Origin of the sequence: Neobacillus pocheonensis (genome assembly GCF_050477905.1) — a bacterium.
Lineage (GTDB): Bacteria > Bacillota > Bacilli > Bacillales > Cytobacillaceae > Neobacillus > Neobacillus pocheonensis_A.
The window spans coordinates 1-57,671 of record NZ_JBCNAD010000099.1; the positions used below are offsets into that span (position 1 = coordinate 1).

The 57,671-nt window shown below is 41.8% G+C and carries 69 protein-coding genes (1 of these 69 running past the window's edge); 8 read left to right on the forward strand and 61 right to left on the reverse strand.

Annotated features, from left to right (window positions below; all coding sequences use genetic code 11):
* Positions 1-120: 120 nt before the first annotated feature.
* The 4 genes from ABES02_RS29105 to ABES02_RS29120 all read right to left on the reverse strand — a co-directional run bounded on the left by ABES02_RS29105 (position 121) and on the right by ABES02_RS29120 (position 2,666).
* A complete protein-coding gene (locus ABES02_RS29105) occupies positions 121-717 on the reverse strand; it encodes a hypothetical protein (protein WP_430141405.1) in 597 nt (198 codons plus the stop codon).
* Positions 718-730: 13 nt separating this feature from the next.
* Positions 731-1,189, reverse strand: a complete 459-nt coding sequence (locus tag ABES02_RS29110) for a hypothetical protein (RefSeq protein WP_430141407.1) — start codon at positions 1,187-1,189, stop codon at positions 731-733.
* A 369-nt stretch (positions 1,190-1,558) separates the two neighbouring features.
* Positions 1,559-1,750 (reverse strand): hypothetical protein, encoded by a 192-nt coding sequence (locus ABES02_RS29115; protein WP_430141409.1) that lies wholly within the window; start codon positions 1,748-1,750, stop codon positions 1,559-1,561.
* An 88-nt stretch (positions 1,751-1,838) separates the two neighbouring features.
* On the reverse strand, positions 1,839-2,666 hold the full coding sequence (locus ABES02_RS29120; RefSeq protein WP_430141411.1) for an ArdC-like ssDNA-binding domain-containing protein: 828 nt from the start codon (positions 2,664-2,666) through the stop codon (positions 1,839-1,841).
* A 1,257-nt stretch (positions 2,667-3,923) separates the two neighbouring features.
* Between ABES02_RS29120 and ABES02_RS29125 the strand changes: the two genes are divergently transcribed.
* Positions 3,924-4,085, forward strand: a complete 162-nt coding sequence (locus ABES02_RS29125) for a hypothetical protein (RefSeq protein WP_430141413.1) — start codon at positions 3,924-3,926, stop codon at positions 4,083-4,085.
* Positions 4,086-4,474: 389 nt separating this feature from the next.
* Here the strand turns inward: ABES02_RS29125 and ABES02_RS29130 are convergent, their stop codons facing one another.
* From ABES02_RS29130 to ABES02_RS29235, 22 genes are all read right to left on the reverse strand, one after another.
* Positions 4,475-4,738 carry a hypothetical protein gene (locus tag ABES02_RS29130; RefSeq protein WP_430141415.1) on the reverse strand — a complete coding sequence of 88 codons (264 nt, stop codon included), beginning with the start codon at positions 4,736-4,738 and terminating at the stop codon, positions 4,475-4,477.
* Between the two features lie 38 nt (positions 4,739-4,776).
* Positions 4,777-5,469 (reverse strand): hypothetical protein, encoded by a 693-nt coding sequence (locus ABES02_RS29135; protein ID WP_430141416.1) that lies wholly within the window; start codon positions 5,467-5,469, stop codon positions 4,777-4,779.
* Complete coding sequence (locus tag ABES02_RS29140; RefSeq protein ID WP_430141418.1) at positions 5,459-5,884, reverse strand: hypothetical protein; 426 nt, start codon at positions 5,882-5,884, stop codon at positions 5,459-5,461. Before ABES02_RS29140 ends, ABES02_RS29135 begins: the two co-directional genes overlap by 11 nt.
* 508 nt (positions 5,885-6,392) lie before the next feature.
* Positions 6,393-6,713: a hypothetical protein gene (locus tag ABES02_RS29145; RefSeq protein WP_430141421.1), complete on the reverse strand. Its 321-nt coding sequence runs from the start codon at positions 6,711-6,713 to the stop codon at positions 6,393-6,395.
* On the reverse strand, positions 6,688-7,110 hold the full coding sequence (locus ABES02_RS29150) for a hypothetical protein (protein WP_430141423.1): 423 nt from the start codon (positions 7,108-7,110) through the stop codon (positions 6,688-6,690). The genes ABES02_RS29145 and ABES02_RS29150 overlap by 26 nt, the downstream gene beginning before the upstream one ends.
* A gap of 49 nt (positions 7,111-7,159) precedes the next feature.
* Positions 7,160-10,189: a DNA topoisomerase gene (locus ABES02_RS29155; protein WP_430141425.1), complete on the reverse strand. Its 3,030-nt coding sequence runs from the start codon at positions 10,187-10,189 to the stop codon at positions 7,160-7,162.
* 60 nt (positions 10,190-10,249) lie between these two features.
* Positions 10,250-10,462 carry a hypothetical protein gene (locus ABES02_RS29160; RefSeq protein ID WP_430141426.1) on the reverse strand — a complete coding sequence of 71 codons (213 nt, stop codon included), beginning with the start codon at positions 10,460-10,462 and terminating at the stop codon, positions 10,250-10,252.
* Positions 10,463-10,502: 40 nt separating this feature from the next.
* Positions 10,503-10,988, reverse strand: coding sequence for a hypothetical protein (locus ABES02_RS29165; RefSeq protein ID WP_430141428.1), 486 nt, complete (start codon positions 10,986-10,988; stop codon positions 10,503-10,505).
* Between the two features lie 29 nt (positions 10,989-11,017).
* Positions 11,018-12,604, reverse strand: coding sequence for a GGDEF domain-containing protein (locus ABES02_RS29170; RefSeq protein WP_430141430.1), 1,587 nt, complete (start codon positions 12,602-12,604; stop codon positions 11,018-11,020).
* Between the two features lie 56 nt (positions 12,605-12,660).
* Positions 12,661-13,485 carry a restriction endonuclease gene (locus tag ABES02_RS29175; RefSeq protein ID WP_430141432.1) on the reverse strand — a complete coding sequence of 275 codons (825 nt, stop codon included), beginning with the start codon at positions 13,483-13,485 and terminating at the stop codon, positions 12,661-12,663.
* A 45-nt stretch (positions 13,486-13,530) separates the two neighbouring features.
* Positions 13,531-14,481, reverse strand: coding sequence for a tyrosine-type recombinase/integrase (locus ABES02_RS29180; RefSeq protein WP_430141434.1), 951 nt, complete (start codon positions 14,479-14,481; stop codon positions 13,531-13,533).
* A 403-nt stretch (positions 14,482-14,884) separates the two neighbouring features.
* Positions 14,885-15,814 carry a hypothetical protein gene (locus ABES02_RS29185; protein ID WP_430141435.1) on the reverse strand — a complete coding sequence of 310 codons (930 nt, stop codon included), beginning with the start codon at positions 15,812-15,814 and terminating at the stop codon, positions 14,885-14,887.
* 24 nt (positions 15,815-15,838) lie between these two features.
* Entirely contained in the window at positions 15,839-16,450 is a 612-nt protein-coding gene (locus ABES02_RS29190; RefSeq protein ID WP_430141437.1) for a hypothetical protein, read from the reverse strand.
* Between the two features lie 4 nt (positions 16,451-16,454).
* A complete protein-coding gene (locus ABES02_RS29195) occupies positions 16,455-17,177 on the reverse strand; it encodes a hypothetical protein (RefSeq protein ID WP_430141438.1) in 723 nt (240 codons plus the stop codon).
* Between the two features lie 77 nt (positions 17,178-17,254).
* Complete coding sequence (locus ABES02_RS29200; protein WP_430141440.1) at positions 17,255-17,662, reverse strand: hypothetical protein; 408 nt, start codon at positions 17,660-17,662, stop codon at positions 17,255-17,257.
* A gap of 165 nt (positions 17,663-17,827) precedes the next feature.
* Positions 17,828-18,274: a hypothetical protein gene (locus ABES02_RS29205; RefSeq protein ID WP_430141441.1), complete on the reverse strand. Its 447-nt coding sequence runs from the start codon at positions 18,272-18,274 to the stop codon at positions 17,828-17,830.
* Positions 18,275-18,343: 69 nt separating this feature from the next.
* Positions 18,344-18,616: a hypothetical protein gene (locus ABES02_RS29210; RefSeq protein ID WP_430141443.1), complete on the reverse strand. Its 273-nt coding sequence runs from the start codon at positions 18,614-18,616 to the stop codon at positions 18,344-18,346.
* 112 nt (positions 18,617-18,728) lie between these two features.
* Entirely contained in the window at positions 18,729-19,133 is a 405-nt protein-coding gene (locus ABES02_RS29215; protein ID WP_430141445.1) for a hypothetical protein, read from the reverse strand.
* Positions 19,134-19,164: 31 nt separating this feature from the next.
* Positions 19,165-19,338, reverse strand: coding sequence for a hypothetical protein (locus tag ABES02_RS29220; RefSeq protein WP_430141447.1), 174 nt, complete (start codon positions 19,336-19,338; stop codon positions 19,165-19,167).
* A 4-nt stretch (positions 19,339-19,342) separates the two neighbouring features.
* The gene (locus ABES02_RS29225; RefSeq protein WP_430141449.1) at positions 19,343-19,519 is read right to left on the reverse strand and encodes a hypothetical protein; all 177 of its coding nucleotides are present in this window, start codon (positions 19,517-19,519) and stop codon (positions 19,343-19,345) included.
* Between the two features lie 10 nt (positions 19,520-19,529).
* The gene (locus ABES02_RS29230; protein ID WP_430141451.1) at positions 19,530-19,736 is read right to left on the reverse strand and encodes a hypothetical protein; all 207 of its coding nucleotides are present in this window, start codon (positions 19,734-19,736) and stop codon (positions 19,530-19,532) included.
* A 36-nt stretch (positions 19,737-19,772) separates the two neighbouring features.
* Positions 19,773-19,919, reverse strand: coding sequence for a hypothetical protein (locus tag ABES02_RS29235; RefSeq protein ID WP_430141452.1), 147 nt, complete (start codon positions 19,917-19,919; stop codon positions 19,773-19,775).
* Between the two features lie 267 nt (positions 19,920-20,186).
* Here ABES02_RS29235 and ABES02_RS29240 point away from each other — a divergent pair, with 267 nt between their 5' ends.
* Positions 20,187-20,417: a hypothetical protein gene (locus ABES02_RS29240; RefSeq protein WP_430141454.1), complete on the forward strand. Its 231-nt coding sequence runs from the start codon at positions 20,187-20,189 to the stop codon at positions 20,415-20,417.
* A 686-nt stretch (positions 20,418-21,103) separates the two neighbouring features.
* Here the strand turns inward: ABES02_RS29240 and ABES02_RS29245 are convergent.
* Positions 21,104-21,694, reverse strand: a complete 591-nt coding sequence (locus ABES02_RS29245) for a hypothetical protein (RefSeq protein ID WP_430141456.1) — start codon at positions 21,692-21,694, stop codon at positions 21,104-21,106.
* A 10-nt stretch (positions 21,695-21,704) separates the two neighbouring features.
* Entirely contained in the window at positions 21,705-21,980 is a 276-nt protein-coding gene (locus tag ABES02_RS29250) for an AbrB/MazE/SpoVT family DNA-binding domain-containing protein (RefSeq protein WP_430141550.1), read from the reverse strand.
* 364 nt (positions 21,981-22,344) lie between these two features.
* On the opposite strand from ABES02_RS29250, the gene ABES02_RS29255 reads away from it, so the two are divergent.
* The 4 genes from ABES02_RS29255 to ABES02_RS29270 all read left to right on the forward strand — a co-directional run bounded on the left by ABES02_RS29255 (position 22,345) and on the right by ABES02_RS29270 (position 23,749).
* Positions 22,345-22,638 carry a YolD-like family protein gene (locus ABES02_RS29255; RefSeq protein WP_430141457.1) on the forward strand — a complete coding sequence of 98 codons (294 nt, stop codon included), beginning with the start codon at positions 22,345-22,347 and terminating at the stop codon, positions 22,636-22,638.
* Positions 22,632-22,874, forward strand: coding sequence for a hypothetical protein (locus ABES02_RS29260; RefSeq protein WP_430141458.1), 243 nt, complete (start codon positions 22,632-22,634; stop codon positions 22,872-22,874). Before ABES02_RS29255 ends, ABES02_RS29260 begins: the two co-directional genes overlap by 7 nt.
* A gap of 85 nt (positions 22,875-22,959) precedes the next feature.
* Positions 22,960-23,442: a hypothetical protein gene (locus tag ABES02_RS29265; RefSeq protein WP_430141460.1), complete on the forward strand. Its 483-nt coding sequence runs from the start codon at positions 22,960-22,962 to the stop codon at positions 23,440-23,442.
* Between the two features lie 55 nt (positions 23,443-23,497).
* Complete coding sequence (locus ABES02_RS29270; RefSeq protein ID WP_430141462.1) at positions 23,498-23,749, forward strand: YolD-like family protein; 252 nt, start codon at positions 23,498-23,500, stop codon at positions 23,747-23,749.
* Positions 23,750-23,982: 233 nt separating this feature from the next.
* Here ABES02_RS29270 and ABES02_RS29275 read toward each other — a convergent pair whose 3' ends face one another.
* From ABES02_RS29275 to ABES02_RS29370, 20 genes are all read right to left on the reverse strand, one after another.
* Complete coding sequence (locus ABES02_RS29275; RefSeq protein ID WP_430141464.1) at positions 23,983-25,116, reverse strand: XF1762 family protein; 1,134 nt, start codon at positions 25,114-25,116, stop codon at positions 23,983-23,985.
* 84 nt (positions 25,117-25,200) lie between these two features.
* Complete coding sequence (locus tag ABES02_RS29280) at positions 25,201-25,803, reverse strand: hypothetical protein (RefSeq protein ID WP_430141467.1); 603 nt, start codon at positions 25,801-25,803, stop codon at positions 25,201-25,203.
* A 16-nt stretch (positions 25,804-25,819) separates the two neighbouring features.
* Positions 25,820-26,074: a hypothetical protein gene (locus ABES02_RS29285; protein ID WP_430141470.1), complete on the reverse strand. Its 255-nt coding sequence runs from the start codon at positions 26,072-26,074 to the stop codon at positions 25,820-25,822.
* Positions 26,075-26,570: 496 nt separating this feature from the next.
* Positions 26,571-26,840: a helix-turn-helix transcriptional regulator gene (locus ABES02_RS29290; protein WP_430141472.1), complete on the reverse strand. Its 270-nt coding sequence runs from the start codon at positions 26,838-26,840 to the stop codon at positions 26,571-26,573.
* Positions 26,841-27,180: 340 nt separating this feature from the next.
* The gene (locus ABES02_RS29295) at positions 27,181-28,155 is read right to left on the reverse strand and encodes a DUF3895 domain-containing protein (RefSeq protein WP_430141475.1); all 975 of its coding nucleotides are present in this window, start codon (positions 28,153-28,155) and stop codon (positions 27,181-27,183) included.
* A gap of 11 nt (positions 28,156-28,166) precedes the next feature.
* Positions 28,167-28,379 carry a hypothetical protein gene (locus ABES02_RS29300; protein WP_430141477.1) on the reverse strand — a complete coding sequence of 71 codons (213 nt, stop codon included), beginning with the start codon at positions 28,377-28,379 and terminating at the stop codon, positions 28,167-28,169.
* A gap of 8 nt (positions 28,380-28,387) precedes the next feature.
* Complete coding sequence (locus ABES02_RS29305) at positions 28,388-29,356, reverse strand: Fic/DOC family protein (protein WP_430141480.1); 969 nt, start codon at positions 29,354-29,356, stop codon at positions 28,388-28,390.
* Positions 29,353-29,550, reverse strand: coding sequence for a hypothetical protein (locus ABES02_RS29310; RefSeq protein WP_430141482.1), 198 nt, complete (start codon positions 29,548-29,550; stop codon positions 29,353-29,355). Before ABES02_RS29310 ends, ABES02_RS29305 begins: the two co-directional genes overlap by 4 nt.
* Before the next feature lie 57 nt (positions 29,551-29,607).
* Entirely contained in the window at positions 29,608-30,120 is a 513-nt protein-coding gene (locus tag ABES02_RS29315; RefSeq protein ID WP_430141484.1) for a hypothetical protein, read from the reverse strand.
* A gap of 25 nt (positions 30,121-30,145) precedes the next feature.
* The gene (locus ABES02_RS29320; RefSeq protein ID WP_430141487.1) at positions 30,146-30,358 is read right to left on the reverse strand and encodes a hypothetical protein; all 213 of its coding nucleotides are present in this window, start codon (positions 30,356-30,358) and stop codon (positions 30,146-30,148) included.
* Between the two features lie 84 nt (positions 30,359-30,442).
* Positions 30,443-30,811 carry a hypothetical protein gene (locus tag ABES02_RS29325; protein ID WP_430141490.1) on the reverse strand — a complete coding sequence of 123 codons (369 nt, stop codon included), beginning with the start codon at positions 30,809-30,811 and terminating at the stop codon, positions 30,443-30,445.
* A 35-nt stretch (positions 30,812-30,846) separates the two neighbouring features.
* On the reverse strand, positions 30,847-31,386 hold the full coding sequence (locus tag ABES02_RS29330; RefSeq protein ID WP_430141493.1) for a hypothetical protein: 540 nt from the start codon (positions 31,384-31,386) through the stop codon (positions 30,847-30,849).
* Positions 31,387-31,417: 31 nt separating this feature from the next.
* A complete protein-coding gene (locus ABES02_RS29335) occupies positions 31,418-31,642 on the reverse strand; it encodes a hypothetical protein (RefSeq protein WP_430141495.1) in 225 nt (74 codons plus the stop codon).
* Position 31,643: 1 nt separating this feature from the next.
* On the reverse strand, positions 31,644-32,840 hold the full coding sequence (locus tag ABES02_RS29340) for a toprim domain-containing protein (protein ID WP_430141498.1): 1,197 nt from the start codon (positions 32,838-32,840) through the stop codon (positions 31,644-31,646).
* A 1-nt stretch (position 32,841) separates the two neighbouring features.
* Positions 32,842-33,144, reverse strand: coding sequence for a helix-turn-helix domain-containing protein (locus tag ABES02_RS29345; protein ID WP_430141501.1), 303 nt, complete (start codon positions 33,142-33,144; stop codon positions 32,842-32,844).
* Between the two features lie 743 nt (positions 33,145-33,887).
* On the reverse strand, positions 33,888-34,547 hold the full coding sequence (locus ABES02_RS29350; protein ID WP_430141503.1) for a type II toxin-antitoxin system PemK/MazF family toxin: 660 nt from the start codon (positions 34,545-34,547) through the stop codon (positions 33,888-33,890).
* A gap of 609 nt (positions 34,548-35,156) precedes the next feature.
* Complete coding sequence (locus tag ABES02_RS29355; protein WP_430141505.1) at positions 35,157-36,107, reverse strand: hypothetical protein; 951 nt, start codon at positions 36,105-36,107, stop codon at positions 35,157-35,159.
* 117 nt (positions 36,108-36,224) lie between these two features.
* Entirely contained in the window at positions 36,225-40,835 is a 4,611-nt protein-coding gene (locus tag ABES02_RS29360; protein ID WP_430141506.1) for a hypothetical protein, read from the reverse strand.
* Positions 40,836-40,876: 41 nt separating this feature from the next.
* The gene (locus ABES02_RS29365; protein WP_430141507.1) at positions 40,877-43,123 is read right to left on the reverse strand and encodes a hypothetical protein; all 2,247 of its coding nucleotides are present in this window, start codon (positions 43,121-43,123) and stop codon (positions 40,877-40,879) included.
* A gap of 58 nt (positions 43,124-43,181) precedes the next feature.
* Positions 43,182-44,333, reverse strand: a complete 1,152-nt coding sequence (locus ABES02_RS29370) for a copper amine oxidase N-terminal domain-containing protein (protein ID WP_430141510.1) — start codon at positions 44,331-44,333, stop codon at positions 43,182-43,184.
* Positions 44,334-44,443: 110 nt separating this feature from the next.
* Here ABES02_RS29370 and ABES02_RS29375 point away from each other — a divergent pair, with 110 nt between their 5' ends.
* Positions 44,444-44,623: a ribbon-helix-helix domain-containing protein gene (locus tag ABES02_RS29375; RefSeq protein WP_430141512.1), complete on the forward strand. Its 180-nt coding sequence runs from the start codon at positions 44,444-44,446 to the stop codon at positions 44,621-44,623.
* A gap of 35 nt (positions 44,624-44,658) precedes the next feature.
* Here the strand turns inward: ABES02_RS29375 and ABES02_RS29380 are convergent, their stop codons facing one another.
* From ABES02_RS29380 to ABES02_RS29435, 12 genes are all read right to left on the reverse strand, one after another.
* The gene (locus ABES02_RS29380; protein ID WP_430141513.1) at positions 44,659-45,570 is read right to left on the reverse strand and encodes a copper amine oxidase N-terminal domain-containing protein; all 912 of its coding nucleotides are present in this window, start codon (positions 45,568-45,570) and stop codon (positions 44,659-44,661) included.
* A gap of 63 nt (positions 45,571-45,633) precedes the next feature.
* Positions 45,634-46,233 (reverse strand): HD-GYP domain-containing protein, encoded by a 600-nt coding sequence (locus ABES02_RS29385; protein ID WP_430141515.1) that lies wholly within the window; start codon positions 46,231-46,233, stop codon positions 45,634-45,636.
* A 195-nt stretch (positions 46,234-46,428) separates the two neighbouring features.
* A complete protein-coding gene (locus tag ABES02_RS29390; RefSeq protein WP_430141516.1) occupies positions 46,429-48,699 on the reverse strand; it encodes a hypothetical protein in 2,271 nt (756 codons plus the stop codon).
* 30 nt (positions 48,700-48,729) lie between these two features.
* Positions 48,730-49,227 (reverse strand): hypothetical protein, encoded by a 498-nt coding sequence (locus ABES02_RS29395; protein ID WP_430141518.1) that lies wholly within the window; start codon positions 49,225-49,227, stop codon positions 48,730-48,732.
* 6 nt (positions 49,228-49,233) lie between these two features.
* Positions 49,234-49,635: a hypothetical protein gene (locus tag ABES02_RS29400; protein WP_430141519.1), complete on the reverse strand. Its 402-nt coding sequence runs from the start codon at positions 49,633-49,635 to the stop codon at positions 49,234-49,236.
* A 32-nt stretch (positions 49,636-49,667) separates the two neighbouring features.
* Entirely contained in the window at positions 49,668-49,817 is a 150-nt protein-coding gene (locus ABES02_RS29405) for a hypothetical protein (protein ID WP_430141520.1), read from the reverse strand.
* A 19-nt stretch (positions 49,818-49,836) separates the two neighbouring features.
* Positions 49,837-50,730, reverse strand: coding sequence for a hypothetical protein (locus ABES02_RS29410; RefSeq protein WP_430141521.1), 894 nt, complete (start codon positions 50,728-50,730; stop codon positions 49,837-49,839).
* A gap of 80 nt (positions 50,731-50,810) precedes the next feature.
* Complete coding sequence (locus tag ABES02_RS29415; RefSeq protein WP_430141522.1) at positions 50,811-51,803, reverse strand: hypothetical protein; 993 nt, start codon at positions 51,801-51,803, stop codon at positions 50,811-50,813.
* 1 nt (position 51,804) lies between these two features.
* Complete coding sequence (locus tag ABES02_RS29420; protein WP_430141523.1) at positions 51,805-53,445, reverse strand: ATPase, T2SS/T4P/T4SS family; 1,641 nt, start codon at positions 53,443-53,445, stop codon at positions 51,805-51,807.
* A gap of 2 nt (positions 53,446-53,447) precedes the next feature.
* On the reverse strand, positions 53,448-54,614 hold the full coding sequence (locus ABES02_RS29425; RefSeq protein ID WP_430141525.1) for a hypothetical protein: 1,167 nt from the start codon (positions 54,612-54,614) through the stop codon (positions 53,448-53,450).
* A 12-nt stretch (positions 54,615-54,626) separates the two neighbouring features.
* Complete coding sequence (locus tag ABES02_RS29430) at positions 54,627-55,316, reverse strand: SAF domain-containing protein (RefSeq protein ID WP_430141527.1); 690 nt, start codon at positions 55,314-55,316, stop codon at positions 54,627-54,629.
* A gap of 3 nt (positions 55,317-55,319) precedes the next feature.
* A complete protein-coding gene (locus tag ABES02_RS29435; protein WP_430141528.1) occupies positions 55,320-56,621 on the reverse strand; it encodes a hypothetical protein in 1,302 nt (433 codons plus the stop codon).
* A gap of 315 nt (positions 56,622-56,936) precedes the next feature.
* Between ABES02_RS29435 and ABES02_RS29440 the strand changes: the two genes are divergently transcribed.
* The gene (locus ABES02_RS29440; protein WP_430141530.1) at positions 56,937-57,302 is read left to right on the forward strand and encodes a helix-turn-helix domain-containing protein; all 366 of its coding nucleotides are present in this window, start codon (positions 56,937-56,939) and stop codon (positions 57,300-57,302) included.
* Here the strand turns inward: ABES02_RS29440 and ABES02_RS29445 are convergent.
* Positions 57,299-57,671, reverse strand: the 3' portion of a protein-coding gene (locus tag ABES02_RS29445; protein ID WP_430141531.1) for a transglycosylase SLT domain-containing protein. 515 nt of this gene lie beyond the right edge of the window; 373 of the gene's 888 nt are visible here — the last part of the coding sequence; its start codon lies off the right edge, out of view — the gene reads right to left on this strand; its stop codon occupies positions 57,299-57,301. The genes ABES02_RS29440 and ABES02_RS29445 overlap by 4 nt on opposite strands.

Here is a 57,671-nt window from a genome sequence, read left to right on the forward strand (position 1 = left end):
TGCGCGTCCTGGCCGGTGCGGCTTTGGATCCGGAAAAGGGCAACAAAAAAACAGCCCTCTCTTTTCGAGAGCTGTTTTTGGGGATTCCCGGCCCGATGGGGTCGGGTTAGTTTTTTGGGTTTAAGCATCCAGCCGGGTTTTCGTTAGCTCGTCCAGCAACGTGGTACAACGCCGTAACGCTTCATCTTCAAATAAGGTCAGATCAAAGAGAAATCGAATTTCATGGTGACTCTCATCTGGATTTTTTGCCTTATATGGCGCTACCTCGATCTGCTCTATCGAAAATCCAGCCGTATCAAGGGCCGACATAATGGAAAGCGATAGTTTAGACACATTTTCAGTCAGTGGAAAAAAGGAATGGATTTCCGGCCAGCTTTCCTCAAGCATGTGATAGAGTGTTAGCCCTTTCCCACAAAGAGACTCTAAAAACTTTAGCTGTCCCTCGCTTTTGTAAGTCTTTCTTTTGACTTCCTCCTGCTTACAGTATGACAAGCATTCGGGGCATTGGGGTTCCGTACAGCATCCACCGTCTGCATGTTTGTGGCATTCATCCGGAACGGATCCGTAACCGTCTGCATGTAAATGGGTGTACGTTCCATCCAGCTGCATATGAAAGTAGATATTGGGTTTCCCGATTTTCCCTAGATCGCCGCCGCACACAAGCACAGTTTTGATCTCACAGCCATTCGGACATGCCCATATTTTGGTTTGACTCATTGTGGCCCTCCTGCTATGCTATATGTTTTATCTGAATGATATTTTCTAATTGCTTAAATTCTGTCATTGACATTACCGTTTCTGTATAATAAATACCGTTTATCAATTCATGAAACTCAATTCCGCGACCATCGAAATATTCTTTAATTTCGTCTGTCATTTCATTAACAGTAAATATAATTCCGTTTGCTTCTTCAAACCGCTTGGAATTTTTAGAAATTAGCACTTTCTTTACTTTGTCGCTGTACTTGTAATATTCATCATATGGATGAAACAACACGCCTTTTATAAAATCTTCATCAGGCTTTACACTTGCCCATTTTCCAATCATTTCTCCGTGGTGCTGCTGCCCTTCTTGGATTAATTCGATGGTGTCACCAAAGGTCAAGATTTCAATGTCATTCAGATACACCGTTACTGAGCCTTGTGTAACTGATTGTCTATTGCGCTTCACTGTGAATGTATATTGCATTGTTAAAACCTCCACTTATGTATTTTCCTTGATCTTCCCCCTGGGAGCCGGTGAATCCGGCTCCCAGGGGGTTCGGGTTAAGAAACGCTTTCGCCTTTGCGTAATACGTTTTTAATGTGCAGCTGCCTGAACCAACTACGAAACTCGGAAAGGTCAAAAAACGCCTTGTTCCACGGTCCAAACTCGTCGGCCAGTTCGGCGTGAACGGATCCGTCATCGTTGGAATGGGCCAATATATTCAGCTAACCGCCTGTCGTTATCACTATCGCATAAAAATTGAACTTCATAGGTTGTGCCTCCGTTCTTAAAGGGAATGGATCCCCGGCCCCAAAGGGGGCAGAGGCGCTTTGGGCCGCTGATTGATCCTTTTTATCTTGCCATGCCAGATATAACACCATCAAACCAAACCGTACCAAATTGAAAGTATGCATACATTACAGAGATTTTTTTATTAATTGCAGGACAGAAACCGGAATAATATTCCCTAGCCTTATCCTCAGATACATATTGCAGATTGATTACTCCTTTTGATTCGCAAAATTTAACTAGTGCATTATTCATTTTTATCACTCCTTAATAGGTATAAAATCATGTGTTTGAATGGGATGCCCCGGCCCCCTTTTGGGGGTCGGGGCCGCGTTCGCCGCTGTTACGCGGCGGCGGATTTCTTGCTCATTTCCTTCTCGATCTCGGCAATCAGTTTCTCCGCTGTCTTTTGGATGGTATCCCCAGCCTTTTGGATATGATCGGCAAACGCGGAACCATTCCAGCCAGCTACATAAGGAAAGCTGTAATTGCTTGTATCAAATCCGAAGTATGAAAGAACGACAAACGCGGTTCCCTCGGCTTCGACTTCCTTCATTTCTTTTGACTTGTCGCTGTTCGTGTGCAAGTAACCGTGAGCCATTTCATGCACTAAGGTTTTGCATTTGTGCAAAGCGGCCATTCCCTTTTTAACGGCGATGCTTTGGGTCAAATGGTCGAAATAACCTTTCGAACCGTTCGTGATCGTCTTTTCCTCGACCGGAAACGGGCAAACCGCCTTTAAAGTCTCGTAGAAATCGCGCAAAGTCGCGGTTTCCATTGTCAGTTCGTGTGTAAGGCTCGGAAGTGGCGCTCCTTTGGTTTGGCTCACATCGAAAACCGATGTTTGATGAAAACCTACAAGCTTTTTCTTCTTCTCTCCTGTCTGTTCGTCTTTTTCAATTTTGTAGCTTGGAGCCAAAATTTTGATGCCTTCTTGCTTGTATTGCACTTGACGGCCAAGCTTCTGCCAATCCGTATATCCTGCGACAAAGGTTGCTGTCGGGCATTGGAAGTAAATAAGCATCATGTTATTGAAAGAATAGTTATGGAACCGTGATTGGAATAGCAAAATCTCTTTCCATTTATCGGAAAAGTACACTTTTTGAACCCCTTCTTTGAGTTTTGCGTACAGCTCATTTACTTTCGGCTCTTTATGGTTTGTCTTTGTCATAATGGAAAACACTCCTTAAAGTTTGATTTATAGGGAATTTGGGGCCGGAACTCCGGCCCGTTATCGGATTAGCGATTAGCGAAGAATCAAGGATCCTTGAACCGTTAGGTTTTTCAGCGCTTGCAAACGAGCGATTCGGGATTGAGCGATAATCAATTGAGCTTTGGACATTTTCAACAACTCCTCGTGAGATTTTGGATTCTTACCCCTTTATCCGGCTTCGTTTTCCGTTCTAGCCCGAGCGGCGATGAGCGGAAATCTTTAAGGCTTTGAGAACAGAAAGCCGGTTTGCGAAACTAGCGTCTTGCATATGTAGTTTTCAAAGGAGCAGTTCATCCGTATGTCGTATCCGTCATAGCCCGATTAACCGCGCCGGTTCTCGGAGTGCAAGGGTCTGCCCGGCTCAGCCGGGATGAAAAAAGTTTTTGGCCGTCTTTGCCAAAAAGTTTTTTCACCTTTGCGCGGAGAGGTTCGGCGTGGTTGGCTATGCTTGACGGATACGGCATACGTCCGGATGAACGCGGATTGAAAACGAAATATGCAAGATGCTTCGCACCATACTGCTTCTGTTATCAAAGCCGGTAAGGTTTGATCTTCGTCTTTGGGTGTAGGAATTTGAAGTCCTTTAAGGGGTTGAATTTAATCTCTTTCCAGAGGGGTTTGAACTTCCAGGATTTTGTATTCAAGAGGTTTTTTCCAAGTGCAGGGGTATAAGTGTCCAGCTGCGGAATGAGCGCATTTCAGATGGGTTTGCAAAACAATTAGAAAACGGGCCACTTTAACGAAAGAAAATAAACCGTAGAACAACGTATGAAGTTGAATTAATTTGGGCATTATAGAAATAACGGAACAAGCAAAGCTCGATCCGGTGGCGAAGCATTGTCTTTTTTCGAAATAAAAAGAGCCTGGCGGCAAATCCGCTAGGCTGATGAAAGAGATCTATTATCATTATGGTCATTATTTTTGCTTTTTATTCATTGATTTTTAAATCGATTTTTCTTCGGAACGCAAAGGAGGAAATGAAGGCCAATGGAATCTATCGGGTCTTAGGCGCTTGCGCCTTAGAGCCGGTGAGTCGCTTGGCTTTCCCGACTGAACGAGCTGGGGGATCCAAATTTCCTATTTCCGAATATTACATGATCCAGGGAAGAAATTAGTAACTCTCAGCCCCATAAAAAAGAAAGCACCCAAAATTATCCTGTAGCCGGTAGTTAATTCTTAAAATATGATTGATGTAAAAGAAACCGGAGGTACAAGATGATCTATCACGTTATTCATATGAAAACGTTTGAATTTAAAAAGCTTACGACTTCCGAAGTTCTAGATATGGACACAGATGCCGAAGGTAGAGTAATCGTACATGGAACGGATCAAGAGCATTACTTCCTTCTTGCAAGCAAAGATCTAATTGCCGATTAAGCGATAATGAGTATCCTTTAGCTCGTTTGCACAGCAAATGGATCCGGCTATCCTTTAGTTTCTTCCATTCCCATTACCTGGACCAAAGCGAATAAGATTGTAGAGTATCAAAGGTGCAAAAATTATAATCGCGAAAACTAATAAACCAAATATGATTTTCATACACTCACATCCTAATAACAAAAGTAAGAAGAGAATTAAAAAACCGAAGAGGTAGGCGACTAACCATGATGGTGGGCTGGTTTTTGCCCGCCATTAGAGGCCAGTCGTTCGCTTGGTCGGCCCGATTGATTGAACGAGCTGGGGGATCCAAATTTCTTTCGAGAAGATTTTAGAGATATTTCCGGATCAGACTGAGCCTTGAAACATCGACCGGCGTTTCGCTTCGATCATTTCTTTTTTCCTCCTTTGGCCAGTTCCAAAGCCAACTCTATAAACTTCTTTTCGTCTATCTCACCGTTTAACGCGCTCCGAATCAAATCCTCAGCACCTTCCTGCAGCTGCTTCCCCTCGATTTCCAAACTAGCCCGTGCTTCTTTTATGGCGTACTCAATTTTTGCTCGATTCAGTAGCCACTGGTCATATTCATCCTGGCTGATTTCGCCCATATCGACCCGGCGCAACTGCTCTCTTTCTTCCGGATTCAGCTCCATGCCTTCATGCCCCCATGAAAATTATTTGTTTTCAAATCTTATTCCCGTTCTTTCAAATACTTCCCTCTTAGATCCCATAGTAACTTAATTTGTTCATCAGTTAAATCATCCATTGAAATAAAATACTTTTTCACTTTATAATTTTTTGAAAAAAATAATGGTTTTCGCAAACCCAAAATACTGTATAAGGTTTCGCCACACACGTTGCCAGCCTTTTCTAAATAGGATGGTTGGCCACTATAAAAATGATTTTTTAACGTTTTTGGAATTTTACGATCTGTAATTAAAGAGCTTATAATAACTGCGTAATGCCTGTGGTTCGGATCTATTGGAGAGCATGCAATCTTATGCATCAATTCATAGACTCTAAATAGCATTAATCTTCCATGTTTGCTACGTTCAGTTAACTTAGGTGGCAATGTGTGGATTTCATAATATTTAGCTTTTTTAGTTCTATCAATAATATCTTTTGACGTGTACCAAATTACCGGCCTAAAATGAGTGAATGTATGGAACAACACTACAACTCCTGTAATGATCGAAGCAGCCATGAGAAAACGTAAGACCCATAGAATAAATACTTTAATAATATCGGGAAAAACAAGAGGATCGATGATAAGGATTGGAAGCAGTAATAATATAAAGGCTACAATCGTATGAGCCAAAATACCAAGACCCAAATTGTAAGAATGTTTAGAATGAAAGTCCCTAATTTGAACTTTAACCCCCATTAGAAGCCCCATTTAGTGCTTTTTGAACCGATCTTCTCCAAATAGATTCCTCGTATATCGGCCTCATCAACTTATATTTAATCGTTAATACAAAGATGATAATTAGAGATGGAATCAATGAATATAACACCGCGTATTGAAAATCCAATAACGAAAATATTGTACCAAGCAAGAAAATGATCCCTGTAAAACAAAAGCAAGCTTTAAAATCCAACATCAATCCATTTATCGAAATATATCCTTTACTTTCATCAAAAAAGATGCGTCTTGCATTATTGAATAACACCATAATTTCCGATCTTTGATCGGACGAATACCCCATGAGATCAAACACTTTCTTCAATCCCTTGTCAGACGGATGAGGTCCTGCAGACAATAAAATATCTAAATAAATCGTTGCCTTGTCGTTCGCCATAATCCTCAGCCCCTACTTTTCTTTTCGAGCCTTAATGCACCCAATTGGAATAATGTGGTTCCACAAATAATTTTATCACTGTTTTCTGCGTGAAGTCGATTATTTTCCATACGCTCTTACAACGTGCAATCCTGCTTCATTATATTTCTTGTATAACAGACTTAGCTTTACCGAAAGGAAATTACTCCGTGCGCCGCAGCACATCAGAATTATATTTTGATGGCCTCATACAAAGCTTCGGCTCGATCAATCTAACCAGCTGATTCAAAAGCTTGTCTGCAGTTTTATACCGATCCGACTGTTTCCGGTAGGAAACGAACCGAATGCAGAATTTCACGGTTTTTCGAGACAAATCTAATCCGGGGTGAAACGGTAAGTTTCCGTTTCGCAACCATCCGGGCAACGCCCGGCCAGCGGAGCAGTCAAGGTCGGCGGCCGCCGCCGCCGAAGGTAAACCTTGACGGCTCCATAATCAAAGGCAGCGGCCAGCCGCGGGCTACCATCGGTTTCATTGTTTTTTGTTTTGCACAAACTCCTTTATGGCATCGCCAACGCCATCAAATTTCATGGCTTGGATACTTGTGGATTTTTCAAGTTTGTGTTTTGCGATACATGAATCGCAGGCCATTGTTTCCGGCATACCATTTGCGCCAGGAATGACTAACTTCAAATCTTGCTTTGCCTTCATCAAATGGATGGTCCACCGATCCTGATTCTGTCCGCAAACTTCGCACCATAAATGCCGCTGATAGCGGGTTCCAGGTTCAGCACTCTGCAGAGCCTTCAACGTTTCCCGTTTCGCCTTAATTCTTGCCGTTTGAAGCTTCATTCGGCAACCCTCCCCAACGCCTGCTTTCTTCTTCTAGTTGACGCTGAACGCCCCTTAAATGCATCTGCATCCCACTATAATATAGATTCCGTGGATCTCCCTGTAACCCCATAGCAGGAATAATATGTTTTAAGAATAAGGTTTCATCGTCGATCTTATTTAATTGCGGATCCTTCAATAGCCGTTTGAAAAACTCTTCTTGATCGCTGGCCTCCAGCGTTTCACGATCCGGAATAATCAAATCCAAAACCATATTTTCCAGCTGATACAAAGGTGATTCGAAAAATTTTGTTTTATCAGCCATGAATAAGGATTCAATCTTTTCCTCCATGCGTTTTAATTCTCCAATGACCGAAAGGAGTTGCAGGACTTGACTTACTTGTAATTGTTCTTTCATCCAGAATCTCTCTCCTTTTAATGGGGGCCAGCAGCCCTCGAATCAGAGCCTATTTCACGAAAGAATAACGGTTTTGAACCTTGTCGTATCCAAGTGCTGTATCAAATGATCCGGTTTTGCCGCCTTTGAACCCGGTAAGCTTGTCCGTCTTCCCATTCTTGATGATCTTTTTGAATTGGCCTAAAGTGATCTTTACACCTAAGAACTCTTTACTTAACTTAAATTTGCAGCCGGATTGCCTCCAAGAGCTGCAACCATAATAGGTTTCACTTTCAACGACCGGCTTGCTGCAGAGAGGACATGCCCCGATACTGTTATCTTCTGTGGTCGGAAACCTCGTCTGTAGCTGGCCATCTTTAAGATACAGGTAAACATCATATGGCTTTTTTCCTTCGTCGGACGGCGGGATGTTTTGCAATAAGACTTCTTTTCCGGACAGCAATGCTTTCGCCGCTTTCGTCGGTACTTCCGCTTTTCGAAACACTTTCCATAGGGTGAATTTGCAACCATCTTTATAGCCGCTGCAGCTGTAGGTTTTTTCCTTCTCAACAACCGGCTTTTTACATAGCGGGCAATCCCCAATGCTATGATCCTCTACTGTCGGAAACCTCGTCTGGAGTTGGCCATCTTTGAGATACAAATAAATATCATAAGGCTGTTTACCTTCTCCGGATGGTGGTACGTTCTCTAAAATAACTTCCTTCCCGGCCAGCAATGCTTTTATTGCTTTCACCGGCAGCTCTACCTTGCGGTACTCCTTCCATACGGCAAATTTACAACCTTCTTTATAACCGCTGCAGCCGTAAGTCTTTTCCTTTTCAATGACTGGTTTTTTGCATACCGGGCAGTCTCCCAAGCTTCGGTCTTCTACGGTTGGGAATCTCGTCTGCAGCTGGCCATCTTTAAGGGACAAGAATACGTCATATGCCGATTTTCCTTCTTCGGATGGGGGTATATCTTTAACCAGGATTTCCTCTCCTTCAAGAAGATTTTTGATTTGCTTCTCGCGGAGCTTTACCTTCCGGAATTCTTTCCAGATGGTGAATTTGCATCCTTCTTTCCAAGCGCTGCAGCCGTATCCCTTGGATCCCTCAATGACCGGCTTGCCGCATAACGGGCATGTACCGACTTCTTCAATATTGGAGAACAGGGAAAGCTTTTTGTTGTCTTTTAGCTTTGCCTCGATCTGCTGCTGCAGCTTTTCCTTCATGCTGAGAATATTCCGGGCGAATGACTTGAACTCATCCAAGAGCGCGGCAGCGGATTGCTTCCCTTCGGCTACATCGTTCAGCTTTTTCTCAAATTCCCCGGTCAGCTCGATGGAGGCTATTGGATGATCGTAAATTAATTCAATGAAGTGTTTTCCCTTGTCGGTTAGATACACCAGATTTTTTTCAATTTCGATATATTTTTGCCGTACTAGCGTGTTAATGATATCCGAACGGGTGGCCGGTGTACCGATCCCGGCTTTAAGATATTCCATGATTTCTTCATCTGTGGTTTGCTCATCTACATGACGACCGGCGTGTTCCATTGCCTCTTGCAAGTCAGAGTCGTACATGCGCCTTGGCTTACTCGTTTTTCCGGTATGAGTTTCGATTTTTGCGGCGGTTGCCGCCTGGCCTTCCCGCAGCTGCGGAATTTTTTTAACGTTTCCTAGCTGGTCGGCCTTACTTTCATCTTCGATGGAGTCGTTCGGATCCTGCTGCGGTTTCGAAATTTTTCGCCAGCCATCGGTTACAACTATAACAGCTTTGGAGATAAAGCTTTCACCCGCAACGGATGTAATCACTTCGGTTTCTTTGTCTACGCCTTCCGGATGAAACGCGGCCAGCGTATGCCGCAAAATTAGCTCATACAGCTTCTCCTCATCGGCGGTGAGCTTATATTTCTCATCGTTTTTAAAATCTTCCGGGTTACGGTCTGTTGGAACGATCGCATGATGCTCGCCTACTTTTTTATTGTCTACAAACCGGGTTTTTCCTTTAATACTTTCAAGGGTTTCGGGAAAGTATTCCTGGTACTTGCTCGTTTTCTGCAGCTTAGTCAATCTTTCTAGCAGCTCATCAGCTGCGTTCTCTGACAAGTGACGGCTGTTTGTACGCGGGTAAGAGCAGAATTTCTTTTCGTACACTTCCTGCAAAACCTTCTTTGTCTTTTGAAGGCTAAATCCAAGCTGTTTTCGCGCTTCTGACTTCACAGAAGTTTCATGAAGCAGCAGCGGTGCGGAACGTTTAACCGATTTTTCAGTGTATTGAATAACGCTTCCCTGCTGTCCCTGCACTTTCTTCCGGATCTCGTCGGCCTTTTCTTTCGTATCGAATCGGTAGACGGCTTTCCCTTCGGCATTTTCTTTGAACCACTGGCCAGGATAATTTCCGTTTGTGGTCTGAAATTCGCTGACAAGCACGTAAAACGGTTGCGGCACAAAGTTTTGAATGGCCATTTCCCGATCATATACAATCCGTAGAGTGGGGGTTTGGACCCGGCCAGCCGATAAGGTGGCTGCCTCCTTGGAGATGTCCTTAACCATAATGGAAAAGAACCGTGTAGCCGTAATCCCCATCCAAAAATCCGCATTGGCGCGCACTTGGGCCGATGCCGCCAAGTTATCGTAATGCCGTGCATCTTTCATGTTCGCATACGCTTTTTGGATCGTTTCCGGCGTTAAATCACTTAGCCATAAACGCAAGGCGCGGCCCGGCTCATTGACCGGGTAATTACATTCTTGAAGCGTAAGGCGCGCGATATGCTCCCCTTCGCGACCTGCGTCCGTAGCAATTACAACGCATTTGGCCTTGCTCACAAGCTCTCGAATCGCTTTAACCTGGTCCTTTTTATCTGGATCAACTTCGGTAAGGACCGGATCCGGAATGAACGGCAGATTTTCAAGCTTCCATTCCTTGTATTCCGGGTAACTGTCCGGTTCTTTCTGCTGAATAACGTGGCCGATGGCCCATGTAACGACATCCCCATTGGTCAATGTGTGGTAATGCCGCCCTTTACTTTTCAGCCCCAATGCTTGGGCTATATCGGTTCCCATGGCTGGCTTTTCAGCCAATATGACTCGGTTATACATGTTGTTGTTTCTCCCCCTGCACAACTATTAATCTATAAGATCGCTTTTTTCGATAAATAATTAGTCCAAAAATGTTCGCTTGCAATGGGGACAGCCAGTGATATGCTCGCTCCCGGCTTTTTCTACGCTGATTCCGCTATTCCCGTTTAATTTATAAATATTTATATCACAGCTCCAACAAATACCGTCGGATGGCGCAAAATTAGGAACATCGTTGGCCTTGCAATACTCTTTTTGCGCTAGGCAACTAACTTCAACATCGTACCTGGCCATTATAATCGCCCCTCAAATATCGATTTTGAATTTCCTTATTCTATAAAACAACATTCACCCAAACCTCTTCCCCATTCTGCAGCTCTTTACGCTGGATACCGTAGGAGCATGAAGAGAAGGAAAATTCTTCTTTGTTTTTATCCTTCGAAAGGCTTTTTAATAGCCACCACGTTTCAGCAAGTGTCCATTCGACCCGCGCATAGTCATCACCTGTAGTCATACGCTCCGGATCCCAAATAAGAGAATCGACATCCTTGCTTTCACGAATCGTTTTTAGTGACAAGGGCGGTGGCAGCTTCTTTTTACATACCTCGAAGTGATATAGCTCCCTTTGATTTTCATGAATTGTTACCTCATTACCGTTGTAGCTGTATGTCAATGAACCATCACGGAGAATAGCATTGGAAACCGAAGATTTTGCAACCATTGATTTGATTGTTTCTTCGGCCTCAAATGTTTCACCCAATATAATCTGCACATCCACGTAATCAAAATAAAGACGTTCGGTGATACGATACCATTCCATCTAAATACAGTCCTCCTTGTTCGTAAGTGTTAAGCAAATGGATTTCTAATTTTCCTTGTTGGCGTATTTTCGGTATTTGGAGCATTATTATCGTCCCTTGTTTGATCCTCGGTTGTGCTGAGAGCATCGTTGTTCTCGCCTGACGTATCTGTCTTAGTGTTGGGGAACATAGCATCGATAAGGGCATCGTCGATTTTCTTTATGGAACTGCTTACTTGTATCTCTGTTGATTTTTCAATCGATTCGTGGTCCGGAGCTTCATGGTCTTCTCTCGAAAGAGAAGGTTGCTCGACCCCTTTATTTTCATTCTCTTGTTCTGCTACCGGTTTATTTGATAGGTCCGGATATTGCTCTGCAGCTGGCGTTATCGTATACATCTGTTCCTTTTCTTCGGCAGCTGCAGCTACTTCATGAATTACCTCCGGTTTTTCAGGAGAATTCAATTCATGAGTCAATTCAACTGTTTGCATTACGGCCGGTTCTTCGGCCTCTTTTATTGACGGTTGGCTCTCTACTTCGTCCATCTCGTCGAAATCAATTACTTTGTTTTTCCCGGTGTGCTTCGCCCGATACATAGCTTCGTCGGCCATCTTAATAAATTCCTCGGCAGTAACATCGGGTCTGCTTTTGCAGATGCCTACACTAACCGTAACCGGCGTAATAGCTTTAGATTCTTCTTCCACTCTGGCTCGGAACAATTCGGCTATGTCGTTCATATCCATTCTTGGATGTGTAAAAAGGGCGACCATTTCCTCGCCACCATAGCGCCCGGCAAGACCCATATCATTACAAGTTTCTTTTAAGATCCTGGCTACAAACTTTAGCATTTCGTCGCCAACCTGATGTCCTAACGTGTCATTTAGTTTCTTGAAGTTGTCAATATCGCTGAACAGAACATAGGATGTTTTTCCCGTATGTAAAGCTTCGGCAACCTTTTTTTTGAAATAGTTCTTATTGTAAAGACTCGTTAATCCATCCATAACCGATGAGTACGAAACAGCTTCCATCAAATCTACGATTCTTTCAAAAAAGATATAGAACATGACGGCATAATAACCCAAGCTGGCAGTCAATTGAAGCGCCAGGATCGCCGGACTTCCCTCAATTAAGTAAGCGATTTGAAGCAGCACCGCGATGGTATTGATACTCATGGCTGCATTAAATTTATTGCGTTTCGGCAATTTAGGCATTGCTTTCAGATAGAAGTAAGCGGTAAAAACAATGGTTAGGACTGTAAGTAAAATGCTAGTAATTAAGCCACTTACAAAGATCGATAGGATCCCAAGAAAAATGCTGCCTGCCGCGAAGCAGAAGTATATGTATAATTCCTTATTTGTTTTCGGCTGAAATAAGATCAAAAAGCCGGTTTGAACGGCGATGAAAGCTGTCACCGATAAGGAGGCAAGTAGTAACCCTACAAAGTTTGAGTTACTATTAAATATCGCCGCACTTACAATTAGTAGAAAAAATGAAGCAGCTGCTGCTTGTGTTACAGTAAAAATTAAATAGGAACGGCTAAGCCATCGTTGATAGAGCATAAATCCCATCGTGGTCATTGCCAAAAGCAAGGCCAGCAATAAAAGCCCCGGTAATAGATCCGGATGTGTATAAAGCAAACCTGATCACCTTTTCTTTCGTGAAAATATTCCTATGAATCTATCTTTATTGATAATTATTTGAAGCAATTGCATTTACGGCGACCCGATTGCACCGCTTGGTTATAGCTCGGAAATGTTAAGCTTCCGGGGCGTTTGTGTAATCCTCTTCCAAGTTCGCAGGATAGATCGTGAAAAACATCCGATCCTGGCGAAGCTATAAACGCTACGCCTTGTTCCTTTGCTTTTTTCATTTTCCCTTGATTATATCGATACATATTATCCATGAGTCTGTCCCGATCCCATAAGTCGATGCCCAACTCATCAGCAGTTTCCCTAACTTGCTTGGTGAAACCGCGATTTGTAATTATCCAGGCTTCATCACACTCATAAAGACTCTTGGCCGTGAATATTTCTTGGACCGCACTAAACGATATGTTCTTGCCCCAACATTTGGCTTGCACACAAATACGCTTCCTGGTGACTGGTTCAATCAGAATTTTATCGGCCCCCTTATCTCCTTTTCCGCCTTGATGATCTTCAACCTTATATCCTAAATCTTTAAAAAAGACAGTTAGGTAATCTTCAAATTCATAGCCTGTCATTTGATCGATATCCTGGATTCCAGAAAGCCGAAGGCGTTTTTCAGCTGCTTTTCTTCGGATCCTATGAATGACAAAGCCCATTCCCCATCGCAGGGTAATTAGAGCCAATATGGTTCCTACGATGGTATACCATGGCGGCAGCTTTAATCCCTGAAACAATAAGTTTTTCCCTAATTTTAAGTGCGTGTTTTCATCGGCAGTAACCATCATATAAACGGCAATGCCAAGGAAAATGACGATAAATAAAAAATCCATGGCAGCCGATTTTTTTTTGTAACGTCTTCGTCTATTGCTCATGATTTCATTCGCCTGCTTGCAAGACCGATTTGGAGTAACAGCATTTTACATATCCCTCTCTCCGGAAAGCGAATCTAGGCTATTTTTAAGCTCACGGTTGCTGGACTTGGTATATTTTCGAGTCGTATTCACATTGGCATGTCGCATCGCATCGGCAACTTGGTTTAGTGGCCTGCCACGTTCTATTAAATCATGCCCGAACGTATGCCGAGGAACGTGGGACGTTAAATTTTTGATTCCTGTTTGCTTGCTGATTGTGCGGTAAATATGGTCAATTGCCCTTTCGGTTAAGCTATTCTGTCTCTTTTGTGAAGTGAATAGCTTTTTGGATCTAGGATCTTTCTTATTACGTTCTTCGATCCACTCTAGCAGAGCATTTCGCAAATCTAAGTTCATCGGAAGCTTTGCAGCTTTGCCACCCTTCCCATCACGCACATAAAAAAAACCACTTTCAAAGTCAGCATCTTCGATCTCCGCATCAGCAATTTCGGAAGCGCGCAGGCCCATATGCAACCCGCAATAGACTATTGCTCGATTTCTTGTAAATCGCCAAGGATTCTTCTCTTTTAAACCTTCATCGTTGATATAGGCCAGTAACCGGTTCTTTTCAATTCGTTCCAACCAACGCGGTTCTTCTTCGATATCATTTTGTACCTTTAGGGTCCTTAACTTTGCAGCTGGATTCTTCTTGATGACCTCGGCATCAATGTAGAAAGCGAAAAAAGCCCTAATACCTTTAATGCAATTGTTTATAGAGCTTATTGAATAACGTAATTCTTGTATCTCTTCTTCTTTTTTTCGTTGATAGGTTGCTTCGTGAATTAAATAGTTTCTCCAATCTTGAAGATCAAGGGCTGTCACTAATTTAGGATCAAAAGTAGTTTGGTTGGTTATTTTCATGAACCACTCTTGAAAGTCATCTGCGATTCGAATGTATCTACGAATCGTATGATCAGATTTCCCTTCTGCCCTCATCCATTTTTTAAAATTTTCCATAGAAACCCCTGCCATGATTACCCATATAGTCAATACTCTCCTCGTATGGTAAGCTAATTATGGCAGTCTTCGGGCGTACATCGTATCCCTCATTATTCTCTTGGACAGGGAGAGGGATTCCGGGGCTGCCTCCATTATCATATAGTCGCATTGATCTTTACTGCATATGCTCACGATGATAGCTGGCATTTCGTCAGGAATGCAAGATGCTAAAACCATTTCAAGAGGCCCAGCCTTTATGGGTATATACCCCGCCATTTCCACGATGCCCGATGCACATTTAGGGCAATTTTTCGCGTTTATCCTCCTCTTCGTTCTAATGAACAGTCTTTTCAAAAGAGGATTCATAGAGAACATTCCTTTCTTCTCGATGTTTTTTGTGCCGCGGCTATCTTCCCGCTTATTATGTTTCCGATGCCTGCATTGAACGAACCGTATAAAACGGCATTTTTTCCTGTGGCGCTTCCAATCCTCTTTCAATGGTATAACTTGTGGCCCCAAAATGGACTTTCAAATATTCGATAATTTCCTTTCTCGGCACAGCATCCAAGGTTTTAGTCTCGCGCTCCACGATACCCATTACCTCGATAGAAGCCGGATCCTCTATACCGTGAAATACAATTCTGCAAAATTCTTTACGCGCACCGCTTGGTTTCAAAATCATGGGCAGTCTTAACATTAAAACCTTTACCGGATCATCAACCTGTCCTCTTTCGTAAAACTTCTTTGCGGCTTGGATCGCTTCTTGGATGTCCCCATGATCACAATACGAGTGATACTCCCAATGTTCAAGGATCATACTCTCATCTATTTCAAGTTCTTCATTAAGTAGAGCAGCTGCTAGACCATTGTAGGTTTCCAGGTCTACCTCAACAGTTTCAAGTTCATCCTCTTCATCTTCATCTGCGGCCTCATTCCTTTTACGCTCTGCAGCTTTTGTAAGCAATCTCTTTTTGAACTGACTTACTTTAAATGCTTCAATCAACTGCCATATTAAGCCGACTACAAAACCCGCAGTAACGAGAATTAAGCCGATGATTACTATAAAGAACTCGACGTTCATTGCGGGTTGATCTGGTCTGTGATAAAAGATAGTAGTTACCATTAAAATAAGCAGCGGAACCGCGTTGCAATAAAAACTTTGTTTCCATCCTTTATATCCTACCCACGCGACAAGTAACGTCCAAATGAATAGCTCGATAACGGGATAATTTTCTACATTTCTTGGAGTATTACTAAGGACATCGACCATATTAGCCAGGCCAAAGCCTACCGCGTTAATAATGATGGCAAGCACATAAAGCAATTTATTACCTTTCAAATTCAGTTTCACGCCAAATTTCATTCCTTCCGTTATTCAATGGATGAATTTTTTCTGAACAGGCTGGCCAGGGAGCGCTTGGTTTTCTCTTCTATGAATTTCTGTTTCTACATTAATATAGTGCTTTATCAGTTCACTTTCGGTATCGTTTAAGTCATCCTTATTTATGTATAATGGCTTCATTGTATCTCGATATGAAAGTAACTCTTCTATTGTAAGCATTGGGAGAACTTCGGGGCTATATATCACAATCTCCCCGATCCGGCCGGTATTTTCGTCCTTCATGCTTTTCATGTATGCGTCAATAGCTCTTTGAATGAGAGGAACGATTAGAATTAAGCTGCCTCGTATCATAAACGAAACGGGCGCTTTGCCTATACGATCATACAAGTGATTAAAAGCCAGCTTGACCAGTTCCTCTTTGTTGCCGCCAACTTCTTCATTTAGAACACTGTAAAACTCATTTGTCTTTTCGATATTTTTATTCCAAAGCGGTATATTATCGATCTGCGCTGTCATGGTGTAGATTCGGCTCCGGATCTCGCCAAGGTTTTGAAATAACACATGATTTGGGTATTCAATCTCCACACTGGCCATAAACTCAAATAATTCTTCGGCCAAGTCCACAAGATTCTTTGATTCACCCATTACCTCATTCCTCCTCGGAACTCTCGATACCAGGATACAACTGCAACCGTATAATTTCGTCAGTGGTTACGTCTTTCATCAACACAACGCATTTATGATCTTCCCATTCGAACGGCAGCTTGTCCTTGTGTTTCATCCAAAGTTCGTCAAGTGCTTCATCACCCTCCATAAACACAGGGCCGTAGATACGGTACACCTTGACATTTTCCCGGAGCGCTTGAATGGAAACATATCGGGAATTTATTGTTACTTTATTTTCATTGCCGCGCCGGTTCATGGACTTCTGAGTTTCATGATCCATTCGCCATTGCTGCAGGATATCTTCGGTCAAAGACTCGATGGTTCGGCGGCAATACATTGAAACCCAAATAGGTTTTCGATTAGTACCAGTATTGAATTGATCCACTACCGGCAGCCGTCCCTCACTCTCCCAGCGTTTACGTTCCGTTGTGGTGCAACTAAGGTAAGCCTCAACCTTACTAGGTCCAATGCCACATTTATCCGGAAAATCATTCAAGAAGCGTTCATGCAGTATCAGCTTTGAATCCTCTGCAGCATAATGTCTCTCCACAACCGTTATAATCTCATTCAACCGTTGGAGGACTAATTCTTTTTGTTCAAATTCAGTCATCGGTATGATGCTGTTTAGCCATTCCACGATGAATGATTTTTTTCTCTGATAAAAAACAGCTTTGAGATTCACTGGCGGTAACTGGCTCTTATCCATACAAACACCCCTTCTTTGTCTCGAAAGAGAATCCGGATCGGTTCGGCAGCTGAAAGCTAGAATGAAGTGCCACCATGCTAAGGCAAATTATCGAGACTGACGATGCCCATCCACATAAAATGATAAACGTATGCAACCGTTGCCCACATCAGCAGCGAACGTACTCGCATGCTGATTTTGTCCGCTCGTTCAACTTCTTGGGTTCTCCAATAGACGATTCGATAAACAAGAAAAAATGCAACTAACCAGTACAAAGGCAAAAGAGACATTGCCGTCCAGTTCGCGTCACTGAGTTGATCACTCATCCGGTCGGTCAGTGCCGTTGGTGACGGAAAGTAGGCAAAATAGATGCTGCAATTTACATACGGTAGGACAAACATGAGCAAATAATGGGCCATTACACGAAACAAGGCTCTCTTCTTATTACGGGAAAGTAATACAATCATCAGTCCAATTACGATTAGTACAGATACAATTTTGTACAATTAATTTGGACCTCCTCCCTAGAAAATGCTCTTACTTCCGGTCAACTACATATTTCATATCCGTGGATTCCCATAACCCATAATTAGTCAGCATCAATTTTGATTTGACTAGACTATCGTTGGCTGTTAATTTCAATGGTCTCCTTGATGGTCCAACTAAGAATTTTACTCCATTGTATCTTTAGATGTAACCAACGGTTTAACCTCTACAAAATTCATAACGTAACCGCATTCATAACAAGCGCAAGTCTTGATAGATCTTCTGTTAATATCAGGCGCTATCCAATTGTCATTAGATATATTTTCAAAGAATTTCACCCTAACACAATCAGTTCCCGATAAATACCCATCCATAATAAGACGACTGTTGCAAATTGGACATTTTACTGCCGGATCGTCAATTAAGACAGATTCGTACTCGTTAATATAGATACTTTGGATAACACCTTTAAAGTCAAAATCGAACATTTCCTCGTTACCGGAGTACCCCTGAAAGAAACCAATCCGTCCATCCCTCAATAAAATTCGTTTCCCTTTTTCCATCTGCTTAAGGTGGATGCGTAAGTCGTTGATCCTCCTTAGCAATAATTTTTCTTCTTGTTTTGATGACAAATTAGATCCCTCCAATGATTATTGATATTGATTTGCGACAAACTTAGTCAGCATTCCCCTAGTGAAGAGTTAATTCCCTTTAAACCTTTTCCAGCGCCGGGGCATTACTAACTTCGGATTATCAACCCAAGCTCTCAGAACCCCCCAAGCAGCTCCAAATCCTTCCCCATAGTAAACTTGTTCTCCCCGATAAAACGGAGTGGACTTATTCGCAGTAATGGGGAGGATCGATACACTAAAAACCGGCTTCAGTTTTCTTAGTGATTCTGGAACTGATTCACCTGTCATATCAAAAGCAACTATCTGTACACGATGTTCTTCCCCGATAAATGTTTGCTTCATAATTAAACCTCATTATTCGACTTCCATCCATGCTAGGGCCATTTTACGGGCCATTTCATGTAACGGGTGATTTTTCGGAACCTGGCTGTACCAAACCGTTCAATATGTTTAATCAGCTGTTCCGTTCTTTAAATTCTTTATAGACTTTCATAAGATTGTTCAGCCTCTTAATTTTTTGATTTGGCTTCAAATCATTATTCTCCAGCACAAATTGTATGTCCTGAATGGCAATAATATCCAAACGTTCTATGCGTTGCTTCTCAAAGGAATGCCGATAATACTCTATACTCCCCTGTTCGTATATAGGCTCATCAAGACTACCTCGTTTCTCTGCATCAGCCCATTGTTCCCTGATAAATACCAGACGCTCTGTTATTCTTTCAAGATCCTCGGTCATATACTTCGGAGCTTCACCTTCCGGGTAGTTGGCGATTCGTTGCAGTTGCTCCTCAACATCCATTTCCAAACTTTTAATAAGCGGCTCCATCATCGTCCGATAAGTCTTTACTGGCCCCATTACTTATTTACCTCCATTGATGGTCAAAGTGTTAAATCGGATCGTACATATCCCGAATCTCGATGCAGAGCTTTAACACTTGTTCTAATTCGGTACGGATTTTAAATTGTTCCTTGGCGTCTATATAACCCGAAGCTTTACCTACGAGATTTTGAATTTCTTCTACCTTTTGAAGAATAACCTTCGTGTTGCCCCGCGCTTTCACATAATCACCCCTTAGATGTATCACGCAAAATTAGGTTATAAAAATTCCCTTGCTTCAAATCCAACCTTGCCGCCGCCAATTCTTCGTCAGTAATCGGCTTTCCGTTAAGATAACACGAACCGTCCTCGTATTCCTCGAAGACCTTGCCGCTTTTTAAAGTCGATTTGACAACCCATTCCATGAAACCACCCCTACCATTTAGATACATGTGAACGAATTTTATCTATGAACTGACGTTCATCTACTTGTCCCTTTAAATAAGCTATTTCATACAAATATTCTAAAAGATCATCCAATCGTTCCATTCCGTGTTTTTCGAAATCCTCTTTCACTGCAGCAAGAGAACGCTGTTTATGTTCCACTTGTGTACTCTGATGAAGATCAATTATCTTTTTCATTTTCATGCACGCTCCTAACTCACCTTATCCCCTACATTATGCACCATAACTTTCCATGGCACCGGTCCGTTCGTTGGAAATCTCTGTATCCTGAATTTGACTCTCAATCTTTCTGATAAGCGGAACCAATTCGTCGAACCGGCACTTCTTAACTTGGTTAGATATGTCGGCCCAACTATTCAAAACAAACTCCTCCTAAAGCAGCATAGTTATCGGACGTTTTTATAGTTCCATTATACCATAGTTATCAGACGTTTTTCAAGGTTTTACCAGCTGAAAACGTCTGATAACGGACGTTATCAGACTATTATTCGGAACCCTCTATTCACACCGAAAAAGAGGGCCGATACCATAATATGTAAACAACTAAATGACCTCGAACCTAACCGGGTTTAACTTCTCTTGCGTATGTAAATAATAGGAAATATAAGTGCTTGGGGGGGACGGTAAATGCGCACGGAAGTGGAAAGATATGTAGAACGAATTTTGGTCGAAATCCCACGCTGCGAACCAATACCAAAAAATGTAACGGAATCGATCCAAGATATAACACTAGATGAAATAGAGAGTTTATTAAGGACAATTGAGTATATGGCCTACAAATGCGAAGCATGGACAAAGCAATGGAAGGAATTACACTCCTTGGTACAAACTCATTCAAAACTAAGAAGAGTAAAGTAACACATTTGAGGAAGGAAATACCGGCATGCCCCAGCTAACATTAGAGTATATAAAAAATGAAAACTTATCTCTATTAAATTACGAGCCGATCCGTAATCGGTTTCGAAAATTCCGGCAGCCCCGAGCAAAACATCGCTAATGGAAATAATATACACGTCTTGATATAATAAATGATAAGACAAGTACATAAGCGGGTTGGGACGCTATCATCCTGTGGCAAGGGGGTGAAGCGTATGGATGAAAACGTTAAGTATTTTATCGCAGGAGCATTGTTCGCAGTAAAGCTACTCGTAGTCGTAGCCAAAATCGTGAACGGTTCTGTAGGTAAAAGAAAAAAGTAATCCCCCGACCCTAGACAAGTTGGAGATTACTTTTTTTCTGAACACAGGAACCAGTAATTAGCCAACCTGGCTGTGTACTTGTCCCTTGCCTTAATATTGATTACTTATGGAAAAATTATACCAAAGGGATTGAGTGAAAGTCAATGAACCCTATTGTAACCGATAAGCTACCGAATATGCTTTGTTTCTGGCTAGGCGCTGGATTCGCCCTCATAGTGATGCTTTCTTTTCACTTCTACGACCAATATAAAAAGAGATAGCACTACCATCATAAGCTTGAACGGAATCGGTATCTGAAGAAATCCACTTGTATCCATTCGGCAAAAACGAACATTAGAATCCTGGTTATCCTCGATAAATTTCAATCCTTACTCGCAACGTCCCTTCGCCTTCCAACAGCCCCATAATGTTCTTGAACTTTTTTTCAAGCAACGGATAGTCACCCTTAAAATCAAAATTGAGGTAAACACCGGAAGTAACTGCAGCTGCCTTCCGTTGTAGTTCCTCCAGTTCATCCAAAATTACTGCAAGACCATTCCCGGAAGGATTGTCCCTGTTTGATTCTCGAACGACTTCATACTCAGCCTCAATGACTTCATTCCCTTTAATGATAAAACGTTTATTGTCACTCGTCTGCTGTTCCGTTTTATTTTGCGAATCCTGGCCTTCCCCTCCGGCACTTAACAATTCAGTCTCGAACTGCTTAGCCGCCGCTTTAGCCGTTTTTTCTTCTGCAGTTTTCGTTAAACCTAAAGCTCGCAAATGGTAGTAAAATGTACCAAACGAAAGCCCCCATGCCTGCCTTATCTCATAATCTCCTATTTTTAAGCGCCAATGTCTCAAAAGATCTCGTCTAATATCCTTATTCTTTATATTTTTCCATAAATCAAATTTCATTAATTCATCTTTGTGCTGTTCGTACAAAGGATCATCCATGTGGCCCCTCCTATACATTCACATCAACATTATCAAATAGATCGCCAACACAAGTTTCACATATATATTTACCCTTGAATGGACTAATATCTTTATCACTACCGCAAAAATGGCAGAATTGTTTATATGGCTGGATGACGACCCAATTTCCTTCAACGGATATTTCAACAGCGTCTTTTCTCCCAATCCCCATAGTACGCCGCAGTTCCATAGGAAGAACAACGCGGCCCAATTCATCAACTTCTCGAACTATTCCGGTCGGTTTGATTCGACGAACGCCCCCCATGATCGCATCCGGACTTCTCAAAGTATCAATGAGCTGCAAAACCTGTTCCCGATCCCGGAGCCTGTCCATGTTCTCTAACGATTTTTCCAAAATAACCAGCATCATTGTTTTTAAAGCGTGAGCGTCCGTAGGTAACTTAGGATCAGAGCGTTTTGCTTGACTACTCAATATAAATCCTCCCTTGAGATATTCGACATCATTCTACCATAAATTAACTTATGTGCGGTATAAAATCCCAATATAAAACATCACTTTATACATTCGAACATGCAAAAAATACCTCTTGAAAAGCGAATGTATGTTCTGTATTCTGGATATAATATATAAAGAACGATTGTTCCTGTTTGAAGGGTGGAAGTCACATATGATGTTCCCGAATAATAAGCAGGCTCTAATTGATCACCAAGGAAGCCTGAAAAAGATAGCTAGGCCGGAACTAGCTGAGGAACAACAGCATGAAATGCTTTGCCTCCTTAAAGTATCCGGGTCAGAGTACATCCATGTTACAATCACTCTCTACGGAGAATACGGAAATCAGGAGTATACTGGGATTGTGACCGGACTTGACCCTCGCCTCTTCCTTGTGAAACTACAACTTGGCTATGATTGGAAGCTATTCGAGTTTACAGACATTATAGGGGTAAGGCTATTGTGCTAAGTGACATTGAACGAAAAGTTCATCGTATCCTCGTTAATTACTCTAAAGGTCGCAGACGGCTGCCGTCGATTCAAGAGCTTGGAATAAAGACCGGTCGGGGACGGGCTGGGATTTATCAAATATTAGCTGCTTTAAATCATGAAGGGTTTATCGCATGGTCTCCGGCCGATCCGAACCAGATTCAGCTACTTAAAGAATCTGAGCCGAAATCGAAATGGATATACGGATGGCGTTAGACAAAGCCAAGATCCAACAAGGTAGTGGAAAGCTGACAGACAACCGTAACGATACGATGAAGCAGAGTACCGGAGGTCATTACGAATGAGCAAACTAGACGGAAATGAGCGGTGGAAAACTAAAATGATGTTAACAGAGCATAAAAAGCAATATGAGAATCGTAACGAAGCTAAGAACTCACATTTACGTAACCGGCCTACGGAGGATGAACTTATCATGATCCGCGACTCTATATTACTTCCTCACATGTTGACTATGGTTCAGAAGAGCATCGATGACATAGAGAGCGGCTCTAATCTTCTTAAGCAACTTTATTTGACAGCGGCCCGTGCAGTGATGGACAAAATTAGTGGCGATTTGTACAGCTTGCGCCGCGAATTGTCGAAGCGTAATATTAAAATAATCGAAGACGAACAGGTGGAAATGATCGTATATCATCGTTTTATTTGCAGAGGTTATGAGGATCGTTTCGGAATGATGCGCGAAGTCATGCGGTCCGAGATCAGCATTCGCTTATCGAAATACCTGAAAGAAATAGCGGGTAGGCTAGCTGCCACCGGACAGTAATCTGACTTTTATAAATAAATTTATATGAGCTACTAATAATTAGGAGAGAATGATCGTGGGGAAACCAAAAGTAGCCAAACGGCCAACACGGGACGAATTTGTATTAGAGGAAATCGGCAACCAACTCAGCGAAGCTAAACATGAGAATTCCGAAGTTGTATTAACGGTTTGGGGAGAGGATGAACCGGTACGGGGCATGATCGTCGAAATGGATTCGCGTACCGGAAAAGTTCATGTACAACGCCACGGTGAAGTCACGAAGGTTCCGTTTATGGACGTTATGAAGGTTGATTACCCGAAAGATTAACGGATAAGCCCGCCCCAGCGTTTCTAAACCGCCAGCAGGCAGCATGCAGCTCCCCCCCCTCAACCAAGTTAAATATATGATGACCGGGGCCGCGGATCGCAGCCCCTATATCAATTAAGGAGGATAACCCCGTAGTGGGGCGCTATAGTTTGCGCGGTTAGTGTATGAATTATTCCAGCAGCTTCGCTTGACCAGAAATGTAATGGTTTCAAGACCTCCCCGACCCGTACCGTTTAACCAAATCGGATTTCCCATATGTTTTTTCTGCCGATCGGATGACGATCAACACGCTTGCGCCGATTGCTGTTCCAGGAACCGCCATCGCTCTCCCCTATCCATTCAAAGCCAGCTGCTTTCAAAGAACTACCTGGTTCTTCAACAAGCGTGTATGTAATAAGCCGGTCATATCCCAGCTCTTTCGCTATCCTCGCCGCAGATCGATATAACATGCTGCAGAGATTCGGATATGCTTCTTTGACAGCAAGCCTCGTCACTTCTAGGGTCTTATGATCATCCTTCCATCGGGCCACAGGTCTTCCAATGATAGCCACACCGATAATCTTATTGCCGTCACTTAACGCCACACTGAATTTATGCCCTTGAGGCGAAATATGATGCCTATGGTTATCATTTACAAATTCACATGCCTCTCGGAGTGTCGTCGGAGCTTTCACCGGCTCAAACGCAACATAATTCGGATAGTAGGCACGTAAGTATAAATTCGCTTGCCGCTTGCTTAAAGCACAGCCCCATAGCGGAATCCATCCCTCATCATGTAGTTTCATGGCCCCGATGCGCCGTTGTTCATCATCCGACAGGATCATAGATTTCATGATCTCCGGATTCAGAAACACCCAATAAAACAAACCCGGTGCCGGAATAATCTCGCTGTCAGTTTGAACCTTGGCTTTCTTCCGAATCCGGAGCCGTTGGACCGGCTGTACTTCGGGGCAAGATGTCATTTCCTCAATGAATTTCCTGAATACCGTCTTAATTTCGTCCTCTGTGTATCTGTCAATGCTCTCTACATCAACCCTTGCCCTCTTGGCCAGTGTGGCCATCTTTTCGTACCATCGCTCTTTATCGGTCAGCTGACTATCACGGATTATGATGTCTTCCGGATCCAAGAGGCTACCGGATTCAGAAACGGCCACCGGCATTTCGGCAATGAGCTTCATTCTTTTGCTATCGGAACCCATGTACTCCGATTTTTCAATATGAATCGCTTTCCAATCCATAGGAAAATAGCCGCCCAAGCGCTTTTCTACCAGCTCAAAAAATGCTTTATCGTCATATTCTTTCGAGAAACGGATTCTGCCGTCCACCGTGTTCTTGACTAAAATATGGATGTTTTCAATGCTATACATATTTGCGTCCTCCCTGGAATGCTGCAGCTGCAGCCAATGTATGTTAGCGGCCTCCGGTCAATCGACCGGAGCCGCAAGCCTTACTTATAAAATCCCTATTCGCTGGCAAAACTCCGGATCCTGATCTTTCAATTTCCCTGCGGCAATTGCAACCGCCTTATATGGTTGCCGTAGCTGGTATCCATACCGACCCATATCTTTCAGCTCTTGAAGCCGGTTAAGTTTTGAAATATAAGTTTCCCATGCCGATTCCCATTCTTCCAGTTGCTTACCTTTCAACTCCGCGCCCGGATCGTACTCCAGGAGCGCCATCGTGTTTTCTACCCAAAAACGTTCCTGGTCAACATTCAAGTAAGCAACATCCAGAAGTGCTACAGCAATCCTTAACTTGACTTGAGCAACAGCCCCGAAGTCGCGAGATATAACCGTTCGCCGGTTTAGGACAACATGCTCCGGCCAACTGCATCCGTAATGATCAGTAAACCACAGGTCTAGCATTAGCGTTTCGTCCTCTATCCGGGCATTATGGTCGCCATCAGAAAGATCCATGCTGCCAAAATCTTTCGGCTCATAATCCGGAAGATCAGCAAAGTATGCCCGATGGTAGCCGAAGGATTGAATGGAACCTGTTAAGATAGATTGAACAGCTTGCTGCAGAGATACTTTCATTTCGCTGGTTGTTGTCATTGGGAAACCCTCCGTTTTAGTTTATAGTAGTTTGAATCTTGGCCAGCTGCTCCCGGTACAACGCCAGGCGAAGCTCACAGCGTTGACGATGTTCGTTACGTTGTAATTTGAGAACCCTTTCCTCAATTTGGACCATGAATGTAAGATACTCGATGCTCTCCGGACCGATATGCTTGGATAACTTATGCTTTAACTCGATGATTACCGGATCGGTCGCGGGAAGTTCAATGCCGTGATCCACAATACTTTGTTGGTAAGCTGCTGCTTTCATGCCGATCAACCTCCTTGGTTGGTTTGATATTTACCCTATATCCGGATTCGCTTGCCGTTCTAGCCCGAGCGGCGATGAGCGGAATCCTTAAAGGTTTGAGAACAGAATACTTGCTTGCGAAACTTGCTTTTTGCGTATGAAGTTTTCAAAGAGCCTTACATCCGTTTTTCGAAGCCGTCATAGCCGGTTTAACCATACCGGCTCCCCGGAGTGCAAAGGTCTGCCCGGCTCTGCCGGGATGGCGTTCTCGAAAGAGAAAAGCCACCTTTGCGCGCAGGGGTTCGGTATGGTTGGCTAAACTGACGGATGCGAAAAACCGCCTTCGGATGTAAGGCGGCTGAAAACGTAAGGAGCAAAGAGCTTCGCCCACGCTGGTATGTGAATCAAACCGTAATGACTTCCTTGTCCTAGCTCACAGGAATTTCAAATTTGGGTTTAGATCCTCGGCTCTAAACGGCAAAAAAAAAAGAACTGCTAACAGCTGCAGCTCATTCAATCAAAAACAAGTGATCAACATTTCGCGAAAGATTAATGCTTGTAACTCCCGAGCGTTATTAGTATTTGTCTTTTTATAGATATTGTATATGTGATTTTGAATCGTTTTCTCAGCAGTTTTAAGTTTGATGCTAATCTCCCGATTACTTAGTCCGAGTAATAATAATACTTTTAAAATTTCGATCTCTCTAGGACTTAAGCCAAATTTCTTCTCTATCAGTAAAAAGAAATTAGTACCAACAGGATGTAATTTAATTGTTTGTTCATCCATAGAATCACATACTCTACTCCATCTCTGATTCATTGAAAAAGCATACCAATCATAAAACCAATAGCAACTAAGCCAATACGATAAACCCAAGTAAATAGCTTTTGCCTCTTCATGTTCTCACCCTATTCTTTTGTTACTTTTCACTATATTTTCTACTGGCATAAGCTATTAAAGCGAAAAATATTGCCCATAACAGAAGAAATAAAAGGGTCAACATGTAATCACCCCATTCAGACCTGTTCATCAGGAATTTCATAAATCCCTTTTACCCATTCGGTGAAATTCTCCGTTCTTTTTCTCGAAAAATTTCTACATCCCTATAAATTTAGTTTACATGCACTTAAATCCATTGGTATGTACGGTCGCTTCGATCCGCTGATAATAGTTTACATTGACCACTGGGTATGAATGATTCGATAAACCAGCAGACCTCCACGTAAAATTTAGGCTTGTTTGTGACGAATCTAATTTCCCTTGCATATCCGTCTTTTATCATCATTTCGCAGATGATCCTTGCACTTTGAATACCACTTTGAAGATAAGTCAATATTGCTTTTTCCTGCCCATACGTTAATCCATTTTGTGCATCATTTTCAACCTGATTCTGCTCAAAAGTTGTAAATAAATCAACTTCCTTATTTTTAGATTTCTTCGGAGCCGCAGGTGGCTTTGTATCTGATCTTGTATTAATGATAGGTTGATTCCCAATAAGTGCCTCATTGATTAATTTTCTTATCCTAGCAATCTGTCGATCTAGTAAGGGCAATTGAAGGTCGATGTGAAGCTGAATGTCCTGGGGTAGTTTGATGTCTGAGAAAGGCGGCAAGGATAGTTTGTCAATGGACCAACCAGCTTCGATTTTAAGTAGAATCTCGTCTAATTCTAGGTCAATCATCGAAAAACCACTCCGGATCTCAGATACTGTTTTTGCATCAATGCCTGTATGCAGCTCCAAGTGATCAATACCAAATTTACGTTCTTCGCCGGTTTGCTTATTAATAACATGGTACTGATAACGCAGGCTTCTTCCGCACTCACATTTTAAATCGGATGTCACTCTGCCAGCATCAACATAGCCGACCAGGATCCAAGAATCGACTAAGTGTTCAATATCTTCAAACGTGGCCCCTTCCGGAACGCGCAACCCCTTTTGAGAAGCAATGACATTAGCAAAAACAGTCCTTCTTCCTCTCTTCATTTCATCTTTCAAGAAACGAACTTGCTCCTCATTTAAGCTACTTAAAATCAAATCTCGTTGCGCTTCGGTCAGCTTCAAAACAATCCCCCCACATTCCGGCATATTTTTACGTTCCATGATCTCCTTCTTCATCGCTTTTTGCGATTAATCGGGTATCGCTTCTTTCTCCTATCCGCTAATGGCTCGTTAGAAGTTCTCTTTAGGTTTGCGTGGTATTCACACATGGTTGCGGTAACTAAGCGCCCCCCGCAGTAAATGCAGACTCCAAGCGATTTGCGTTTCGCCCGGAGATTTCTCATGGCTGCTGCCGGGTCGAACTTTTCATTCGCTCTATTTTTCATTCTACTCCCTACGGCTCCATATATCGATCCATCTGAATGACCGGCTGATTGATTGTTGCAGCTGCTTGATCCAGCATATTGTTTTTTAATTGCTGGGTCAGATACGGGGTCTTTTCTAGCCGAATATTATGTATGTCCTCTCGGCCTTGGATCTGCACCCTCAACGATTGATTTCCGTTCTTTGTAATTAGTTGATACTTGGACACCGGGGAGTTTAATATTTTCGCATCTATACTCGTTGGATTATCCATAGCCGGTAGGCCATCGGTTTTTTTTAGAAGATCCTTAAGCGTTGTCCCAGGTTTCGGCTCGATCCACTTCTCATCAGGCGCTTTTTCTTGCTTTGCAGTCTTCCCCTTATCCGGAACGTCAGCAAACGTGAAAGTGATTTCCCTATCTCGAACCGGTGTAATAATTTTCTGGAACACTTTAACAAGGCCGTCAAGTTTTTTCGGATCATCACTTTCTTTTACCGCGGCCATATATTCGTTTTTAGGAACACGCGACCAATCAAGTTCATGCCCCGCAAAATTAGACAAAACTTGGAAGTAGCTACGAATTGAACGTCCGTTCCCCTCTCTGAAATAATGACCGAAGTTTACCTCTTGGTAATAATAAGCAGCCTTCTTAGCAAAAGCATCCGGGGAGAGGTTTTTTAGAAAGTTATCTTGCTTTAACTGGCCAAAAACATAATCAGCATGTCGGTCAAACTGCTGATAGTCGCAAAATTTGAACCCATTCTTTGCAATGTTCACTGTTCGAAGTTGCCCAGCGAAGGGATAAACATCCTGGAATAGATGCTTATGTATCGCCTTTAAATGCTCCAAGTCAAAGCTCCCTTTAATTGGGATGATATCCAATTCAATTTGACGGAGTGCTGTTCGGCCGCGTTCAAAGTCGTGAAGTACCTTTGGATCCCGAATATCAGCTAAGTTAACTAATACGTCCGTGCCGGGATACGTGTACTCACTATTCATTTCCCCTTCCCCTTTCCCTCGATAAAAGCGCGGTTATATTCCTCGTCGGTAATTTCTCCGTTAAGACGTTTAAGGAGTAATTCCTTTTCAGATTCGGACAACTCCGCATTTTCATACGCCCAAGATCCATTCATCCGTCGAAACGCGTCCTCGAATTGCTCTCTTGAAATAGACCCTTTATTTTGGTTTGCCATGTTCTGCAACTCCCTTAATCGTATTTATTTGATTAGCCATATCTGCGGCTCCCTGCATCAAATTTTAGCTTTGCTGGCTCGATCAATAAGCTTTTCTGCGAAATCCCGGTACTTAAAAGCATATTCCCAATCCATTTTTTCAATAAGCTCGGGAAAAGGCCCATTCCTTAATGCCTGCATTCCGATGTTTGATGTATTGACTAGATCGACAAAGTAACACAGCTGCATCAAGTCCTTGATTTCATCGATAACCTTATCTTGTATCAAAGTCACAGGCTTATAATCCGCACCGTTCTTGATCTTTGCCATAAAATGCACTTCTTTATAAGGCGGCGTTAAATGAAACTCAAACATTTTGATCCGCATGGAAGAAGAAATTTCATAGTGTAATCCTTGCTCGTCGATCCAGAAGAAGATCGAACCATTCTCAAGACTCTTGTTCCATCTGCTAATGCGATGGGAATTTTCAGTCACCAGTGAATGTAGAAAGTCCCTGGATTCGTACAAGAGAAGGTAATCATCAGTTGTGATTTCGGCAAGGGGCAAGATTCGCCTTATAAATCCAAACATCGCATTACTCCCCCTTGGCCTCGAATTATAAATTCAATGTTTGCTGTCGCATTATTTCTTGCGCGCGCTTTATAAGCTGTTCATTTTGCTTTATAGTCAATCCCGAATAAAATTGCTCGAACATGGCCAGTAAGTAGGCCGCAGTCTCCACTTCTGTATTTGATTTGAGTGTTCTTTTCACTTCGGTAAACTTGTTTTTAACCGGTTGATTCACATCCAACCGCCGCCGAGCATCCAAATTTTTCCCCCTCCATCAATGGCCCGTAAAACAAATATTACGGGCCGTAAACTAGCTTTAATGGACCAATATCGACAAATTAAATTAACGTCGTCTTGTACCCAAGGTGTAAAAGATGATGTACGTAAAGAAGATGATCACCACCAGCCAACCTATTGATATGCTTCCTATATTCAGCACAGGGACCGTTTGCGACATGAACCCGATTACCGCATCTGTCAGCTCTTTCAGCTCTCCGATGCCTTTATCGAAAGTAGACTTGAAGATTAAGTAGAAGAGGAACAGCACAACATCCAACAAAAACACCATCCCGGCGATCAACATACGTTGACTATCCCGCCTAGAGGTCATCGGGTTATAATCGCCAAACCATTCCGGTTTTAGTATTCTCGTTAGTGAGAATCCCCCTATGCCAAGCGACAGCAAAAACGATGTGATGAACAGAAATAACACGGCACCAATCCTCCATTCAGCTTTAACGTTCCACCCTATTTCTCGTAGTTCTTGAAGTGCCGCTCCATCGCCGCGAGACTCTTATCAATGTTTTCGATCCATTCAACATAATTCTCGCGATTCACCTTCAATCGCTGCTCATAAGTCTTTTTCCCCTTGGCCGTAACAAACCTCTGGCTCCCATTCCTATCATCGAAGAATAGATCCGGAAACTTAATCTGTAGATGGGGCAGAACCTTGTAGGCCAACTTTTCATTAGCCATCCCTGTTTCCCCATGCTTTTTCAGTTCTTTCGCCATATCTTCTACATGTTCCCTTAGATCATCATTTAAAAGCAGTTCAACACTACGCGTACGCTGCTTTTTCGTGGGAACACTCGGAGTCCCATAAACCAAATTTCTCATGATCTCAAGAGCATGAACCATGCTCTGTGCTTTTTCAAATTCGCCGTTCGGTCCTGTAACTTTGATAAAACCGTTTGGATTATTTTTACTATGAGGGACGCGCCGGATTGAGAACCCATACTTATCCGCAAATTCTTTGGCTCTTTTTTCTTCTGCAGAAACAAATCCCATTGAAAATGCCTACTTTCATGCGGTAATTTAATTACTGAGCTTCGTACCAGCTTGCTTCTATATCATCAAAAACTTCTTCTTTCCATTTTTCAAACTCATTTTGAATGGTTGCATTCGGTGTGTCTGCAGGATATTCAAACTCACCCCTGGCCACAATATTGCCATGCCGGGTAGAAACCTGAAACATAACTTTCCGTACTGGCGCTTCCGGTGGATCTATCTTCTTCCGGAATTCTCTGTATTCCCTACCGTTCAAATTACGCACCCTCTTTCAGCTGCGTCATCTTTCCCAGGTTCGGATCCGCTGCAGCTGTAGCTTCCTTCTGCTTTCGTTTAGCCAGATATTTCTCGATGGCCGCCATATCATACTTATCAAGCTCCTGGAACAGCTTAAATTCCGGATAAAGCTGATTGTTCGCATTGATATGGTTAACGAGTGCATCACGGCCCTGTGTCTGCAGCATTTCCGCGGGATCCATACCCTCCGGCAAACGAGCCACCGAAACCTTGATCCCTTCATTTTCAAGCAGCTCTCCGGTAAGCAGCGCGCCTTCCAGACCGCCTTTGTCGCCATCAAAAATGATGACTGCTTTATCAACGCCTTTTCTTTTCAAGAGCTTGGCATGGACCGAAGTAAATTTCTTCGCACCGCCCGGATCCACGCCATTATCAAGGCCGTGACTTTCCGCTACGAGCCGGTCAATAGCTGATTCAAAGATTTTGACGATCTTCTTTGGATTGATTTTGTCTACGCCGCCCAACTGGTCGCCGTACAAGTACAAATGCTTTTGACCAGCTTTGCCATCGTCGGTTGCCCGGCCATACAAATCAACAACCTTCCCGTTCAAGTAAACCGGCAGGATCGCACGATGAAAATGAAAATCCAGCCCTCTGTGATTGATCAAGCGCCACTCCGTCATCTCATCTTTCGTGAAACCGAATTTTTCAAGGTGTTCCCGGAGCGCCCGGCCGCCTGGTGCGTAACCGGCATTGTGCTTCTTCAAAACACTCTCGCTAATGCCGCGCGACAAAAGATATTCGAGCATCCCTTGCGCTTGATAAAACTCTGCAGCCAGCTTCAACGCTTGCTCTTTACGCCGCTTCGTTTCGCTAATGACCGGATCCGCATCCGGAATGTCAACGCCGGCCTCTTTGGCCAGAAAACGGATCGCCTCATCGTAAGACTTCCCAGCATATTCCCGCAAGAAATGAATTGCATTCTTCCCGCCCATTTCTTTCGGCATACATGCATTGCATTTATAGGTCTGCTTGTTCTTGTCGATACGGCCATGATCGTAATTATCTTTTTTATGAGTGCAGCACCACGAAATATAAAAATCATTCTTGCCATGGCCACGTTTAACGTCAATGCCGTGCAATTCCATGAGCTTTGTAAGGTTCACACTTTTCAAAAGATTGTCAACAAACTCGCGTGTATATTCAATTCTTGCCATGTTAGTTTCCTCCCTGGGCTAATCTTGCTTTGCTTTTCCGTTTTAAGTAATTAAAGGCATCCTGGTCGTTTAAGATGACTTGTTGGAAGTCGCTCGGCATTTTACCGGCCTTTACGATCATGATGTACGGATCCTCATTGAGCGCCGCGGCCAATTTAATGCAAGTTTCTTCGGATGGAGGTTCTTCCTTCCCTCTCTCCAATTTGCTAATATACGGAATGGTTACTCCAGCTTTTTCGGCAAGATCCTTTTGCGTTTGCCCGCTGGATAATCGACACGATTTTAAATACTCACCAAAGCTCATTCGAATTTCTCCTTAAATTTGCGTTGAGTCACAACTAAACTTCCTAATAAAAGTATACCAAAAATTGCGTAAAAACGCAACTTTTTAATGGGAATATTTGTTCCTAAAACCATAATAAAACGCTTGATTTTACAATATTTTCCCTTGCCTTAAGACGGAATCCAGGATGAAATATAATGCCTTTATTGCCCCTCGTCAGACCCTTCGATCCTCATGATATTAATTACAAAAAGAAAAACAGGAAACCCCAAGAGGCTCCCTGTTCTCCGCAAAACAGTTATATATGAGCTAGAACGTATGTCGCTAGTCCGACCGTTCCTATAGTAGCAATAAAAAGGATCTTCAAATCAAGATCATCCCACTTATCGAGTTTGTATAGTTTATTAAAGCAGCTTGTAACAATCACGTTCTGTTAGGGCTGGATTTTCAAGTTCTCTTTCTATTAAGGCTCGTTTAAGAATACGGTCCACACTATACCTCCTCATCGATAAGGGTTAACCTACAATAAGCAGCTGCAGCTTTTAACCGGCACAATCTCCGGGCGACCTGGCCGAACAACTCTGCTCGAAACCTCATTAAAGCGAAAAAAGCCCTGTTTTCACAGAAGCTTTTTTCATGAGTGATCTCACCTTGCGGTGAATATTGAGTATGTAAAACTTATTATCTAATACTTTAATTTAATACTTTAATTTAATACTTACAAATCAATAATATCACGAAAGAACGTAAGTATCAATAATAATTCACAGTTTACTTAGTTCCACACCAGCTGCCGCAGCTGCTTCCTGAAACGATTCCAGTAGCTGTCCACCTTGTTCCATCATTTGCTTAAGCAGCTTCTTATACTCATCTAATTCGGCAATTTCGTTTTTCAATTGTTGCACCTGGGCATTCAAACTCTGTATGGAGGAGTTACGAGCCAAAGCCGCATTTTCTAAAAGCGCTACTTCATGAGCATGATCGATAAGAGCGTCTTGATACGTTGGAAATAATTCGATCATATAAGATTCTAGCTTTCGGATAAGCGCCGGATTTGTAATAGCGCCTATGTTATTTGTCATCCTCTTTTTATCGATCCATCGAACGTAATTCATTTGAATGCCGGTATTGAATTGAAATCCATCTGCTGCAGTCGCGTCAATAACGCCGGTATATCGCCTACCATACTGCTGCGAACTGCACGGGGCAACAAAGATTGAAGTGACATCGTTGATAAGAACCACACAAGGATGCTCAAACATAGGTTCGTGGCCAAAATTTGTTGCGCCGAGATCGGCCATAAGAATCGTACCTGGAGCAAAATTTGTCGTTCTGTCCGGTTGTGACAAGCTATTCAGCCAGCGTTCATGAAAAATAGTCCAATGGCCAAGATGATACGCGGTGAGATCCGGAAGCTTGTCCATCAAATTCCACATTTCCATCTTATACTGGTCTGAGATAAGTGCATTCGACCGCCCTGGCGATGTTTTAGCCGTTTGGGTCTTCGTTTCTCTTTTAATCGATCTGTTATCAATGGTAAAGATAGGCTTGTCCTCCTTTATTCAATTGTAGCGGCCATATAGCTTGCCACCCAGGCACGGAGGACCATACCCCAGCTAGTTCTTCCGGAGGCTCGTTACGATGCGTTTTGGGCAGCGTAATGAGTGGAAGAACTGTATCAGTCATGAGGCAAACTGGAATACCGCAGCTTGCGAGGATATGCCGGGAAAACTCTTGACGGATGCGCGGGTATGGTAACATCCTGACAGGTGGCAAGTGCCGAAAAAAAGGCCGCGGGAGCATCCGGCTTGCCGGATGGTGTCCATGCTATTAAATACATCGTAACGCAAGTTCGGATAAGAAGGCCAATGGAATCTACCGGGTTTTTGGCGCTTGCGCCCTAGAGCCGGTGAGTCGCTTGGACTTCCCGAACGGACGAGCTGGGGGATCCAACTTTTTTTGTATAACTTAACCCATAAGTTTGCCGTTGGCCAGCCAACCACCCGCAAAGTATATGGCGAATTAAAGCCCGCCTAACCTTTAGGGATAATTTTTTCTAACATTCCTTGAAGATGGTCATGCTTAAATAGTTCCATTTTCATAATTTCATCGGCTTCTGCACACCACCATTCCCAATTGATATATAAATCAATTTCGCAAGAATGGTGGTCATAAATGTTCTGTCCGGTAGGCTTATTATAAAGTTCTTCTACAATCATCTTAATTTCTTGTTGACTCATACCATAGTGCATATCAATTTCAGAAGCATGGAATTGGATATGTGCGATAAGGAGATCCATGGTATAAGGTTCAATTGTAGAGAACAACTTTGTTTTCCTGTCCTCTATATTGTAAGTATGAGTAAGATGATATACATAAACCGTATCAGAATAGAGACTCTTCTTTTGAGAGAATTCGTTTAAAAGCTGTCTTTTATTTTGTAATTGCAGACCCCAATACTCCTCTACTTCTTCGTCATCAGAGTCATTATCTTGTACACTTAACACTACATCCTTCCAATTCTCATTTGAAAATTCATACCCCTTTAGTTCCCTTTCAAAAGAGAAGATTCCAAAACGATTTATAATGTTTTCCTTTAGAGAAATATCGTTAACTCTAACGAACGCAGGAATTGACAGCTTCGAGACGGAAATATGACCTTCAATAAGCGCAGCAAATGATATGTTTCCACTGTTTGGTTGGTAAGTAGTCATAATATCTATTAGCTTTAATAAATGACACTGATTGCCCATTATGTATGCTAACTCCGATCCGATCACTTCTATTATTAAAGCATGAACCGAATCAAAATCATCCGATTTATCAACTTCATATTGCGGCTTAAATGTACCCAATAAAATTTTTAAATGATTTCTTTTGTTCATAAGGATTTGTATTTCGTTTTCGTGAAGCTCCAATATCTCCATCTCGTTGGCATGAACAAGTCGTTTTCCCTGGTTAAATTGGATCACTGCATATTCCATTAATAATTCACTCCTTTTTTGATGCGCTTATGGTTCTTCCGATGAAACGGGTTCGAACAGTTAATACATACTTTCCTTGAAAAAAGGGGCCGCAGCTGCAGCCCCAAAGGATGAATGCTATTCGTTGGTTTCACGCCGAGCAGGATTAAAGTACAACGTGGTGTCGCCCTTGATCTTGATCAAGACATCGACCGATTCTGTATGTCCATTCGACCAGGTTGCGGTGAACCTGAATGTGTAATTCCCATCGGTTAGCTTCTCGTTATAGTCGTTGTCTACCATTCTTCCAGACCAATTGATTTGATTTCCGGAAGAAAGATTCACAGCAAAAGGAAATGGCGAACGAGTAACGCGAACCGAAGTTGCTTTCGTACTGGATGTGCCGGTATCCGTTGTGTTGGCTCTCAGCATGAAAGCTTCACCGGCGACGAACATATCAGCTGTTCGTGGATACTCCGGATCTCCGCTTACCTCACGGTTATAAGCCTGCCGCAATTCTTCGTAACGGGCGGTGTGTTCGACGAAACCGATAATCGAAAGATCGCTTACCGCAAACGTCTTTGTGATCGTATCAGATAAGCCGTAAGGATCCGTCACCGTGAGAGTCGCCGTATAAATGCCTTTTATAGAACCTGGAATAACGACATTCGTTGTTGTGGCCGTGGTCGTTACGCCATTAGGATTCGTTACCGTCCAGGAAGAAGTAACAGCATCCCCATCCGGATCCCACGAAGTATTTGTAAGAGTGACCGTATCACCTTCAAAGGCCGGTACCGGCGAAACGGTAAAGTCGGCTACCGGTGGCCTATTGGTCAAGAAATACTTTACATCCACATTCGACGGCGCATTAAAAGCATCCCACGTTTGGATCGTCATGTAATAGGTAAGACCGCTCGTCAAAAGGCCATTAGGAATATAGAACGAAGTGGCCGACGACGAAACAATTCCAGTGTCTTGAATAAGGGCGTTATTATCTGCCCGGTAAATCTTTAGCTGGTACTTTGTTTGTACATCTTTTTCCGGATCGCTGTAATTCCAAGTAGCCGTAAAAGGCGGCGTATTCGCACTCGGATTATTTATATCCGGCCCACTTGGATTCGTCAGCGTAACGCTCGGACTCAGGTTCACCACATTCAGGCTCCCGGTCGCTTGCGCGCAAAGGGAATGGTTATTACAAACGACTTGACGCATTCCCCAAAGTCCAAGTATGTTCGGTCTAAATGTCCAATCTTTGCTTGTAGAACTTTGATATTCGCTCCCCCCTGGCGGCGTTAAATAATAAGCATAGCTTGTAATGTAACCGCCCTTATTGGGGTCACTAGCCTTTGAAATCACATTCACCGTATCGATCCTAGTCGCCGGATTCGGTGAAACGGTAAATCCAGGAATGGGTCCGACATACGGGTTAATATAGATGTTCATTGTAAAGACTTCCGACTTGGCACCCAATTGATCCACGACATAATGCTCCAGCGTGTAATTACCGCCCTCTGAAAAGAATGGCGTAATCGTAGAAGTTGAAAATTGCTGGCGCTGGCCGCTTGGAGCAGTCAACGAAAAAACATACTGCAAGCTGCTGCCGTCTTCACTATCCGGATCGTAAGCGCCGGATGTATACGTATAACTCATATTGATGAATCCGGAAGTCGGGCCGCTCGCTGTGGCAACCGGCTTTTGGTTAATAACACTAACCGGCTTCATCGTAGAAGCAGAAACGCCGTTTCCATTCGTTGCAACAAGCTTAATTTGCCAATTTGGACTCACTGCGTTTTTCCCAAGCCCAAGGCTTTTAAAAGTAAATGTCGGGTTTGTTGCCGTCCCTAAATCGAAAGTGCTTGCCCCGTCTTTAATAGCGTACCAGTGATAGCTTACCGGGCTTCCATCAATATCCGGGTTCGGTGTCGTATTGGTGATTATAACTTGCTGATCTCGCGTATTTGGATCCGTAACGGTAAAAGATGGTGCAGGGCCGTGTACAGCCAATTCCTGTATCTGCGTATAAGGAGCAGACCACAGACCAACCGCGTTTTGAACAACTTCGGTTATGGAATAATTTCCTTTCGGATCGATTCCGGATCCGCTTGCCCAATTGCGAAGATTATCAACGCTCGGGGTCGTGGCTCCACTATATATTTGCGTTCCATTCTTTATGACCGACCACGTACGATTCGTTATAGCCAGTCCGGCCGGATCGTACGAACGATCTGTCAGCGTAAAAGTGCCGTATAGATAAGCACTCGAAGGGTTCGTTTCAAAAATTGCAACGGGCGGTAAGTTCCCGCCGCCAATAGCCTGCACGAACGGATCCGACCAATTATTCTCCATATCCCGGACTTTGAGCTGAATTAAATAAACGTCATTCGGGTCTATACTCGTTGGCTGGCCACTGTTCCATGTCGTTGATTCAACTTGCCGCCAGCTCCACTGCCATTCCTGAATGCCTCGATTCAGCTGCGATAGATGGTCAAGATCGTAGGAATAATCCCTGATCGTTACATTGCCGCCGTTATCGGAAGTAGCTGTGAACAAAGCGATTGGCTTGCGATTCACATAAATAATCATCTTCGATTTATTATCCAGGCTCCAATACCAAAAGTTAGTAAACCGCCAATCATTTTTCGGATTATCTTGTGCTTGATATTGGACAATATACTTGCCGACTTTATCAAAACAAGAAATAGGCGAAGATACATATTGGCCGGAGGTACTGATGATGCCTTGGTTATTTTCGAAGAAATTCGGTTCATGTGTAATCAGCCATCGTTCAGCATTCTTCGGGTCGCTCTCCCGATCCGAATAGCGTACTTGATAGTCTACACAGTCATTCAGCAGCAAATAGGTGGAAACGATCGAATCATTATTTGCTTTCGTGACAATCATATTGACCAAATTATTCAAAGCCGCATCCAAATTGCTGTTATCGAAATAAGCGCCATTATTATTATTTTGGGAAATTAAAGTCAAATACTGGCTTTGATTTTTCCCGTTTCCTAACCCAATGAAATTCACAGAATTCGTTATAAGCTTACTTAAAATACTTGCACGCTTACTTTTTTGAGTCAGCTCACCAATGTAATTATCGCTAATATCTGCAAAATACCGTGCAGCCCCATCACGCCACCCTGCATTCGCTAGCGGTACATTGATGGAAAAATCGTCGGCCATATTGGGTTTTGCCGTCATTGTAACTCCCATAGGTGCCCCATTACCAACACTTTTCCCAATTAGAAATTTTGGGCTATCCCCAAGAGCTTCAATAGGAATACGATCTACAAGTATAGTTCCAGTTAAATCATCAAATACCTTAAAGAAATCTCGATACTTTGTAACCCAACGCTCCCCCCATAAGTATACAGGGTCATAGAGAGGCGGGTAACATCCACAACCATCATCGTAATCAGGACTATATTCACCCGTTGGTTCCCAATGATCGAAATATTGATACCTTTCTAACTCTTGATAAGGTTCCTGATACCTTAGAACGGCTTTATCATCAAAAGTGTAAGTGTCTGGAATATCATTGGCACCATTAGATAAAATTGTTGCTGATTGATTTCGCATATTAATTTTTACATACAAATCATTTTGTTGTGTCACAGTAGGTTGACAAGAGTTTTGGTATGAATTTCCAAGATATCCGCACCATATATACGCCATACCTGTATTACGAGATAACTTATACGGCGTTACTTTTGTATTTGAAGAGAACGATCCCCCGAGTGTCCCGGAACCAAATGGGCCACCATAGGTTACTGAGGATTGTTGATATACCTGCCCATAATACGAATACAGAACCGACCCATCCGCTGACGCATCAATGAAGTAATCATAATGAATAGAATTACTTAATGTTCTTACTATTGATGGGTATCCGGTTGAATATTTATAGAGATAAACATTATTCAGATATTTATAGTATATTCCATCAACAGTATCTCTTAAATTACTTGGCGAATCGCCATTACCAGTCGATGTCCAAATAACAGAATACGTGCTAGTTTGAGGATAGACCACAATTAGTTTTCCAGTTGTGCTTTGTCCGGCAAGCGAGTAGCCAGTTACATAAACGTTTCCGTCACTACCCGCAATCATACTTACTCCGCCTGCCAATCCAAATGCATTATATGCGTTGTCCATAATCTTGCGCTCTGTTTGCGTGGACATGTCATATTCATATAACATTGAGGTCATGCCCGTGCCATATTCTTTTAAAGCTATGTAATACATCTTATTGTTCGGACCAATACTGACACCCTTAAAACCCGCATAAGTGTCGCCATAATCATTAACAAGTCTCGTTCCATCATATACCTTTGTTTCACCAGTCGCATAATCATAAGAGGCAACCTTATTGTACCAACTACTACATCCGCCATAACCATAATAAGATGCACATTCTCCAGTGGAAACCATATAATAAAACTTTGAATCTTTCTTTTTTGTCGAAGGATTCACCTGAATTCGGGCATCAATATTATTAGCAGCAAGTGCAGGAGTTAAAATACTATTCGCCTTAGCCTGAACGGTTGAAAGACTGTACTGCGTATTGTCCAAATTCAGAACAAGGTCAATTTTTTTCTTTTTGGTCATTCCGAAGCTGGTGATCGGTGGTACGTTATCCACGACGACATCCGTTTCTGTATTCGGTTTCGGGGTCGCGTAAACACTTGAAAATGTAACCAGCAATATAAGGATTGTCATAAAAACGGTACGGACGAACTTCTTCATGTGTCCTCCTCAGAAAGAGGGAGGGACTAAGACCCTCCATGTTATTCCCACGTATTTGAGCTTCGATAATCACTAGCAGTAATAAATTGCGGAATCGTCGGTTGTCCAAAGCTTTCGGTAACTGAGAGCATTATGCGATATTTACCGACTTGATTTGTTACATAAGTTATATGCGTACTGTTGCCGCTGTTAATGAGGATTGGCGTTTCATCTGAAAATGACCCGTTATTATTTGTGTCATAGATAATGTACCAATCTCTTTGTGTGATCGGATCCCCATCAATTGAATAGCTCCGATCCCAAATCTCTATTGTTGCTTGATTTCCATTGTTTGGGTCACGGAGAATCGATCCTACGACATCAAAATCAGCGATGGGTTTATAATCCGGTGTGATAGTCACCTGTCGAGTAGTTGTATCTGAAAGATTTTTCGTATTTGTTACCGTAAGCGTTAATTTATAAACCCCAGGATTCTTGAAAAGTATATCGTTTTCAGTACTGTAGAATGCGGTGCCAGGTTTAATGTCGCTAACCGTCCCGCCAGAAACAGGCGTTATACTCCATGAATAAGAATTGATCGGGAACATTTCCGGGCTACTGCTACAGGAACCGTCTATAGTAATTTTCCGATTTTGCTTTAAAGTCCCTGACTTAATATCTATACATGCTATGGGGTAAGGTGGCGTAACTTTAACCGAGCTGGAAGCTGATGCCGACATTCCTTTTTCGTCCGTAATGGTTAAACCTATGGAGTTTGTCCCCTCGTTAAAGTAAACAACCTGGCCGCTCATTTGATTTGTCAGTTTATTCGCACTGCCGGGCGTTGACCAATCAAACTTAGTGATTGCTCCGTTTGGAGAATAGCTGCAACTACCTGATATCTGCAAGTAATCTCCCGCCCGGACAGTTGGGTTATTTCGAATACATGCTGTTGGCTTCTGCAGTGGAATCGGTGGATCCGGTGGCGGTGGTGGTGGAACAGGCTGTTGTGTAATTTCCACCGATGTATCTGCGGGCGCATCCAAGTAATATTGTGAGCCATCAAATTTGCAGTTTTGCCCCACGCAGTTTCCTTTAAAGAACACATACACACGCGTTTTAAAATTTTGAGTATAATCGGCATTACCTACGTCACTAGCAGGAATCGTAAAGTTATGAGAATCTTGGCCAGTTAAAGTGCCATCCCCCTTAATTTCCGGAGATTTGTAATCCTCAGACGGATCATGGTCCGGTTCCTTACGCTGATAGATAATCCAATGATCAATTGCACCGGGATCTACCGATTTTGATAAGGTTCCAATTGTCGTTACGGCCACCGTTGTATTCGGATTGCTCGGATCGAAAACGGTTGATCGTGGTTCTGCAATAGCTGATGCCGTTAAAGTCCAATCCGGTGATGGAGTGTATTTGAATGAAATGCCTCCAGTGAACACATATTGGATGATTTGGGCCTGTGCTTCTACAGCATAATATAGATTGACATAATATCGCCTACCTTCAACATCCGGACCAAAACCTATTCCTGGTGGGCGTGATGCATCATTTGTGATATCAACAAATTGCGTCCTCGTTTTATCAGAATCTTGAATACCCGGAATATTCCGACCGCTAAAGAGATATTCCTTATCATAATCCAGCTCGGATTGACCAAAGGAGTCGGCATAAATATCTCCTCTGCGCTGCGATAGAATTATTGAGCTGGGATCAATAAACAGGTTTGAAGTGGAGTCTCTTGTGTTGTCTATTCCAGTTTTTCCGGCTTTCACATCAGAACCATCAAACCATATTGCCCCCCTCGGACTTGGTAGATCAGGATGTGCATATGTCCCAACCGACATATCCGGTGGGTAAGCCGAAGGGTTTGAACTATCTGTTGCATTGTATTTAATTGGTGGCGGCTGACAAAAACATGATCTAAGCCATGTGTTCTTCTGCCATGCCCGTCCCCCTACATAACGCCAAATATCATTGCCGGGAGCAGTCTGAAACCTCTCTTTGTACTCATTTAAAAAACCGTACACGGTTCCGATGTCAATTCGCTCTGTAGTACTTGAATGAAGAGTAACAATGACTTTCTTATTATTCTCATCATTATCTACTTTTGTAATTGTGACATTATTATTACCAGTGAATGAAAATGAAGATTCGTCAATGCTTAATGCATCAGTAGGATATGGAACTGTAATTGTTATATCCGGGCGTTCTGAAACTTGAAGATTTTCCGGTATAGCATAATTAAACAGGGATGCATTCTCATTCTCTGCTAATGCTGCAGGGGGAACGGTCAAAATTAGAAAGACTGACGCAAGCAGACTACGTAATATTCTTTTCATTATTACTTCCACCCTAATCAATAGTAGCTAACGGATAAAGGGAATCGATATTATCTTTCTCATAACCCTGTAGAAGAACATAAGTCAGTTTTTCATGATTCGAAAATGCCCCAACATTTGTTGTAAGTTCTTCCCCGGCTTTCAAATTCCACGCCCATAAATATTCGGTGCTATTTACTGTATCGTGAATAGATTTGATTCCCGGCTCAGCATGCAATCTGTTGCTTCCGGAGACCATAAATTCCCACTTTTTGATCCAATCTTTGGATGGATACCCTATGTCATCATCGGATACGTTTTCCAGGGTTACATTTGCCCACATAAAGTAATGTTGCGTTCCAGGATTACTGGATCCAAGCTTATATTCCTTAATATGTTCCTGTGCTTCCGGAGAATCGACCGGATATACATGAATATTATTTACCGTTACTTTGAGTCCTCGGCTTTCAATAGTGAATGGAAATTGCACTTTCGGTTTCAAACCAAAAGCAATAAAGTTATTGGTCGTATCCGAGAGAATATATACCTTATTTTCCTTCGGATTGAAATTTACTTCGGCCCCTAGCGCTTCCGCAATATATCGTGCTGGTACAAACACACTTCCGTCCGTATTTTCAGCAGATGTATCCATATCGACGTTCGAACCGTTAACGACGATCTGATTTAGCCCTACGGTCACGTAAATCGTTATATCGCCCTTCTGGATCATAGCCTGGTTATTTTCCCCATTCCAGGATACAGATGCTCCCATATTCTCCGAAATGAAGCGTAGAGGCACCAATGTACGACCATCTCGATTGATGTATGGGGCAGCAACGTCCCCACCGGCCACAAATGGCTTGTCATCAACTTGCAAGGCAAGAGCCGACGAATCGGCACTTACATAGGTTTGAATTGTGCTAAAGCCGAAAACGGCAGCTGCAGCAAGCGCAATAATTTTCTTTTTAATTTTCATAAGAACACTTCCTTTATCGATTTTATTTATACCATCTCTTCCATCCCATAAAGGACGATATTGTTGGTTGTATCCGACAAAAATATAGATCCGCTTTTGTAGATCGTCAAAGTCCACCGGCAATTGCATTACCTTGAATTGCAGTATAGCAGCCGCAGCAAAAGCGATAATTTTCCTTTTATAAAGGACACTCCCTTTCTGCTTAATCATGATAGTGATATACTAATTTTACCATATACTTATATAAGTGTACATCAGTTTATATAAGTTGATATCACCATATATAAGTTGTAAAATGGAGCTGCTGGGGGTGAGATTCTTTGTCGGATCTAAAAACTAGGACACGAATTGGAAATACCGTTGATAACAAATTACTTGAGCAATTTAGGGATTTATCCGATAAAACACGTATATCGATGTCAAAATTACTGGACGAAGCAATTAAAGATTTACTTAACAAATACAGTCACTCAAAATCCGATAACAACAAATCGAAATAGGCGACTCCGACAATAAATTGGGAGCCGCCATTTTTTTATTGAGCCTTAACAAAGCTAATCTCTTTCGTGAGCGCTCCGTCTTCAAGGTATAAAACGAACGGTCCAACTTCTTCCGCATTAAGCTGATAAATTTGAAAACCCTCTATCTTTTCGCCTGGTTTTAAACTCCATTGCTTTATATACTCATTGTCGGACGATTCCACATTATATTCCGGATAAGATACATCGCCATAGGAAGCACTTACGAACCATGGAGAATCCGAACTTTCTGGTTTGGAAGCTAGGATACCATTCGAATTATTCACGAAAGAAATACCTGTTACGACGATATACTTCGTGTCCGCAGCCACATTGATATTGAATTTTGATACCCAATCGTAAAATTCGTTCGATCCTGCAGGGTAGATCCATACGTTATTTAAGGCTAACGAAAGCTTTGCCCCCTGGATTTTTACCGGCAGCTGCTTGTCCATCTTAATTCCGTATCTGACAAGGTTATTGCTGTTATCACTTAAAATGAAAATTTTACGTAGGTTTTCATCCCACTCTATTTTTGCCCCCAGCGCTTCGGAAATAAATCTCACCGGAATGAAGACGTTACCGCCCGTATTCTCAGCACTTGTATCCATTAATACATCAGAACCATTAACCGTTATTTTCTGTTGCCCAACCGTAACTTGAACTGTGGTGTTTCCCTTTTTGATCGTCGCAGTCTCCGTACCACGATCCCAAGAAATATTATCATCTGTGACACCAAGAGCATTTGATAAAAACCGAATGGCAACCATTGTACGGCCATCTTTATTTATATACGGTTCTGCTCCTCCTGCAGGAGTTGAAAACTCTTTTTCGTTTACTTGGAACTCAATCTTACTGTCGGATGCCGCGGCACTCGTTATGCCGGTAAAACAGATTAACAGCATGAGTAAGGGAATAATTTTTTTCATTTATCTCATCTCACTTTTATTAAAATGATTTATTGAAAGCCGACTTGACATTAAATTTCAACTTTATTCCATGTAGTTTTCAGCTGCCGCGGCGCTATTAGCCCCGAAATGAGGGATAATAGTGAAAGGAAATTGGATCTTTTCGATTGATTTTACTTCTTTGAAATTCATCATTAATTCGTATTCATCAGCTAATTCACAAAAGCTTTTAAGCAGATCCGGATCGAACTGGCCGGAACTTTTTTTAAGAATGGATATAGCTTCAACGTGACTTCTCTTTTTTTGGTATTGTCGCCCTTGATCGCGTATGGCACAGTAAACATCTGCCAACGAAGCAATTCTTGCCTCCAAAGGAATGTCATACCCTTTTAACCCCTCAAGGTAGCCGTTCCCATCGAATCGTTCATGGTGGTATTTCACAATATTCATTACGACTTGTGGCAGCCCAAACTTCGACATGAATTGAACTGCATCGTGAACATGACGCTTTATCATCATTCTCTCGGATTCATTCACTATTTTTTCGCCCTTTAAAATACTATCGGGGAATGTAATTTTTCCAAAGTCATGACTGATGCCTCCGAGATAATAAAGGAATGCATTTTTAGGATCGTGTTGTTTGCCAAGTAAATAAGTATATTCTGCAACCATTACCGAATGCATTGCCGTATCCGGATCCCTAAGATACAAGCATTCAAGATAGGAGGATATGAATAATACATAAAATAAATATTCTTTGGACTTCTCTATAAATTCCTTACAATCATTTGCTATAAGTTTCTGAATTTTGAGGATGTTTGCATTTATCATAAAAGATTTTTAATATGGCCTTGGCTCTTAAACCAAGGCCATACTCTCCTATTCAGCGGAATAAGACTTTGCTACCCGAATACTCTCTGTTTTTCCTGATGTTGTAACCGTTACATATACGATTCCTGCGGTTGTACCAAGCTGCGAAATGGTTACAGTACCGCTCGTTGCACCGCTTTGAACGGTCGCACTGCCTAACAGTTCATTTGTTACTTTTCCGGAATAAACTTTAATTACATCACCTGGGGTTAGTCCGAATACAGATACAGTATCTTCGCTACCTTCATTATTCACGACTTTAATAGCCTTGTAAGACGGTGGCGTTGTCGGTTCCTCTGCCCCATAGGAACGAGATACACGGCCCGATTCTGCGCTGCCAGGAGATTGAATTGTATAGTAAATTGTCCCTTTATCCTGCCCAAGATTCGGAAGTTTGATCGTCGCAATTACTTTTGTCGCTATGTTTGGTTCAAATGCTGTTGCATGGTCCCCTTGTTCAAGCTGCATTTTGGAGAAGGAATACACTCCGCTTTCAGGATTGGTAAGATATACATCAACGAAAGCAGCATTCGCCGGGGTTAAAAATGTACCGCTTTGTGCAGTAGTGGCAGTAATCAAACTTGTCGTGTTCCCATTAGAATCGATAGCATCCACAACGATTTGACCGTTATGTTCTAAGCTGTAAGTATATTTCGTATTTGCGGCAACTTTGACTCGGATAGAACTCATCTGACGAGAAGCAGTCGAATACAAGTTCATAGTATAATCGCCGGTCACTGCAGCATTGCTGTGGATCTTCCACTTACTTAATGGTGGGAACAAGTTTTTGCTAGCTTTGAAATCCATCGGTTCGAACGTTGTCACATTTGAACCAAGCTCCAGCTGTGCGCTAGTAAATACAAATGTTCCAGCACTCGTATTAGTTAATTCAACTTGGACGTAGGCTGCGTTGGTTTCTGTTGTAAACGTAGTCGATATATTGGCCTGTGTACTTGTGTATTTCGTCGAAATTACTTTCTTATTTTGATCAAGCGTTTTGACGTTTACCGTACCCGCGTTTGGATTGCCTATCGAGAACGCATAAGATGTGTTCGGAAGGACACCCGCGTCATAATATGAACCTTGTCCGGTCGCGGTTGCTTTCAACGTAAGTGAGAAATTGCTTGTTTCAGTAGCGTTGCTGTCTAAATTCCATTGTGAAAAAGGTGGTAATTGGTTTTTACCGGCTGTTGTAACAGAAATCGGCGTAGTGGAAGCATCTTTGTATAAGCGTATAATATCCGTTGCATTAACGTTATTAATTGTAATGGCATCTCTTGTACCATCTGGATTTGTAATAATTTTTACATCGTTGAAAGCCGGTGCGCCCGATTTAGGTTCTGCAACATATGATTTTGCTGTACGCTCGCTTTCAGGCATCGTCCCTCTTGTAATGGAGATATAGGCCACGCCTTCATTTACTCCGAGCTGCTGAATTGAAATGACAATGCTATTTTGTCCTGCAGTAACAGTCCCTGTTCCAATTGGCGAAGCATCCATTTTGGAAGAGTAAACCTTAACAATATCACCCGCGTTTAAATTACGAAGCGTAACGGTGTCATCAGTTCCTGTTAAATTATTTACAATCGTAATGTTATTTGCAGTGATTTGGGGGGTAACGGCTTCTCCAGCATACGTCTTAAAGGTTCGTAGGCTTTCTCCATATGGTGATCTCGTTACGGTTACGTATACAGCTCCGGGAGAAGAACCTAACTGATTAATGGTGACTACGGCTGTCGTATCAGCTGCCGTTATTGTTCCCCTCACGGTCGTATCAAGCGGATCCTGGTATACTTTAATAATGTCGCCAGGATTCACATTTACAATGGTTACGGTATCAGAAGTCCCCGGAGGATTATTAACTACGGTAATTTGTGATGCATCATATCTCGGTGTTGCTGGTTCTGCAGTATATTGTTTGGAGACTCGTTTGCTCTCCGTATTAGATCCGGATGTACTTGTAACATAAATTGTTCCTGCAGCGGTTCCTAACTGATTAATGGTGAAAGTAACGGCTGTCGATCCTGCAGGAACCGTTTTTGTATCTAGGGGGTTTGTTGTAGAAGGATCAGTATAAATCTTTACAATATCACCAGGATTCAACCCGGAAACAGTTAACGTATCCGGGGTGCCTGCTGGGTTATTGACAATCTTAATATTTGTAGTTAATGGAGCAGCGGTTTGGGCTGCTAAAGCCGTATTTACCGGAGTCATAACCCCAACGGTAAGAGCGGCGGCAAGCGTTACGGATAGAGCCGTCCTTAACAATTTATTTTTCAACGCGAGTCACCCTTTCGTATTTATGTTTCTTTAAGGTAACGGATATGGATATTCAAAAATGACGTTTTTGTAAATATACCCATCGTATGAATACGTACTATGCTTAACTGCTTTTGTTCGAATTTCATAAATAACTGCCGGACCCTTAATCGTTTTATTAATGCCATATTGCGAATTTACATAATTGTAAGGGAACGTCACACCACTTTGATCGTCGATATAATCCTCGAAAATAATTTCTACCGGATTTTTCAATAATGTATTAGGCTTTGGTGACAAATCCGGTTTAAGACTCATATTCTTAGCAAACGTATCTTTAAAGGCTTGGAGAGCCTTATCCCTTACAAAAACGATTTGGCCGTTTACTTTTAAAGCTGGATTAACTTGCAAGGCAGCATCGTGAGCTGCCCGATGCAAGCTGTATTTAGATCGATCATGTATAGTTGTATTCGAAAATCGATCGACATTATAAAATTGCATAAATATTAAGAGCAAACCGAGCGCCAGGAGTAAAAGTGTTCGATTCATTGATTTTCACCTATCAATATATTCACTCATCATTGTTGCATAACGAGTAATAGTTTTAGGTGAATTATCTGCATTACCAAACATATTCTGAAATATCCATAGAGGGGTCGCTTTTACTGTTAGCGTCCCTTCTATGTAATCGCCTCTCGGGGTAATCGTTGTGGTACCGACAAATACAATACTACTTTTCGGTACGAAAAATTTTTGATTCAATGTTACCTTCATTTCTTCGATTATTTCTGGCGTGAACCTCCCATTTTGAAGCGATGAAGCTTTGGCTATTCCTTGATTAAGAACTATTTCAACAGCATTGCTCCGGATGTTAAATAATTCATGAAGGGGAGGCTGAAATAAATAGATGATCAAGAAATATACTGTCAACATCTCGGCTAAAGCTCTTGTAAACATCGATTTTCAGTCCTCCCTTAAATAGCGATTGATTAGGATGGCATATTGATATTATTAAAAATATCTGATACTTGGACATTCATGCCTTTCAGTAACAACCAAAGGCCCCCAAAGATGATAATCCCAATCGCAAGAATCTGACCTGCAATACCCAAAAGTTCACCAAGAGTTCTATTAAACATGCTTACATCTCTCCTCTTTTTATTTTAGATTGTTTAAGTTACTGCCCATTGCGGCTATCATTTGCATAACCACATACAGGATATCTAGCATGTAAATAATTAACGGAATAAAAACTAACGTATTAACAATCGCGCTTGTACGCATCCTCCCTTTCTGACGATTACCTCTCAAGGTCGCAACATAAGAGTTTTCACGATTTGCAATTAGTTCATGAAGGTTTTGCTGATCCACACTATTAAGACCGGCAATAATTTTACATACCTCGATAGCTTCCTCGGTTCCTATGTCCCTTCCTATTATATCCATCACCGCGTTAATTCCGATCTTCGGTTGGCGTAACCCTTTATTGATAGAAGGCCGGATACGCGGCGTGTACTGCCGCAATTTACGTAAAAGATCAAGAATGTTTACTGTCTGGTCTTTGGATTCCTTTAGTTCATCCGTAATCATGGAATAAAGCAAGAACAGCTCTTGATTATTAAAGTATTCCTTTTGACCCTGATAGAATTTAAAAAAGGATTTCATTGACTTCTTTTTGGGGTTGGTGACGACTAAAAGAAAGATAACGGGTATAGCAAGCCCCAACAGCTTAGATACCATATCAAGTTCTGGATTGGTATAAATGCGGTAGATCCCGACACCAAACGCCAATAGAAATATGACGTAACGTATTGTCTGAAACTTTTTTGCATTTAACCCAAAGGGAGAACCGGCTACGATAAATTGTTTTTCTAACTCTTCTGTTATGAAGAAATCCTTAATTTTAAGATTCTGATATTTTAAGCGCTGCAGCAAAGATTCCTTACTTGGAAATTGATCCATATGAAAAATTTTTCGAAGTAAAAATGCTGCATATATATAAAGGAAAATAAAACCGGTATAGAAAATCCATTTTGCTATTTCGAAGTTCACGGCATCACCCCTTTAATGTTTTTTACATCAATGTCCATTGTATGCCCTCCTATTCGACCACATAATTCAAATATCCCAAATTAATAATCATTAGGCTGACGGCTAAACCACGCTGCCGCCAATCTCGCAAAGCCAATTGATATTACCGAAAGAATGAACATAAATTGTCCAGCTGTTGTTTGAAATTGGTAATGCAAAATGCTAGTATCCGAAATGTTAATACCAAATGCTATCCCTAAAAGTGTGCCGGGGAATGCAACAATATGAAACCAACTTAAATACCACATATCAACTTTGTTACCCATTTCTTCTTGAATGTCTTTTATATTTTGCTGAATTTTCAAGTCAAGACGAGTCAGTGTATCTCCTATGTTTTCTTTCGTTTTAAGAGCTTTAAAAACGGACGCTCCAAGTTCTCGCGCAAATGATGTGTTAATGCTGTATACAAAACTTTCTATAACCTCTTTCAATTGCTCATCTTTCACATAGTTTTGGTCCACACGCACGATTTGGGTAATATGCTTTTTGAAAATAGGGTATTCAATCTCCTTGTTTACACTGGATAAAATGTTACGCATTTGGGGATTGAATTCACTACTATACTTGGATGCCAACATGCCGGTTAAATCAGCTAATTTATACCCGCTTTCTAGCCGGATCTGTCGCAATTTCAAACGATGTCGGAAAAAGTTCCCAAAAACGAACAATAACCCGAAAAACGATCCAAAAAAATATGATTTTGTTATAATTCCAAGCAACACAGTTAGGATTCCGAATGATGCTCCATGGAAGATAATAAAACTTTGAAGCGCAGTTTCCTTTCGGTAATTATGCTTCGTATGCTGCAGCATTTTATCCAGGTCACTTGCCCATTTTTCAATGAATGTAGCTTCTGTCTCTATTTCTAAATTTTCATTTTTAAGATTCCTGTTTCTCAGTTTGATCCTTCGTTCCAAGGCGATCTTATCGTTAAGCGATAAAATGGATTTCTTGAAAAGCAGCCACATTCCATAACAAGTAATGATTCCCGCGATTAGGTAGATTACGTAACTTGTAAGCACATACAGCTGCATGTTATTTCTCCTTTACAGAAGTCTGCATCAGAGCGAACATTTTTTCCATCGCCTCTGCAGTACGCTGCTGGGCCTGAACCAATTCCTCCGTAGCCAAAGCTAACCGGTACTGCGGATCCGCTATTGCTGGGTTGAATATCGTAACGCCTTCGCCTTCCGGAATAGGGAATTGATTTTCTAGTTCCTGGAGAGTTTCGACTACAATATCTGCCCATTTTTTATTGATTAATCTCATTTCACGAAGTAATTGCCCGCTGAGATCGCAGCGAAATTCGTATTTTTCGCTGATTTCATTAAACCTCATGATTTGATGAGTGCTTATTTCACCATTCGAGCGGTTATAACGTATTTCCTGAATACTATTTAGTCTCTTTTTCTTTTCTTCATCTTGCTCAAGAAGGATGACCAAATCCAAGTATTCAGCAACGCGTTTTTCTTCGGCCTTTTGGTCGGAACCTTTATTGTAACGACATATAAGCCTTGCCCATTGTTCCGGGAGCGTTTCAGGCCGCCATAGATGCGTTGTTGATAGAAAACCTTTTTGAAGCTTTTCACACATGATCATCGCACCTTCGGCTTCATACAGCCGAACCTCCTGAATGATACCGTAATCGGCATCAGTCCGAAGCGCTTTTTCAAGTGCATCTTCAAAAGGAGTCCCCCGCGTTACCATTTCAATAAATTTCTTATTCGGATTGTCTCGGCTAACCCCAATTTCGTAATCTTGTTCAATACTAATTCCTGTTATGTGATCTTCACGTTCTTTTACTATTCCTTTTAAAACGGTAGTTTTACCCGTTCCCATTGGCCCTGCGATAACGGTATTGCAATGAGTTTTTGAAATGCCTATTAGTATGGGCAGAGCCACAGGGTCAAACAGCTTTTTATCGATTGCAAGTTGCTGCAGACTGTGACCTTTTGTTAAGACTCGTCTATAGGTAATGACAGGCCGAATCACGCGCGGTTTAACAAGAATGGATACACGTTCACCTGTATAAAGATCAAGCTCTAATGATGGATTCTGTTCGTTGACTTTTGCATGTTCTTTTTGCGTTTCTAATCCCCGAATAATCTTTTCAATGACGTTTTCGGATTTCAATTCAAAAGGCATAAGTTCGAATTTGCCTTTATCGTTATTAAAAATCCAAATTTTGTTGCCGATAGTCTGCATCGCATAACTCTCGGGGTATTTAATCCAACAAGCAAGCGCGTTCCATCCGTATAGCTCATGAAAGATGGCATGAGTCAGATTACTGTACTTCCGCTGCTCATCGATTGCAAAAAGATGGATGTCCACGTAGTATTCGGGAATGATTACGTCACGGATCTTATGATTTGTAAGAAACGTTTCTATTTTTTCAAGTATGGTCGTTACGTTCTCTGCTTTACCTATAATGGCGAATAGTTCAAGATCGATAATTTCATTTCCCTCTTTGGTATCTGCTCGGGATTCAAATTCCTTTTTCATTATTTCTCCAAATTGCGAGCAAACCTTGTCGAAGCGATCTGTGTTGATATTACTTACAAACCTTACATTTTTTGAAAAACCCTCTTCATTTTTTTTCTGTTTATGATGCAATCCTTGTTTTTTACTAAACTCACTTACGTTAAATCGTTTTATCCTCGTACTAGATTCACTCAATCTTAAACTCCCCTTCCGAAACTAAAAAACATTTTACGTTTAGGCGCGGGTTTTTCGAGTGCTTTTAATGGAAAGGTATAATAATCACTCAATGCATCAGCAACGCGATTTATTTCTTCGATATATTTTCTATCTTCAAATTCGAACAAATTTTTACGGTACTCAATTTTATAGAAGTTATTGTAGTAAGCCAGGTTTGCCATACATGGCAGCTTATATTCTTCCTGCAGCTGCTTATGCGTTTCAACGTCCGGAGTCGTATACATCATATTGCAAATCATCCATACATTATTCGCATTTTCCAATTCCAAACCAATTTCACGCACTAGGATTTGTTCCTTCAAGCGGATCCAATTGTCTTTTGCCTGTTGCCTTTGATTCGTTTGCACCAGTAAAAAGTCACTTGCAAGAATCCCCTGAACTGCAAGCGGAGTGTCAATATAATGCCCTGCATCTATAAGAACGAGATCAAATTTCTGCTTGGCAAGCTCAATGAGGTATTCAATTCCTTCTGGCGTATAAGTATAAATTTTTATAAAATCTCTGTTACCGGCTAAATATCTAAGATTTGGAGATAGTTCATCCATTTTATCGTAGAGGTCATCGGCGCGCAGATAATTACTATCAAGTCCCCCCCATATTTCGTCCAGGTACTTTCCCTTGTAATCGATGAAAGAAACACCAGGATTGAAGCCATTAAGCCCTAAAACACCCACACGAATGTCGCTAAATTGGGTTATCTGCTTTCCTAACATGAGCAAAGTCGAAGTAAGTCCGACCCCGCAGATTGCAGCCATTCCAGTCACGACATGGCTCGTTACTTTTTGTGAAGCAAACAATGATCTGCTGATTTCATCGACAATTTGTTTGATCGAGCGGAATGGAAGAATAACCTTGACATTATGTGCTTTACACATACTTTGAATTTTTTTAGCTTCCAAAATATCTTCTTGGATCGAGAGGACGTAAAACATTATTGATTCAGGGTATTTTACTCGCAACTGAATGATATCTGTAAGTTCAGCTTTATCATCCGTTACAACAATGAGGTTATCCTTACCGTCTTGAATGTCATCGGATAAATTTACACTTTGAACCGATGTGATACCATTCATTCCCTGAATCTCTTCAATCAATATCAAATTGCTACTAATAACAAATGTGATCATGTCGCACTCCACCTATCTGTAAGTAACGATAAATTTATATCCTCTGTTGCCAAGATCAATTATGGTTTCACGTTGCTCTAAAGTTAATATAATCTCAAATCTACTTACTGGCCCGTTAGGCTTTTTCCGATCCTCTCCAGATTCCACTTCTTGGTTATTGCTCATTTTAGAGTAACTAACAGCAATATCGTTTAATTTTTGGAGTATATCCGGAGAAATCTTTTCTTCATTTTTCCCCTCTACTGCGGAATCTTTAGAATTTCTTGCGGAACTTGCTGCTGTTGCATCTTCTTTTTTCACTGGCGAAAGTGTAACATGATCGCCTCTTAGCAAACTTCCTGGGGTAGATAAGATCCAATCATTTGGTAGCGCCATATTTACTTGATTATTACCGGGGACGAGTTGATTCATTAGCAGCATATCCTCTGTAATTTGCTCCCCTGATCTAATTATTCGGGTTGTTTCTTGGCCTACAATCTTATTTAAATCCGTTACATTTTTTTGAACTACTGTCTCAGCTTTAACCGGGATTTTTTTTAAATCTATAGCCTCAATGATATGGCCACGTTGAATTTCCCGACTGGCTTGTATAACCTCCACCGTTCCCCATTTAGGCTCAACAAACTTAGTCCATACATAAAGAAGCAATACGCCAGATGACATGACAAGAGTAAAAAGAAATATTTGCACAAATCGCTTCATGTTCTAACTCCTTTGCCAGAATTTCCATAGACTTTTTTTCTTGTCTGATAAAATACTGTCCAACATTGATTTATACATAGAAATGGTTCGATTATCATTTTTATGAAGGTCTAAAGAAAAACTATTTTGGTAAAACGCTAGTTGAAAGTATGCGATCTCTTGTTTGCTAAACGTTGTCTTAAAATCTTCATATCTCCGATCATCTGACAGATTTGCTAAGACATTTATTTTTTTCATAATACCTTCATTCTGAAAGTAAGCGATTAGTTTAGTAAATCTGTCAAAATCCCAATCCGTAGTACAAGTCGTTACAATATGTAAATTTGATCTTACAAATTCATGAAAATATATGGAAGAACGATTCGCATTTACCAACTGACCCATATCGAGAACAATATATTCATAATTGGAGTAAGCTTCATCCAACCATCTATCGTTATTGCTTTGCTCCAAAAAAATATCTACGCCATTAAAGTTGTAACCGTTATTTAAATATTTTGATTCACCGTCTGCATACAAATGAAATGTATTTGGACTAAAATCCGGATCATTACGTTCCAGACAAGCCGTTTTAAATCCATCATTAGCAAGTGTTTGAGCAAGCTTTAATGCTGCAAGCGTGGATCCGGTTCGACGATCTGCGCCGCCAACGGCAATGATCATTGTTCCAATGATTCGATCCTTATAAATTACTTTCTCTTTGATTCTTGGTGGCGGTGGTTCTAGTACGAGTGATTCAATGTGATCCAAAATCGCACTATCGGGACCACTCTTTATTTCTTTTTCCTCTTGCCTACTTCTCTTTTCTTTCTGCTTCGTTTCTTTTTCCTTAACATTTTCAACAGTAGCGCCGGTGCTAATGTCCCAGCGGGCCGCATTCGCGTAAGAAACTGGAACGAGCAGCTGCTTTTGAATTAGATGAGATAGTGTTTCTTCTTCAAATTCACTTTCCTCTTCTTCGTTTTCGTCATCGTCGTAGCTGGTTTTCGGTGCAATAATATCCCATACTTGTAGGCCAACAAGCGCAGCAATTACCGGATCTCCTGGTTCCCGATCCGGAGCTAACAAGATAATTCGTGAATTTCTCGAAAGTCGGAATTGCTTTATTCCTTTTATTAGGGAACTTTCATCCGTACAAGTTATATCCAAGATCAATGTTTGGACGTTTGCTTTTGCCGCGGTTTGGCAGTATTGCAAAAACGTGTCTGATGAAAAAGTCCCTATTTTCTCATAAACGACATTTTCATCTTCAACAGCATGTCGGACATCCTGCGCGTACATTTGGCTTATTAACAGTCCAAACAAATTCGACCATCTCCTAACAAAATATTGCATAAAACGACAATTCTAGTGCATAATAAGGACTACTGGATATATTAAACAATTTGATATAATATACCCATTGTTAGCTGATTACCATATGCACTTTGACCCATTTTTTACTTCTACATATTATATCTGTTTTCAGAAAAAATGTAAATAAATATCTGTTTATGGAAATAACCTTAAAACTTACTTAATAATTATAAAATTTAATTCCATTATGCTAATATTGATGTTATATAAGCTGACTAATATAAGCTGACTACTATGTTATATAAACCAACGATAGGTGATAATGTGAAAATCGGGAGTAAATTTAAAAGAATAAGAATTGATAAAGATATGGTAATTACTGATTTAACTAAGCTAACGGGGGTATCTGTATCAAGTATTAGTGAAATTGAAAATGATATAAGATCCCCAAGGTTAGATACCATCGAAAAGCTTTGTTCCGCTCTAAACATCCCCATCATGGAACTTCTCCCAATCGAACATCATATCTCGAAAGAACGTTCTTTAACTAAAGATGAAAAAGAGTTTGTAGAACTAATGCACCACATGTCACCGGAAGAACGGGAACAATTAATGTCTCTACTCAAACTCTTATTTCGTGAGCGAATGGAAAAAAGTAAAAGAAAGAAAGAAGTAGGGGATGAAAATTAATATCCCCTATAAATCCCAACTTGCAAACCAGGAATATTGAATACCGAGCCATACTTTCCTTTAATATATCGAAGGGATGCAATTGTATTATCGACCGGGTTATAAATATCTTCATGCCCAGGAAGCTTGTATGCCTTAAACGTAGGCGGCATGACTTGACACAATCCTGTTGCATGTTGGAAGCCATCCAGCAAAGAATACCAAACGGCTTGCGGATTGTAAGCTTTTGGATTTCCCGAACTTTCTTTCATGACAAGCACTTGCATTAACTCCATCCATGATTCATCGATGTCCGGATCCACTCCATGCACAAGCGCAATAGCCTCCCTGATAGCCTGATTTATTTCTTCCGGTGGTAAAGCCGTTTCC

Bases quoted from the DNA above. Each gene is read 5' to 3' on its own strand.
- ABES02_RS29345 (WP_430141501.1), bottom strand. From the start codon at position 33,144: ATGAGCTTTGGTGAGTATTTAAAATCGTGTCGATTATCCAGCGGGCAA.
- ABES02_RS29125 (WP_430141413.1), top strand. From the start codon at position 3,924: ATGATCTATCACGTTATTCATATGAAAACGTTTGAATTTAAAAAGCTT.
- ABES02_RS29115 (WP_430141409.1), bottom strand. From the start codon at position 1,750: ATGAATAATGCACTAGTTAAATTTTGCGAATCAAAAGGAGTAATCAAT.
- ABES02_RS29105 (WP_430141405.1), bottom strand. From the start codon at position 717: ATGAGTCAAACCAAAATATGGGCATGTCCGAATGGCTGTGAGATCAAA.
- ABES02_RS29310 (WP_430141482.1), bottom strand. From the start codon at position 29,550: ATGGCAAACCAAAATAAAGGGTCTATTTCAAGAGAGCAATTCGAGGAC.
- ABES02_RS29350 (WP_430141503.1), bottom strand. From the start codon at position 34,547: ATGGACAAGCTTCCGGATCTCACCGCGTATCATCTTGGCCATTGGACT.
- ABES02_RS29160 (WP_430141426.1), bottom strand. From the start codon at position 10,462: ATGGCCAGGTACGATGTTGAAGTTAGTTGCCTAGCGCAAAAAGAGTAT.
- ABES02_RS29150 (WP_430141423.1), bottom strand. From the start codon at position 7,110: ATGAAAGAACAATTACAAGTAAGTCAAGTCCTGCAACTCCTTTCGGTC.
- ABES02_RS29240 (WP_430141454.1), top strand. From the start codon at position 20,187: ATGCGCACGGAAGTGGAAAGATATGTAGAACGAATTTTGGTCGAAATC.
- ABES02_RS29245 (WP_430141456.1), bottom strand. From the start codon at position 21,694: ATGGATGATCCTTTGTACGAACAGCACAAAGATGAATTAATGAAATTT.
- ABES02_RS29290 (WP_430141472.1), bottom strand. From the start codon at position 26,840: ATGGATGAACAAACAATTAAATTACATCCTGTTGGTACTAATTTCTTT.
- ABES02_RS29155 (WP_430141425.1), bottom strand. From the start codon at position 10,189: ATGTATAACCGAGTCATATTGGCTGAAAAGCCAGCCATGGGAACCGAT.
- ABES02_RS29380 (WP_430141513.1), bottom strand. From the start codon at position 45,570: ATGAAAAAAATTATTCCCTTACTCATGCTGTTAATCTGTTTTACCGGC.
- ABES02_RS29120 (WP_430141411.1), bottom strand. From the start codon at position 2,666: ATGACAAAGACAAACCATAAAGAGCCGAAAGTAAATGAGCTGTACGCA.
- ABES02_RS29340 (WP_430141498.1), bottom strand. From the start codon at position 32,840: ATGGCAAGAATTGAATATACACGCGAGTTTGTTGACAATCTTTTGAAA.
- ABES02_RS29225 (WP_430141449.1), bottom strand. From the start codon at position 19,519: ATGGAATGGGTTGTCAAATCGACTTTAAAAAGCGGCAAGGTCTTCGAG.
- ABES02_RS29110 (WP_430141407.1), bottom strand. From the start codon at position 1,189: ATGCAATATACATTCACAGTGAAGCGCAATAGACAATCAGTTACACAA.
- ABES02_RS29145 (WP_430141421.1), bottom strand. From the start codon at position 6,713: ATGAAGCTTCAAACGGCAAGAATTAAGGCGAAACGGGAAACGTTGAAG.
- ABES02_RS29285 (WP_430141470.1), bottom strand. From the start codon at position 26,074: ATGAAAGCAGCAGCTTACCAACAAAGTATTGTGGATCACGGCATTGAA.
- ABES02_RS29230 (WP_430141451.1), bottom strand. From the start codon at position 19,736: ATGAAAAAGATAATTGATCTTCATCAGAGTACACAAGTGGAACATAAA.
- ABES02_RS29425 (WP_430141525.1), bottom strand. From the start codon at position 54,614: ATGATCACATTTGTTATTAGTAGCAATTTGATATTGATTGAAGAGATT.
- ABES02_RS29415 (WP_430141522.1), bottom strand. From the start codon at position 51,803: ATGCAGCTGTATGTGCTTACAAGTTACGTAATCTACCTAATCGCGGGA.
- ABES02_RS29215 (WP_430141445.1), bottom strand. From the start codon at position 19,133: ATGGGGCCAGTAAAGACTTATCGGACGATGATGGAGCCGCTTATTAAA.
- ABES02_RS29250 (WP_430141550.1), bottom strand. From the start codon at position 21,980: ATGGGGGGCGTTCGTCGAATCAAACCGACCGGAATAGTTCGAGAAGTT.
- ABES02_RS29295 (WP_430141475.1), bottom strand. From the start codon at position 28,155: ATGGAACGTAAAAATATGCCGGAATGTGGGGGGATTGTTTTGAAGCTG.
- ABES02_RS29195 (WP_430141438.1), bottom strand. From the start codon at position 17,177: ATGGATAAGAGCCAGTTACCGCCAGTGAATCTCAAAGCTGTTTTTTAT.
- ABES02_RS29400 (WP_430141519.1), bottom strand. From the start codon at position 49,635: ATGTTTACAAGAGCTTTAGCCGAGATGTTGACAGTATATTTCTTGATC.
- ABES02_RS29430 (WP_430141527.1), bottom strand. From the start codon at position 55,316: ATGAAGCGATTTGTGCAAATATTTCTTTTTACTCTTGTCATGTCATCT.
- ABES02_RS29265 (WP_430141460.1), top strand. From the start codon at position 22,960: ATGAGCAAACTAGACGGAAATGAGCGGTGGAAAACTAAAATGATGTTA.
- ABES02_RS29130 (WP_430141415.1), bottom strand. From the start codon at position 4,738: ATGGAGCTGAATCCGGAAGAAAGAGAGCAGTTGCGCCGGGTCGATATG.
- ABES02_RS29190 (WP_430141437.1), bottom strand. From the start codon at position 16,450: ATGGGTGAATCAAAGAATCTTGTGGACTTGGCCGAAGAATTATTTGAG.
- ABES02_RS29405 (WP_430141520.1), bottom strand. From the start codon at position 49,817: ATGTTTAATAGAACTCTTGGTGAACTTTTGGGTATTGCAGGTCAGATT.
- ABES02_RS29370 (WP_430141510.1), bottom strand. From the start codon at position 44,333: ATGATTAAGCAGAAAGGGAGTGTCCTTTATAAAAGGAAAATTATCGCT.
- ABES02_RS29395 (WP_430141518.1), bottom strand. From the start codon at position 49,227: ATGAATCGAACACTTTTACTCCTGGCGCTCGGTTTGCTCTTAATATTT.
- ABES02_RS29360 (WP_430141506.1), bottom strand. From the start codon at position 40,835: ATGAAGAAGTTCGTCCGTACCGTTTTTATGACAATCCTTATATTGCTG.
- ABES02_RS29300 (WP_430141477.1), bottom strand. From the start codon at position 28,379: ATGAAAAATAGAGCGAATGAAAAGTTCGACCCGGCAGCAGCCATGAGA.
- ABES02_RS29140 (WP_430141418.1), bottom strand. From the start codon at position 5,884: ATGGCGAACGACAAGGCAACGATTTATTTAGATATTTTATTGTCTGCA.
- ABES02_RS29385 (WP_430141515.1), bottom strand. From the start codon at position 46,233: ATGCATTCGGTAATGGTTGCAGAATATACTTATTTACTTGGCAAACAA.
- ABES02_RS29275 (WP_430141464.1), bottom strand. From the start codon at position 25,116: ATGTATAGCATTGAAAACATCCATATTTTAGTCAAGAACACGGTGGAC.
- ABES02_RS29255 (WP_430141457.1), top strand. From the start codon at position 22,345: ATGATGTTCCCGAATAATAAGCAGGCTCTAATTGATCACCAAGGAAGC.
- ABES02_RS29135 (WP_430141416.1), bottom strand. From the start codon at position 5,469: ATGGGGGTTAAAGTTCAAATTAGGGACTTTCATTCTAAACATTCTTAC.
- ABES02_RS29210 (WP_430141443.1), bottom strand. From the start codon at position 18,616: ATGAAGCAAACATTTATCGGGGAAGAACATCGTGTACAGATAGTTGCT.
- ABES02_RS29305 (WP_430141480.1), bottom strand. From the start codon at position 29,356: ATGAATAGTGAGTACACGTATCCCGGCACGGACGTATTAGTTAACTTA.
- ABES02_RS29180 (WP_430141434.1), bottom strand. From the start codon at position 14,481: ATGGAAAATTTTAAAAAATGGATGAGGGCAGAAGGGAAATCTGATCAT.
- ABES02_RS29165 (WP_430141428.1), bottom strand. From the start codon at position 10,988: ATGGAATGGTATCGTATCACCGAACGTCTTTATTTTGATTACGTGGAT.
- ABES02_RS29355 (WP_430141505.1), bottom strand. From the start codon at position 36,107: ATGGAATATGCAGTGATCCAATTTAACCAGGGAAAACGACTTGTTCAT.
- ABES02_RS29280 (WP_430141467.1), bottom strand. From the start codon at position 25,803: ATGACAACAACCAGCGAAATGAAAGTATCTCTGCAGCAAGCTGTTCAA.
- ABES02_RS29330 (WP_430141493.1), bottom strand. From the start codon at position 31,386: ATGGGATTTGTTTCTGCAGAAGAAAAAAGAGCCAAAGAATTTGCGGAT.
- ABES02_RS29315 (WP_430141484.1), bottom strand. From the start codon at position 30,120: ATGTTTGGATTTATAAGGCGAATCTTGCCCCTTGCCGAAATCACAACT.
- ABES02_RS29175 (WP_430141432.1), bottom strand. From the start codon at position 13,485: ATGAGCAATAGACGAAGACGTTACAAAAAAAAATCGGCTGCCATGGAT.